The organism is Cupriavidus sp. SS-3 (genome assembly GCF_035818815.1).
GTDB lineage: Bacteria > Pseudomonadota > Gammaproteobacteria > Burkholderiales > Burkholderiaceae > Cupriavidus > Cupriavidus taiwanensis_C.
The window spans coordinates 55405-110858 of record NZ_JAYLVT010000022.1 but is presented as its reverse complement, the minus strand read 5'-3'; the positions used below and the strand labels follow the sequence as shown (position 1 = coordinate 110858).

53 protein-coding genes (2 of these 53 only partly in view) are annotated in these 55454 nt (G+C 69.1%); 31 read left to right on the top strand and 22 right to left on the bottom strand.

Annotated elements, in window-relative coordinates:
* Positions 1 to 395 carry the 5' end (the start) of a LysR family transcriptional regulator gene (locus U9J39_RS25755; RefSeq protein WP_116314406.1) on the bottom strand. The gene continues 472 nt to the left of window position 1, outside the view, so 395 of the gene's 867 nt are visible here — the first part of the coding sequence; its start codon is at positions 393 to 395; its stop codon lies beyond the left edge, outside the window.
* Between the two features lie 108 nt (positions 396 to 503).
* Between U9J39_RS25755 and U9J39_RS25750 the strand changes: the two genes are divergently transcribed.
* The 3 genes from U9J39_RS25750 (at position 504) to U9J39_RS25740 (ending at position 3167) form a co-directional block, all read left to right on the top strand.
* Positions 504 to 1817 (top strand): DUF3422 family protein, encoded by a 1314-nt coding sequence (locus U9J39_RS25750; RefSeq protein ID WP_115713279.1) that lies wholly within the window; start codon positions 504 to 506, stop codon positions 1815 to 1817.
* 43 nt (positions 1818 to 1860) lie between these two features.
* Entirely contained in the window at positions 1861 to 2046 is a 186-nt protein-coding gene (locus U9J39_RS25745; protein WP_147299341.1) for a hypothetical protein, read from the top strand.
* 194 nt (positions 2047 to 2240) lie between these two features.
* Positions 2241 to 3167, top strand: coding sequence for a LysR family transcriptional regulator (locus tag U9J39_RS25740; protein ID WP_115713280.1), 927 nt, complete (start codon positions 2241 to 2243; stop codon positions 3165 to 3167).
* 42 nt (positions 3168 to 3209) lie between these two features.
* Here the strand turns inward: U9J39_RS25740 and U9J39_RS25735 are convergent, their stop codons facing one another.
* From U9J39_RS25735 to U9J39_RS25705, 7 genes are all read right to left on the bottom strand, one after another.
* A complete protein-coding gene (locus U9J39_RS25735) occupies positions 3210 to 4190 on the bottom strand; it encodes a Bug family tripartite tricarboxylate transporter substrate binding protein (RefSeq protein ID WP_116314405.1) in 981 nt (326 codons plus the stop codon).
* Positions 4191 to 4263: 73 nt separating this feature from the next.
* Positions 4264 to 5475, bottom strand: coding sequence for a tricarballylate utilization 4Fe-4S protein TcuB (tcuB, locus tag U9J39_RS25730; protein ID WP_326348485.1), 1212 nt, complete (start codon positions 5473 to 5475; stop codon positions 4264 to 4266).
* Complete coding sequence (tcuA, locus tag U9J39_RS25725; protein WP_326348484.1) at positions 5459 to 6889, bottom strand: FAD-dependent tricarballylate dehydrogenase TcuA; 1431 nt, start codon at positions 6887 to 6889, stop codon at positions 5459 to 5461. The genes tcuB and tcuA overlap by 17 nt, the downstream gene beginning before the upstream one ends.
* 164 nt (positions 6890 to 7053) lie before the next feature.
* Positions 7054 to 7515, bottom strand: coding sequence for a RidA family protein (locus U9J39_RS25720; protein ID WP_115682970.1), 462 nt, complete (start codon positions 7513 to 7515; stop codon positions 7054 to 7056).
* Between the two features lie 34 nt (positions 7516 to 7549).
* A complete protein-coding gene (locus U9J39_RS25715; protein WP_115682971.1) occupies positions 7550 to 8998 on the bottom strand; it encodes an aminotransferase class V-fold PLP-dependent enzyme in 1449 nt (482 codons plus the stop codon).
* Positions 8999 to 9222: 224 nt separating this feature from the next.
* Positions 9223 to 9894 (bottom strand): response regulator, encoded by a 672-nt coding sequence (locus U9J39_RS25710; protein WP_116314402.1) that lies wholly within the window; start codon positions 9892 to 9894, stop codon positions 9223 to 9225.
* On the bottom strand, positions 9891 to 11345 hold the full coding sequence (locus U9J39_RS25705; RefSeq protein WP_326348482.1) for a cache domain-containing protein: 1455 nt from the start codon (positions 11343 to 11345) through the stop codon (positions 9891 to 9893). The genes U9J39_RS25710 and U9J39_RS25705 overlap by 4 nt, the downstream gene beginning before the upstream one ends.
* A 570-nt stretch (positions 11346 to 11915) precedes the next feature.
* Between U9J39_RS25705 and U9J39_RS25700 the strand changes: the two genes are divergently transcribed.
* The gene (locus U9J39_RS25700) at positions 11916 to 13928 is read left to right on the top strand and encodes a hypothetical protein (RefSeq protein ID WP_240987822.1); all 2013 of its coding nucleotides are present in this window, start codon (positions 11916 to 11918) and stop codon (positions 13926 to 13928) included.
* Positions 13929 to 13967: 39 nt separating this feature from the next.
* Here the strand turns inward: U9J39_RS25700 and U9J39_RS25695 are convergent, their stop codons facing one another.
* The 3 genes from U9J39_RS25695 to ampC form a co-directional block, all read right to left on the bottom strand.
* Positions 13968 to 15359 carry a YncE family protein gene (locus U9J39_RS25695; RefSeq protein WP_326348481.1) on the bottom strand — a complete coding sequence of 464 codons (1392 nt, stop codon included), beginning with the start codon at positions 15357 to 15359 and terminating at the stop codon, positions 13968 to 13970.
* 55 nt (positions 15360 to 15414) lie between these two features.
* Entirely contained in the window at positions 15415 to 15852 is a 438-nt protein-coding gene (gene copM, locus U9J39_RS25690) for a CopM family metallochaperone (RefSeq protein WP_326348480.1), read from the bottom strand.
* 580 nt (positions 15853 to 16432) lie between these two features.
* A complete protein-coding gene (gene ampC / locus U9J39_RS25685) occupies positions 16433 to 17602 on the bottom strand; it encodes a class C beta-lactamase (RefSeq protein WP_373429593.1) in 1170 nt (389 codons plus the stop codon).
* A gap of 215 nt (positions 17603 to 17817) precedes the next feature.
* Between ampC and phnC the strand changes: the two genes are divergently transcribed.
* The 4 genes from phnC to U9J39_RS25665 all read left to right on the top strand — a co-directional run bounded on the left by phnC (position 17818) and on the right by U9J39_RS25665 (position 21107).
* Positions 17818 to 18672 carry a phosphonate ABC transporter ATP-binding protein gene (phnC, locus tag U9J39_RS25680; protein WP_115682978.1) on the top strand — a complete coding sequence of 285 codons (855 nt, stop codon included), beginning with the start codon at positions 17818 to 17820 and terminating at the stop codon, positions 18670 to 18672.
* Positions 18673 to 18722: 50 nt separating this feature from the next.
* On the top strand, positions 18723 to 19724 hold the full coding sequence (phnD, locus tag U9J39_RS25675) for a phosphonate ABC transporter substrate-binding protein (RefSeq protein WP_115713291.1): 1002 nt from the start codon (positions 18723 to 18725) through the stop codon (positions 19722 to 19724).
* Positions 19725 to 19827: 103 nt separating this feature from the next.
* Positions 19828 to 20640, top strand: a complete 813-nt coding sequence (gene phnE, locus U9J39_RS25670; RefSeq protein ID WP_326348479.1) for a phosphonate ABC transporter, permease protein PhnE — start codon at positions 19828 to 19830, stop codon at positions 20638 to 20640.
* Between the two features lie 5 nt (positions 20641 to 20645).
* A complete protein-coding gene (locus tag U9J39_RS25665; RefSeq protein ID WP_115713293.1) occupies positions 20646 to 21107 on the top strand; it encodes a GNAT family N-acetyltransferase in 462 nt (153 codons plus the stop codon).
* 2 nt (positions 21108 to 21109) lie between these two features.
* On the opposite strand, the gene phnN is transcribed toward U9J39_RS25665, so the two are convergent.
* From phnN to phnF, 3 genes are all read right to left on the bottom strand, one after another.
* Positions 21110 to 21700: a phosphonate metabolism protein/1,5-bisphosphokinase (PRPP-forming) PhnN gene (gene phnN, locus U9J39_RS25660; protein ID WP_115682982.1), complete on the bottom strand. Its 591-nt coding sequence runs from the start codon at positions 21698 to 21700 to the stop codon at positions 21110 to 21112.
* Positions 21697 to 22422 carry a DUF1045 domain-containing protein gene (locus tag U9J39_RS25655; protein WP_326348478.1) on the bottom strand — a complete coding sequence of 242 codons (726 nt, stop codon included), beginning with the start codon at positions 22420 to 22422 and terminating at the stop codon, positions 21697 to 21699. Before U9J39_RS25655 ends, phnN begins: the two co-directional genes overlap by 4 nt.
* Positions 22423 to 22548: 126 nt before the next feature.
* The gene (gene phnF, locus U9J39_RS25650; protein ID WP_115713296.1) at positions 22549 to 23283 is read right to left on the bottom strand and encodes a phosphonate metabolism transcriptional regulator PhnF; all 735 of its coding nucleotides are present in this window, start codon (positions 23281 to 23283) and stop codon (positions 22549 to 22551) included.
* A gap of 178 nt (positions 23284 to 23461) precedes the next feature.
* Between phnF and phnG the strand changes: the two genes are divergently transcribed.
* The 11 genes from phnG to U9J39_RS25595 all read left to right on the top strand — a co-directional run bounded on the left by phnG (position 23462) and on the right by U9J39_RS25595 (position 35358).
* Positions 23462 to 23962: a phosphonate C-P lyase system protein PhnG gene (phnG, locus tag U9J39_RS25645; RefSeq protein ID WP_115713297.1), complete on the top strand. Its 501-nt coding sequence runs from the start codon at positions 23462 to 23464 to the stop codon at positions 23960 to 23962.
* 1 nt (position 23963) lies between these two features.
* Positions 23964 to 24581 carry a phosphonate C-P lyase system protein PhnH gene (phnH, locus tag U9J39_RS25640; protein WP_116314396.1) on the top strand — a complete coding sequence of 206 codons (618 nt, stop codon included), beginning with the start codon at positions 23964 to 23966 and terminating at the stop codon, positions 24579 to 24581.
* 1 nt (position 24582) lies between these two features.
* Positions 24583 to 25761 (top strand): carbon-phosphorus lyase complex subunit PhnI, encoded by a 1179-nt coding sequence (locus tag U9J39_RS25635; RefSeq protein WP_326348477.1) that lies wholly within the window; start codon positions 24583 to 24585, stop codon positions 25759 to 25761.
* Entirely contained in the window at positions 25758 to 26660 is a 903-nt protein-coding gene (locus tag U9J39_RS25630) for an alpha-D-ribose 1-methylphosphonate 5-phosphate C-P-lyase PhnJ (RefSeq protein ID WP_115682988.1), read from the top strand. Before U9J39_RS25635 ends, U9J39_RS25630 begins: the two co-directional genes overlap by 4 nt.
* Positions 26657 to 27433: a phosphonate C-P lyase system protein PhnK gene (phnK, locus tag U9J39_RS25625; RefSeq protein ID WP_116314394.1), complete on the top strand. Its 777-nt coding sequence runs from the start codon at positions 26657 to 26659 to the stop codon at positions 27431 to 27433. Before U9J39_RS25630 ends, phnK begins: the two co-directional genes overlap by 4 nt.
* Before the next feature lie 5 nt (positions 27434 to 27438).
* Positions 27439 to 28176, top strand: a complete 738-nt coding sequence (phnL, locus tag U9J39_RS25620) for a phosphonate C-P lyase system protein PhnL (RefSeq protein WP_116314393.1) — start codon at positions 27439 to 27441, stop codon at positions 28174 to 28176.
* Positions 28177 to 28203: 27 nt separating this feature from the next.
* On the top strand, positions 28204 to 29421 hold the full coding sequence (locus U9J39_RS25615) for an alpha-D-ribose 1-methylphosphonate 5-triphosphate diphosphatase (protein ID WP_326348476.1): 1218 nt from the start codon (positions 28204 to 28206) through the stop codon (positions 29419 to 29421).
* Between the two features lie 100 nt (positions 29422 to 29521).
* Complete coding sequence (locus tag U9J39_RS25610; RefSeq protein ID WP_115713302.1) at positions 29522 to 30034, top strand: sigma-70 family RNA polymerase sigma factor; 513 nt, start codon at positions 29522 to 29524, stop codon at positions 30032 to 30034.
* Between the two features lie 10 nt (positions 30035 to 30044).
* On the top strand, positions 30045 to 31016 hold the full coding sequence (locus U9J39_RS25605) for a FecR domain-containing protein (RefSeq protein WP_326348475.1): 972 nt from the start codon (positions 30045 to 30047) through the stop codon (positions 31014 to 31016).
* Between the two features lie 131 nt (positions 31017 to 31147).
* The gene (locus tag U9J39_RS25600) at positions 31148 to 33610 is read left to right on the top strand and encodes a TonB-dependent receptor (protein ID WP_326348474.1); all 2463 of its coding nucleotides are present in this window, start codon (positions 31148 to 31150) and stop codon (positions 33608 to 33610) included.
* Entirely contained in the window at positions 33610 to 35358 is a 1749-nt protein-coding gene (locus U9J39_RS25595) for an enterochelin esterase domain-containing protein (protein ID WP_326348473.1), read from the top strand. Before U9J39_RS25600 ends, U9J39_RS25595 begins: the two co-directional genes overlap by 1 nt.
* Here U9J39_RS25595 and U9J39_RS25590 read toward each other — a convergent pair.
* A complete protein-coding gene (locus U9J39_RS25590) occupies positions 35342 to 36175 on the bottom strand; it encodes an IclR family transcriptional regulator (RefSeq protein ID WP_115713305.1) in 834 nt (277 codons plus the stop codon). The two genes, U9J39_RS25595 and U9J39_RS25590, sit on opposite strands and share 17 nt — an antisense overlap.
* Before the next feature lie 239 nt (positions 36176 to 36414).
* On the opposite strand from U9J39_RS25590, the gene U9J39_RS25585 reads away from it, so the two are divergent.
* From U9J39_RS25585 to U9J39_RS25575, 3 genes are all read left to right on the top strand, one after another.
* Complete coding sequence (locus U9J39_RS25585) at positions 36415 to 37350, top strand: Bug family tripartite tricarboxylate transporter substrate binding protein (protein ID WP_326348490.1); 936 nt, start codon at positions 36415 to 36417, stop codon at positions 37348 to 37350.
* Positions 37351 to 37435: 85 nt separating this feature from the next.
* Positions 37436 to 39775 carry a cytochrome P450/oxidoreductase gene (locus U9J39_RS25580; RefSeq protein ID WP_326348472.1) on the top strand — a complete coding sequence of 780 codons (2340 nt, stop codon included), beginning with the start codon at positions 37436 to 37438 and terminating at the stop codon, positions 39773 to 39775.
* 112 nt (positions 39776 to 39887) lie between these two features.
* Positions 39888 to 40454, top strand: coding sequence for a hypothetical protein (locus U9J39_RS25575; RefSeq protein ID WP_326348471.1), 567 nt, complete (start codon positions 39888 to 39890; stop codon positions 40452 to 40454).
* Between the two features lie 10 nt (positions 40455 to 40464).
* On the opposite strand, the gene U9J39_RS25570 is transcribed toward U9J39_RS25575, so the two are convergent.
* Positions 40465 to 41394 (bottom strand): LysR family transcriptional regulator, encoded by a 930-nt coding sequence (locus U9J39_RS25570; RefSeq protein WP_116314787.1) that lies wholly within the window; start codon positions 41392 to 41394, stop codon positions 40465 to 40467.
* A 197-nt stretch (positions 41395 to 41591) separates the two neighbouring features.
* Here U9J39_RS25570 and U9J39_RS25565 point away from each other — a divergent pair, with 197 nt between their 5' ends.
* The 6 genes from U9J39_RS25565 to U9J39_RS25540 all read left to right on the top strand — a co-directional run bounded on the left by U9J39_RS25565 (position 41592) and on the right by U9J39_RS25540 (position 47182).
* Entirely contained in the window at positions 41592 to 43580 is a 1989-nt protein-coding gene (locus tag U9J39_RS25565) for an FUSC family protein (RefSeq protein WP_326348470.1), read from the top strand.
* A 23-nt stretch (positions 43581 to 43603) separates the two neighbouring features.
* A complete protein-coding gene (locus tag U9J39_RS25560; RefSeq protein ID WP_115713311.1) occupies positions 43604 to 43822 on the top strand; it encodes a DUF1656 domain-containing protein in 219 nt (72 codons plus the stop codon).
* Entirely contained in the window at positions 43819 to 44727 is a 909-nt protein-coding gene (locus U9J39_RS25555; RefSeq protein WP_116314385.1) for an efflux RND transporter periplasmic adaptor subunit, read from the top strand. Before U9J39_RS25560 ends, U9J39_RS25555 begins: the two co-directional genes overlap by 4 nt.
* A complete protein-coding gene (locus U9J39_RS25550; protein WP_326348469.1) occupies positions 44724 to 46199 on the top strand; it encodes an efflux transporter outer membrane subunit in 1476 nt (491 codons plus the stop codon). Before U9J39_RS25555 ends, U9J39_RS25550 begins: the two co-directional genes overlap by 4 nt.
* Before the next feature lie 181 nt (positions 46200 to 46380).
* On the top strand, positions 46381 to 46722 hold the full coding sequence (locus U9J39_RS25545) for a hypothetical protein (RefSeq protein ID WP_115713314.1): 342 nt from the start codon (positions 46381 to 46383) through the stop codon (positions 46720 to 46722).
* 124 nt (positions 46723 to 46846) lie between these two features.
* Positions 46847 to 47182: a cupin domain-containing protein gene (locus U9J39_RS25540; protein ID WP_115713315.1), complete on the top strand. Its 336-nt coding sequence runs from the start codon at positions 46847 to 46849 to the stop codon at positions 47180 to 47182.
* A 6-nt stretch (positions 47183 to 47188) separates the two neighbouring features.
* On the opposite strand, the gene U9J39_RS25535 is transcribed toward U9J39_RS25540, so the two are convergent.
* Entirely contained in the window at positions 47189 to 48073 is an 885-nt protein-coding gene (locus U9J39_RS25535) for a LysR family transcriptional regulator (RefSeq protein WP_116314382.1), read from the bottom strand.
* Positions 48074 to 48196: 123 nt separating this feature from the next.
* Between U9J39_RS25535 and U9J39_RS25530 the strand changes: the two genes are divergently transcribed.
* A complete protein-coding gene (locus U9J39_RS25530) occupies positions 48197 to 48628 on the top strand; it encodes a VOC family protein (RefSeq protein ID WP_115683006.1) in 432 nt (143 codons plus the stop codon).
* A gap of 21 nt (positions 48629 to 48649) precedes the next feature.
* Here U9J39_RS25530 and U9J39_RS25525 read toward each other — a convergent pair whose 3' ends face one another.
* A complete protein-coding gene (locus U9J39_RS25525) occupies positions 48650 to 48973 on the bottom strand; it encodes a thioredoxin family protein (protein WP_111521599.1) in 324 nt (107 codons plus the stop codon).
* Positions 48974 to 49097: 124 nt separating this feature from the next.
* On the bottom strand, positions 49098 to 51437 hold the full coding sequence (locus U9J39_RS25520) for an ATP-dependent DNA helicase (RefSeq protein ID WP_326348468.1): 2340 nt from the start codon (positions 51435 to 51437) through the stop codon (positions 49098 to 49100).
* Positions 51438 to 51620: 183 nt separating this feature from the next.
* On the opposite strand from U9J39_RS25520, the gene U9J39_RS25515 reads away from it, so the two are divergent.
* Positions 51621 to 53198, top strand: coding sequence for a fatty acid--CoA ligase (locus U9J39_RS25515; RefSeq protein ID WP_326348467.1), 1578 nt, complete (start codon positions 51621 to 51623; stop codon positions 53196 to 53198).
* Between the two features lie 7 nt (positions 53199 to 53205).
* Here the strand turns inward: U9J39_RS25515 and U9J39_RS25510 are convergent, their stop codons facing one another.
* From U9J39_RS25510 to U9J39_RS25500, 3 genes are all read right to left on the bottom strand, one after another.
* The gene (locus U9J39_RS25510) at positions 53206 to 53679 is read right to left on the bottom strand and encodes an RES family NAD+ phosphorylase (RefSeq protein ID WP_326348466.1); all 474 of its coding nucleotides are present in this window, start codon (positions 53677 to 53679) and stop codon (positions 53206 to 53208) included.
* The gene (gene parS / locus U9J39_RS25505; protein ID WP_115713319.1) at positions 53676 to 54191 is read right to left on the bottom strand and encodes a type II RES/Xre toxin-antitoxin system antitoxin; all 516 of its coding nucleotides are present in this window, start codon (positions 54189 to 54191) and stop codon (positions 53676 to 53678) included. Before parS ends, U9J39_RS25510 begins: the two co-directional genes overlap by 4 nt.
* A 92-nt stretch (positions 54192 to 54283) precedes the next feature.
* On the bottom strand, positions 54284 to 55243 hold the full coding sequence (locus tag U9J39_RS25500) for a DNA-binding protein (protein ID WP_326348464.1): 960 nt from the start codon (positions 55241 to 55243) through the stop codon (positions 54284 to 54286).
* 112 nt (positions 55244 to 55355) lie between these two features.
* Here U9J39_RS25500 and U9J39_RS25495 point away from each other — a divergent pair, with 112 nt between their 5' ends.
* Positions 55356 to 55454: the beginning of a site-specific integrase gene (locus U9J39_RS25495; RefSeq protein WP_115713321.1), read on the top strand. It continues 1023 nt past the right edge of the window; only the first 99 of its 1122 coding nucleotides appear in the window; it begins with the start codon at positions 55356 to 55358; the stop codon falls past the right edge of the window.

The following is a 55454-nucleotide window of genomic DNA, read 5'->3' as shown; positions in this document are numbered from 1 at the left end:
GCGCTGCTGGGCAGGCCGACCACCTGGATCTCTACCTTCGGGTACGTGGTCGAGAATTTCTTCAGCACCGATGGCAGCAGCGACGACGCGTAATCGTCGGGCACGCCGATCGCCACCTTGCCCGTCACCTCCGGCCGCACCACCGCCGCCCAGGCTTCGTCTCGCAGCGCCAGCATGCGGCGGGCGAAGCCCAGCAGCACCTCGCCCTCGTGCGTCAGCACAATGCTGCGCGGCCGCCGCACGAACAGCGGGCGGCCCAGTGCTTCCTCGAGTGCCTTGATTTGCATGCTGACCGCGGATTGCGAACGGTTCACCGCCTCCGCGGCCCGCGTCATATTGCCGGTCTCGGCGACGGCGATCACCGTGGCCAGCACATCGTGGTCGAGCGTCTTCATTGGTATCAGGAAAACTGAACGTAACAATCAATATTATGCGTTTTTCTTGTTGAAAACGGCGTGCGATATTCGGCAACAGCAAACAGGATTCCGCCCTCCCCTCCGAGCATGGACAACCCAGCCGCTTCCCTCCTCGTCGACCACCCGCTGCGTGCCTCCCTGGTCGCCGAATTGCACGCCCGGCCCTTTCTTCGGCTCAGCGGCAGCGTTTCACTGACCCACTACGCCATTTACTCGGACGAGGATCCCGCCATCCATGAATATCTGGTGCGCACCTTGTGCGAACAGACCGGCATGGCGCTGCCTGCGGACGGGGTCACGCACTACGCCGTGCAATCCCCGTTCGGCTGGCATCTGAAATGGGAGCGCCACACCGAGTTCTCCACCTTCACCTTCGTCAGTCCGCGCGACGACACCGATTACTTCAACGACCTCGCCATCGATGGTGTTCCGGCAGACTGGCTGAGTCTGCTGGCCGGCAAGCGCTTCCATGCGGTGCGGATGGAGTTGCTGTCGGGACAGGCGGCGGGCGCTGTCAGCGCGAAGCTGCGCGAATGGCTCGACGGGCCGGTTCTGGTCGGCAGCGATGTCCTGGGCAGCGGCAAGGTCTACTGCGACTGGAACGTGCGGGCCGATGGCTATATGCGCATCCTGGCGATCGACGAGGACTTCCGCGAGGAACAGGGCGGCAGGCTGCTGCAACGGCTCTACGAGATCGAGACCTATCGCATGATGGCGTTGCTGGCGTTGCCGGTCGCTCGCCGCCTGGGGCGGGAGCTCGACGACATCCACGCATCGCTGCAGGAACTGATGCGCGCCATGGACGCGCGCCGCGCCGGCGACGACGATGCCGAACTGCTGGATCGGCTTACCGAACTGGCCGTGCGCGTGGAATCGCTGTCGGGGCACAGCGGGCGCTTCAGCGCATCGCGCGCCTATGAGCGCATCGTGCTGGCGCGCATCCATGAGTTGCGGGAACAGCGCATCGAAGGCATGCCTACCATCTCCGAATTCATGGAGCGGCGTTTCGGTCCCGCCATGGAGACCTGCCGCAGCGTCTGGTCGCGCCACGAACAGATCGCGGCACGGGTGGCGCGCGCGGTCGACCTGCTGCGCACCCGCGTCAACCTGGCGCAGGAGCGGGATGTCACCAGGCTGCTGGCCGGACTGGAACGCACCGCGCGCAACCAGTTGCATCTGCAGCATGCGGTCGAGGGGCTGTCGGTCGCCGCGATCTCGTATTACGTGTTGTCCATCGCGGCAGCCGGATTGAAGGCATTGCATGTCATCAAACTGCCGGTGGATCCCGAACTGGCAGAAGGCCTGTTGATCCTGCCGGTGGTGCTGATGGTGTTCGGCGTCATCAAGCGCAGCCGGACCCAGAAAACCCACGATGGCGCTGTCCACGCAGGCCAGGCCTGAACCATCATCGACCTCAAGTGCTTACCATCGAGAAAAATCGCCCATGAACGCCGTCACGAGCATCGACCCGTCTCTTGCATCTTTGCTTCGAGCTGTCCGCCAGGCGCCGCAGCCTGGCTCGCATCGGGTGATCCGGGCCGGCAGGCAAAAGACCCCCACGGAAGTGCTGACCGACAACTCGAACGACCGGCCGGACGTCGCAACGATCGCGGTACTGGGCTACAACTGAAGCAAAAATGCCCGCCGGGATCCCGGGCGGGCCGGTACCCTGCTTCAAAACTCGCCCGGACAGTTCTGTTCCCTGCTCCCATCCGCGCAGGACCCTGCCAGGTGCTACCATTCGGCGGCATGCCGCACGCAACCACGGCCAGCCAATGGTCCGTCGCCGCGGCGCTCGCATAGTGCGATGCCACCGAATACTCCATGGAACTGCGTCAACTCCGCTATTTCGCCAAGGTCTGCGAACTTGGCAGCTTCGGCAAGGCAGCGCTCGAACTGGAGCTCGCCACCTCCGCGCTCAGCCAGCAGATCAGCCGGCTCGAGCGCGAACTGTCCACGCGCCTGCTGCAGCGCCAGTCCACCGGCGTGGTGCCGACCGACGCCGGGCTGGCCTTCCTGCGGCAGGCCCAGCTGACGCTGCGCCACGCCGATGATGCGGTTCGGGCCGCGCAGCAGGCGCGGCTGTCCGGCCATGTCAGCATCGGCCTGGCTTCGACTACCGCCGCGGTGCTGGGCGTGCCGCTGCTGCGTGCCATGGCTGCGCGCTATCCCGACGTGCGCGTCCACGTGGTCGAGGCCTTGTCCGGGCACCTGAGCGAGATGCTCAATGCGCGCCGGCTGGACCTGGCCATTGTGTTCCGCACCGAGACCGCGCGCCGCTGGAGCGTGACGCCGCTGCTCGACGAGAAGCTTTATGTGCTTGGGGCTTCGGGCCTGCCAGGCCTGCCGAAGGGTCAGCGCGCCCGGCTCGCCCAGTTGGGCGAACTGCCGCTGATCCTGCCGAGCGCTACCCACGGCCTGCGCGCCCTGCTCGATGCTGCCTTTGCGCGCGTGCGCGTGACGCCAAACGTGGTGGCGGAGATCGACGGCCTGTCGCTGCTGATGGATGCGGTGCGCGCCGGCTTTGGCGCCACCATCCAGCCGGGCGCAGCGACCGCGCGCCTCAATGATCCGACGCTGGTCCGCTCGCTGGTGGTCGACGCCCAGGTCGGGCGGCACAACCTGCTGGCGAGCCTTTCCGATGATGAGCTGTCGCCTGCGGCACTGGCGGCACGGGTGGTGCTGGCCGATACCGCGCGCAGCCTGGTGCGCGAGGGCGCGTGGTTCGGCGCCACGCTGCACAAGGATTGAGGCCGCGACGGCGGCGCTGCCGTCCCGGCCTGATCGCCGGCCTCAATCGACCGTGATCTTCCGCTCCCTGACGATCGCGCCCCACTTGGCGCTTTCCTTCTTCATGAAGGCGAGCAGTTCCGGCCGCGTGGTCGGCTGCGGGGTCAGGCCATGCTTGGTCAGGGCATCCTTCACGCCGGCGTCGTTCAGCACCTTGACGATCTCCTGGTTCCAGCGATCGAGGACTGGGGCCGGCGTCTTGCCCGGAGCCACGAAGGCATACCAGTTCAACGCCTCGAAACCGGGATAGCCGGATTCAGCTACCGTGGGCACGTTTGGCAGATACGCCGGCCGCACCGGGCCGGTGGTGGCCAGCGGCACCAGCTTGCCGGCCTCGACCTGCGGCATTGCGGTCGGCGGTGCCGCGAAGTACGAGGTCACACGCTGGCCAAGCAGGTCCTGCAGCGCCGGTGCCCCGCCCTTGTAGGGGATATGGACCATCTCGATGCCGGCGCGCTGGTTGAACAGTTCACCGGCAAGGTGGGAGGCGGAGCCGGCACCGGTCGACGCGTAGTCCACCGCTCCAGGCTTCTTCTTTGCCAGCGCGACCAGTTCGGCCAGGTTGTTCACCCCGGCGCCCTTGTGCACCACCAGCACATTGGGAAAGTTCACGCCGCCCGAGACCGGAGCCAGATCCTTGAACGGATCGTAAGGCAGCTTCATCAGGTGCGGCGCGATGGTCAGCGGGCCGATCGAGCCGAACAGCAGCATGCTGCCATCGGCCGGACCGCGCGCCACCAGTTGATGGGCAATATTGCCGCCGGCACCGCCGCGGTTGTCGACGACGACCGGCTGGCCCAGGTTGTCCGCCAGTTTCTTGGCGATCAGCCGCGCGGCCGCATCGGCGGCGCCGCCGGCGGCGAAGCCAACCACCAGCGTGACCGGCTTGCCGCCGGCGATAGGTTGCGCTTGCGCAGAGCCCGATGAGAAGGAAAAGCAGAGCGCGGCCAGCAAGGGTGCGCGCAGGATCAGTCGACGGTCCATTGAATCGGTCTCCGTATTGTCGTTCTGGAAAGGGTCTATGGAAGGGCGTGGGGATTGGCCAAGCCTCGGCCGCTCAGTCCGCCCCGAGCCCGACCGGGTTCGGCCGGCGCTTTTCCACTGCATGGCGCAGCAGCGCGGCACTGCGGAACACACCGTGCGCAAACTTGCCGTAGGGCATGGTGGCGAACAGCGCCATCACCGCGCCCAGGTGCAGGCACAAGAGCATGGCCAGCGCCGGCGTGCCGCGGCCCAGCCACAGCGCCAGGCCGCTGGTGGCGGTCAGGAACAGCAAGGCGATGAAGCCCAGGTCCATCGGCCGCTGGCCGTGAGCGAGGTGCAGGCGGTGACGTTGCAGGTTGAGCCAGCCGAGCCCCGCGGTGCCGATCGCGAGACTGGCGCCGCCGAGGGCACCGAGCACCTTGGGCAGGCTCGGCAACTCGTATGGCGCATGCCAGCCGAGCGCATAGTGATAGATCGTCGCCACGGCGGTGGCGGCAAAGCACAGCACGAAGCCATAGAACGTCAGGTGATGGAAACGCCGGCGCGACAGCGTGAAGGCGTCGTCGGCATTGTTGCAGCCGGCACCGTGGCCGCCGTCGAGGTATTTCAACCGCAGCACCGCGGCTCCCGCCTCTGCCGCCGCCGGTGCGCTCACTGGCGCGCCGCTGGTCGCCGGGGTGACTTCGCGCCAGAACCTGCGCACGCCCATCGCCAGCGCAAGCACGACGAAGCCGAACACTGGTGCAAACATCGACACCAGCAGGTTGTGCGGGAACAGCGCGTAGAAATTGCCGCTGGCGGGACCGCCCCACAGCGTACCGTTGAGCGCCACGGCCAGCAGCAGGAACAGGGTCAGCGCGAGCGCCAGGGCCAGCGACACGGTCAGGCCATTGCGCCGGTACAGCTTGCCCAGCACTGGCGGCCAGGCATAGTCCTGGTAGGTCTGGCCCCGGACCTCGGCCATCGCCACCGGCACATTGACGGCGAACTCGTGCGGCGGCGCGTACTGGCAGGCGTGCAGGCAGGCCCCGCAGTTGTGGCACAGGTTGGCCATATAGTGCACGTCGGCGCGGCCAAACTCGAGCCGCCGCGTCATGGCGGGAAACACCGCGCAGAAGCCTTCGCAATAGCGGCAGGCATTGCAGATCTGCAGGATGCGCGCGACTTCACCCTCGGCAGCGGTCAGCGGCAAGACGGGATGGATCGGAATCACGCGTCGCTCCGCCCCGCCCACGCCTTGTGCGTCGGCACGAGCCTGATCGACCAGCTCAGCTAGCGATGGCATTGGACTGCTCCATGTCGAAATCGGGATGTTCGAAGCCGCAGGCACGCGCGGCGCCCACGCCGGCGATGCGGCCGAAGGCGGTGCCGATCGCCATGCCGACGCCGGCGGTATAGCCCTTGCCCAGCACGTTGCCGGCCATCATTTCGCCGGCGACGAACAGGTTCGGGCTGGGCCTGCCATTGAAGTGGACCTGAGCGTTCTCGTTGACCTTGAGGCCCAGGTAAGTGAAGGTCACGCCGGGACGCAGCGCGTAGCCGATGTAGGGCGGCGTGTCGAGCGGCCGCGCCCAGTGCGTCTTGGCCGGCGCGATGCCCGCGGTGGCGCAGTCGTCCAGCACCGTGTGATCGAAGGTGCCGGGCCGGCAGGCGGCGTTGAAGGCTTCGACGGTCCGCACGAAGCTGGCTTCCGGCACGCCGAGCTTGCGCGCCAGTTCGCCGAGCGTATTGGCGCTGGTGCCAGGGAACACCGGCGGCATGAAGCGGCCGATAGCCTTCTGGTCGATGATCGAGTAACCGATCTGGCCGGGCTGCTGCGCGACCAGCCGCCCCCAGATGGCGTAGCGCTTGGGCCAGAAGTCCTCGCCCTCGTCGTAGAAGCGCTCGCCGTCGCGATTGACGACCACGCCGAGCGAGACACAGTCGATCCGCGTGCAGATGCCGCCGTCATAGAGCGGAGCACGCGCGTCGATCGCCACCATATGCGCCTGAGTCGGATCGCCGATCGCGTCGGCGCCCGCGTCGATCATATGGCGCAGCAGCACGCCCTGGTTGAAGCGCGTGCCCCGGATCAGGAAGTTGTCCGACGGCCACTCGCCGCGTTCGTTCTGGCCCCAGGCTTCGCGCAGCCAGTCCCGGTTCGACTCGAAACCGCCGGCGGCCAGCACGCAGGTGCTGGCCTGGATGCGTTCGCCCGCAGCGGTCACGGCCGCGACGAAACGGTCGCCGTCGCGCTCGATCGCAACCACCTGCGTGTCGTAGCGGATCTCGACACCAAGCGCCTCGGCACTGCGGAAATAGGCGTTGACGAGCGCCTTGCCGCCGCCCATGAAGAAGGCATTGGTGCGCGCCACATGCAGCGCGCCAGACAGCGGCGGCTGGAAATGGACGCCGTGCCGGCGCATCCAGGCCCGGCAGCGCGACGACGCTCGGATCGTCATGCGCGCCAGATGCTCGTTGGTGATGCCACCGGTCACCTTCAGCAGGTCCTGCCAGTACTCCTCTTCCGGATAAGCATCGACCAGCACATCCTGCGGCGCTTCATGCATGCAGCGCAAGTTGCGGGTGTGCTGCGAATTGCCCCCGCGCCATTCGCGCGGCGAGCCCTCCAGCAGCAGCACCGAGGCACCCGCCTCGCGCGCCATCAACGCGGCGCACAGCGCGGCATTGCCGCCGCCGATCACCAGCACATCTTTCATGGGGGAATCTCCTTGTGGGCTCGACTGTAAGCAGGGCCCGAAGGAGACGAAAGATGGTGGTGGTTAAGGCGTGTTCAGTTTTTGTGAAGGGTGGCGGCGACCGAATGCCAACAGCGGGGACGGCCGAAACCGTACCCCGCTGCCCTCTTCCTGCCGTAACACCCTCAGGGCTTGACCGCGATCGCTCCGATCTCCACGGCAACGTCGCGCGGCAGGCGCGCGACCTGGACCGTCGCCCGTGCCGGCGCGACGCCGGTGAAGTAGGTCCCGTAGACCTCGTTCATCTTGCCGAAGTCGTTCAGGTCCTTCATGTAGACGGTGGTGGAAACCACGTCGGCCATGGTCATGCCGTCGGCCGCGAGTACCGCCTTCAGGTTGTCGAGCACCAGCCGGGTCTGGGCTTCGATGGGGGCGTCCTTGAGCAACTCGCCTGTCTTGGGGTGGATCGGGATCTGGCCGGCAAGATACAGCACGTTGCCGGCGCGGATGGCCTGGGAGTATGGACCGATGGCCTTGGGGGCGTCGGCCGACGCGACCGCGCGCAGCGTGCCGCCGTGCTGGGCGCAGGCCGACAGCGAGGCCACGCCGCAAAGGGCCGCGGCAATCAGGGTGACAGATCGTTTCATGGGCTTGGCTCTTGTCGTGTTGAACGGGACCGGGTTACGCCATGGCGCCGGACAGGGTCCACATCGATTCCACCAGCCGGTCGATGTCGTTCGCGTCGTGCCACAGGTGCGTGGAAATGCGGATGCCATAGTGCTGGGCCGGCGCGCCGATGACCTCGAAGTTCACCGAGCGGATCACGAAGCCCGGGGCGAAGTCGCTCAGCATGCGGTTCACGAACGTCGTGGCCTTCTGCTGGTTCATGGCATCGTCGCGATTGCGGAACGGATTGAAGCAGGTCAGCGCGGACAGCAGCTTCGGATCGTCCTTGGGCGAATACAGCGACTCGACGCCCCAGCGCTCGACGATTTTTTCCTTCAGGTACGACGACAGCGTCAGGTCGTAGGTCTCGATCTTCTTCCGGCCGATGGTGTCCCACATCTCGCAGGCGCGCGCCAGTGCGCGGAACATCGGCACGTGCAGGCTGCCGCAGGACGTCACCGTGGCGGCGATGTCATAGGCGCCGCGCGGCTGCCTGACGTAGGAGCTGGTATGGATCGGATACCACTCCGGCAGCGGCAGCGGATTGGACGGGCGCATCTTGTTGCGGATCACCAGGATGCCGGTGGAACCCGGTCCGCATTGCCACTTGTGGCCGGCGCCGGACATGAAGTCCATGCCCAGCGCGCCGTAGTCGTACGCCATCATGCCAGGCAGGTGGGCACCGTCGACGATGCTGATCAGGCTGTGGGCCTTCACCACCTGCATCAGGTCGGCGATCGGCAGCATGGTGCCGGTCTTGTAGGTGGGCGACGACCACATCATCGCGCGTACCCGCTTGCCCTGCCCCTTCAGCGCGCGGATGCGCTCGTCGAACAGCTGGACGTAAGTGCTGGCGGTCTGGTTGTTGCCGACCGGCAGCGCAATGGTCGAGACCTCGATGCCGTAGCGGTCGACCGCGATATTGAGCGGAGTCAGGCCGCCGCCATGTTCGTGGTTGGTGGTGACCACCACGTCGCCCGGCTCCCACTTGATGCCGAGGATCGCATGGCACATGCCCGACGAGGTATTGCCGGAGAATGCCACTTCATCGCCATCGACGCCGAAGCCCTTGGCCACTGCGGCGCGCAGGTCGGCCAGGTTGCCGTAGCCGCTCGATGAATCGGCGGCCTTGGCGAGGTTTTCCTGGCCGAAGACATCGAGCACTACCTTGGGCATCGAGCCGCCGGTGCCGATGTTCATGTAGACCTTCTCGGGCTTGAGCACGAACATGCCCTGCACTTCATTCCAGAAGGCCTCGTCCTGCGCCAGCTGCGAGCGCAGGTCGGACGATGCCGCCGAGGCGTCGTCCGAGCAGGCGCTGATCAGCGGCGCCAGCGCCAGCGAGCCGGCGCCGTAGGCCAGCATGCGCAGGAATTCGCGCCGCTTGGGTGTCCACGTCGCCAGCGCTTCCGGATGCGGTGGCGTTGCGACAGCCGTTATCTGCTTTTGCTTCAGCTCGTCCATGGTGCTCTCCCGTTGTGTCCAGCGATCGGCGTATCGACGCATCTGCGTGCCCGGCGCCTCTTCTTCGAAAAAAGTCTACGCAAACAACGGCCGCGACAGCAGCACGACTTTCCCCTACGCAGTAATACAGAGAGCTTGTTCCGCGCCCCACTCATGGTGCGCGCCAGCGCCCTGCCCCGGTGCAACCGCACCAGGCATGGACACAGCGCACGGCTCAGGGGCAATCAGCAGTCCGCGGCCAGGGCCGCGTCGGCGAGCTGGATCGCGTGCAGGTCGGAGAAGTGGACCGCGTACTTCACCAGTTCGGCCCGACCGCCAACCTGCAGCTTGCGGCGCAGGTGCAGCCGGTGGGTTTCGACGGTGCGCACCGAAGTGCCGAGCCGCTCGGCGATCTCCTTGTTGGAGCGGCCCTCGGCCAGCAGCTTCAGCACCGTGGCCTCCTTCGGCGTCAGCGTGCGGCGCGACGACGGTGGCGGCTCGTCGGTCTGCAGGAAGGCCTGCAGTTCGGCGTTGAGGTAGGTGCCGCCGGCGGCGACGGTGCGGATCGCGGTCACCAGCTCGTGCGCGGGCGCTTCCTTGAGGACGTAGGCAGCCACGCCGAGGGCAAAGGCGCGCCGCACATATTCAGGGTCCTTGTGCATCGACAGAGCGATCACGCGCACCGACGGAAAGCGCTCGGCAAAGCGCGAGGCAAGCTGCAGGCCGTTGGCATCGGGCATGTTGATGTCCGACACCACCAGGTCGGGGTCGTGCCGCCCGGCCAGGATGATGGCCTCCTCCACGCTTGCCGCCTCGCCCACCACGGTCATTTCCCCGGTGGCCTCCAGGCGCAGGCGCACGCCGTCCAGCACGAACGGATGGTCATCGACCAGCAGCACACGAAGGTTTGGGGTCATGCGGCAGGCCTCCTGGCGGGGGAATGATGGCCCAGGCGTCGTGCGGGCTGGGTCCTGGTCTGTGTTTCGGGCGCCGGCGCGGGCAGGCGCAGGCGGGCCTCGACGCGCGTGCCGCCGGTGCCGGTGCGCACGGCAAAGTCGCTGCCTTCCAGGCTTTCGATGCGCTCGCGCATATTGCGCAGGCCGATGCCGCCCTTGCCGTCGGCGCGGACCTTGTTCAGGTCGAAGCCGTGGCCGTTGTCCTCGATCGTCAGCGCGACGTGATGCCCGCTGCCGGCCAGCGTGACCTGGACCCGGCCCGCCTGCGCGTGCGTGAGGGCGTTGCTCAAGGCCTCCTGCGCGACCCGGAACAGCGCGGTGCGCTGCGCCTGCGACAGCGCGGGGATGGCCCCCTGCTCGATGAAGCGCACCTCCACGGCGCGCGGCGGGTGCAGCTGCTCGACCAGCATGCGCAGCGCGGCGGCCAGCCCCAGGTCGCTCAGCAAGGCCGGATGCAGCCCGTGCGAGACCCGCCGGATCTCGACCAGCGCTTCCTGCAGCCGGCCCAGGCCCTGTGCCAGCAGTGCTTGCGGCGCGTGGCGACGCGATGGCGGGCGATCCTTGTCCGGGTCCGTGCCGGGGTCCTGTTCCAGATGCACCTGGGCGGTCTCCAGCAGGTACTTGGACGACACCAGCACCTGCACCACGCCATCATGCAGCTCGCGTGCCACGCGGGCGCGCTCCTCTTCCTGCGAGCTCACCACGCGCCGCGCCAGGCGCCGCAGCTTCTCGCCGGAGATGCGCGAGTTGCGCAGGTTCCAGGCCAGGCCGGCCAGGCTGATCAGCATCACGGAGCCGATCGCGAAGGCAGTGAGCCGTATCTGCGTATCGCGCAGCGTGCGCGCGGCGTTGGCATCGAACGCGGCCAGTTCGCGCTCGATGTCGTCCATATAGAGGCCGGCGCCGATCACCCATCCCCATTTGTCGGCGGTCCGCACATACGACATCTTGGGTGCCTCGGTACGCGAGGACGGCTTGATCCAGTTGTAGCGGACAATGCCGCCGCCGGCTTGCGCCTGCCTGATCAGCATCCTGGCCTGGTCGCTGCCGGTATCGGCCGGGTCGCAGAAATCGACCCCGTCGATGCCCATGCTGCCCGGATTCAGCAACACGTTGCCGAGGCGGTCGTAGACGAAGAAGTAGCCGTCATTGCCGAAATGCATGCGCGACAGCGCGGCGAGCGCCTGCTGCTGCAGCGCGGCCTCCTCGCCGCTGCCCTGGGCGATGCGGGTCAGGGTCGCGTGCCCGAGTTCGACGTAGTGGCGCAGCTCCTTTTCCTTGCTGGCCACGTAGACGGCCTGGACCTGTTTGCGGTCCTGCCTGGAATGGCTGACCATCTGGTACGAGACCATCCAGGTCACCAGCAGAAATACCACCAGCATGAAGGCCGCCGACAGGGCGACCGTTCTCATGCGGATCGTCATGGTTTGCACGCGCGGGGGCAGATGGATCATCGCGGGGGCCCAGGGGAGCCAGTCATACTCGGGCTGGCGAACCGACTGCAAGGCCGCCGACGAAAACACCAAGGCGGCGTTGGCGAGGAATGCCGACGCCGCCACGACAAATCGATTCCTCCCAGTTCGATTTATCGAAACCGCCCTGTGCGCGCGTTTTGGTCCTGTGTTTTGGTCCCGCGCTTTGCCAGCCGGTTTCTCGACCCCTGATGCAGCCGGCGAACCAATGGCTCAACCGATATGCATGAGGAAACCTATGTCGTTTTGTGGCAAAAAGCAAGCAGCGTGCCGGAACCGGCAACGCATGATGCAAGCGCGCCGGAACGTCGATTGGGGGGATTACCGATAACAATGCAGACATGGAGTGCAGCCGCGCGAGCCAATGCACCAGAAATATGTGCTGGCGTACTAAGCGGCGGCCGGAAAGCTGCCAAAGTCCAACCTGGCGAATCCTTGCGCCCCACGATTTTCCTTTGCGCCCCATAAAGACCGATGCCTGGGAAACGCTTGCCATCGCACCCCACTGCCATGCTTCGGGCCGTCAACCTGACGCTGGCTCCCTGCGTCGTCATGCTGGCGCTGGCCGGCTGCGAACGCGATCCCGAGCGCCGCACCGCGGCGCCGGTGCCGTCTGGTACCGCATCGGTGGCGGTGGCCGCCAAGCCGGTTCCCGCGCAAGTGCCCGCGGAACGCCCGCCGCCCGCAGCAACAGTACCGGCAGCACCGCCGCGGCCATGGTTCGACGACGTCGTGGATGCCGAAGGCAAGCTGGTGCGGGAAGCCTATCTGGCGATTGCGTCCGATTACAGCAGCGACGAGGCCATCGCCTATCGCTACGGCCCGGCCAATACCAGGCCGGTGGCGGGGGCGCCAACGCACTGGCAGCCGGACGACAAGACCTTCTATCCGCACGGCAATCCCTGCTATCAGAAGGAGTTTCCCAAGTCCGAGCTGGATCACAGCCTTAAGGTCATCTATCAGCTGGGCCAGCTGGATTGCTCCCGCAACGATTACGGCAGCAATATGGGGGATGTCATTTATCGCGCCGATGCGGCACCGGACCCTGGCGTTACCTCGCTGCTGACGCTGGCGCTGAGTGCCGGGACGGTTGCCGAGAAACCGCAGTTGCCGTGGGTTTACGGGCATGTCGCGACCGACCCGCAGCTGAAAAACCATATCGCGGCCAATGGCGGCGAATTGCCAAGGCGCCCGATTGCCATGGGGCGCTGCAGCGAACACGATTGCGCCCAGGCCTTGATCGCGTTCCAGAACGGCCTGATTGCCTCGGTCGGCAGCAATACCGCCTCGCACTCGGCGGCCGTGAAATTGCCCGCGGGCAAGGTGCCTACGGCGATTGCGATCACGACCAACTCGGAATTCGCCCTGGTAACGATCTGGGATACCGTCGCCTTCAAGGGCCAGGTGGCCGTGCTGGCGCTGGGCAGCCTGGCCGATGGCAGCAAGGTCGGCGGGCCCTATGATCCCAGCGCGGGCTCGTGGCCGGGTCTTTACCCCGGCCTGCGCAATATCTCCAACTTCGTCTTTATCAAGCTGCTGGGCTTTATCGACCTGCCCGGCATGGTGGCGCCGACCGACATCTCGGCGGTAACGGATTTTGGCGTGATGCAGGACAACAGCACGCAGGGCTGGCTGATCGACCCGGTCGGCCGCCGCGGCGCCAGCCGGACCAAGACGGAGGTAAACCCGGCCACCAGCAGCGTCAACCAGAAGAGCTTCACGCGCACGGGCATCAACGGCAAGCTGGTGTCCCGGGCCGGCGTGGCGGCGGTGATTTCGAAGTCCGAGAAAAAGGTGATCTTCCTCGACCTGAAGCCGCTGTTCGACAAGGTCAACCGGGCGTACTTCGAAGGCAGCCATGCCGCGCTGCAAGCGACGCTGGCCAACACCGGCCTGGGCGATGCCCAGTGGCCGCCGGTATTTGCCGTGGACAACTACGCGCCGGCCATCGTCAAGTCGGTCCGCCTGCCGCAGAAGCCCACGGCCGTCAGGATCTCGATCCTGCCGATTCCCGGCCGCGCCTGGGTGGCGACGGAGGAAGGCAAGATCCGCGCGTTCTCCGTGGCGGGGCTGCAGTCCGGCCGCAATCCCGACCCGAAGCTGATCGAGGAGATGCTTAGCGTGCAGGTTGGCAAGAATCCCACCAGCATGAAGCACCATGTCAACGTGGGACTGGGCAATTCCAACACCAGGCTGTGGGTGGTATCGCGCGGCGCGCAAAAGATCCAGCTGGTCGACATGGTGGGCCTGACCGTCGAAAAGACGCTGCAGGACTCGCGCATCGTCGACCCCATCACGGTGGACGAGACCCAGCAGAACCCGCTGCTGACCAGCGTGATCACCATTGCGGACTACACCGGCAGGCAGGTGATGAACTACCGTTATGCGCCGATTGCCCTGCAAGGCGGGAATACGCCGTTGCATATCGGCGTCGGCAAGTCGGGCAATGCGCCGTTCGAGTTCGGCGGCGCCTACGACGTGCCCGGCAAGCCGTTCGATTTCACCCAGAGCAATGTGCCGTGAGCACCCTGCCCCGTGCTGCTGCGCTGCTCGTGATCGCGCTCAGGGCGCGCTGACCAGCACCGCGTTGGCCGGGTCCGGCGGCGCGTTGCCCTCCATCACCACCAGCTGCACCGGTGACGGCGCCTGCGGCGACAGCGTCGGCACCACCTCCCGCAGCGGCCCGATCGCGGTGCCGTTGGCCATGCCGGCCGGGTTGGTCCTGAAGCTTGCCACCGGCGTCTTCTGCCCGCCCACGTAGACGCTGTATTGCGTTTGCGGCTTCAGCTTGAACAGCGAGACCTCGAGTGCGTCGACCACGCCCAGGTTGCGCGCCACGACAAAGCCTTTGGCGTCGCCGCCGCGGACCGGCTTGAGCGCAACGTTGAGCGGCTCGGTGTTCGCGCGCGGCACCAGGTTGTCGGTGCCGGCACCGCCGGGCACCGCATTGCTGACATAGACCAGCGCCTGCGGCGCCTGGCCCACCGGCACGCGCGCGATGACGCGGTTGTCGGCGGTGGCGATCACATCCACCGCGTCGCCGTTTTCCAGGCCGACATAGACGCGCGAGCCATCGTCCGCCGCCCAGATGCCATGCGGCAGCGCGCCGACGGGAATGGTCGCGACCAGCGTGGGCGTGGCCTCGGTGGTGAACACCTTCACCACATTCTCGCCACCTACCGTGACATAGGCATGCGTGCCGCGCGCGGTGCGGGCAAAGGCCAGGTGGTTGGTGATAAAGCCGGTATCGAACACGCCCTTCACGGCCAGCTTCCCGGTATCGATGCGTGTGACCTTGCCCACGTCCTTGTGCGTCATCCAGACTTCCTTGAAGTCGGGCGTGAATTGCAGGAAGGGCGAGAACGGGCTGGCCACGTCCAGCCGCTTCACCACCTTGCGGGCCCTGACGTCGATCACGTCGACCACCGGATTGAAGCTGGACACGACGAAGGCCAGCTGGCCCGCCGGGTGGAACAGCACCATGCCCGGTCCCGCGGTGGTCGGGATGCGGCGGGTTTCACGGAACGTGGCGGGATCGATGACCGAGATGTAGTCCTCGCCGCGCACCACCACCCATACCTCCTTGCCATCGGCGGTAAAGAAGCCCTCGTGCGGCGAGCGGCCGATATAGGCGATGCCCTTGACCCGGTTGGTGGCGGTATCGATGAACGCGACCGAGTTGGAGCCATTGGAGATGACGATCAGCGTCCGGTGGTCCGGTGAGAACCCCAGGCCGTGTACGTTGAGTTCGCCCTTGTACAGCGGCGACAGCACGTCGGGCCGTGCATTGCCGAGCCGGATCTGGCCCAGCAGCCGGTTGGCGGCGGGGTCGATCACCGACACGGTGTTGCTGTTCTGGTCCGCGGTATAGACGCGGTCCTGCGGTTGCGGTGCGGCGCTGGCCAGTGGCGCGCCGAGCGAGATGGCGAGGGCGACAAGCGTGTTCTTCTTCATGGCAGTAAGGGAGCTGGATGCGGTTGGCATAAGGCGCGCGACAGAATGGGGCCGGTCAGCGCGGCGACGTGGCCCGGGGCGGCTGGGCCTGATGGCGCTGCAGCCACGCCTGCATCAGCCGTATCTCGTTCTGCTGCTCGGTGATGATGCCCTGCGCCAGGTTGCGCAGCGCCGGATCCTTGCCGTACAGCAGCAGCGCCTTGGCCATGTCGATCGCGCCCTGGTGGTGCGGGATCATCATGGCGACGAAGTCGTGGTCCGGGTCGCCGTTGGTGGGCGCCTGCGTCATGCCGTGGTGCATCACGTTCATGGCGTCGTCGATCAGGGCAGCATAGGGTTTCGCGGTGCTGGCGATGAAGGGCGGAGGTGCCGCCTGGCCCGGGTGCTGGTGCGCGTCCTGGGCCGGCGCGGCCAGGCTGGCGGCCGACAGGCACAGCGCCGCCAAGGCGCGTGCCGCGGTGCCGGCGCCAAGGCGTGAAGAACTTCGTTGCATCGCAGGGTCTCCGGTTGGCCACGAACTGGCGTGGGCCTGGGTCGGGATGGTTTCCTGCGTATACACGTGGGGAGGCTAGACTATTCCGTCACGCGTGAAAAATATTGGTTGTGGTTGGGGTCGGGTGCTTGGCGGGCGCGGCTGTTTCGCCGGCGTAGCCGGCGACCTCCTTTCTGTCCGAGCGACAGAAAGGAGGCAAAGAGCGCGTCGCCTAAGCGGCTGGCTAAGGCGGCGTCGGTTGTTCCAGCGGCGGTGACTTGCGGTCCGGCCGTTGGTGGTTCCACCCTGCTGACGCTACCTGGAAGTGCCTGGCGTTCGGGGTCGGATGGACGAACCCGACTTTAGGTCGGTGGCAGCCCGCTAAGCACGATATTGGTGGGACGCCTTCGGCTGCGCTGCGCGCGCTCCCTATCTCAGGTCTACTGCTCTGGCACGGAGTGCGTCACTGCGCTCGCACGCGCTGTCACTGGCGAGTCCAAAGGACTTTCCCTTCCGCCTGTTTGCTCGCCTCTCCCGCTCGCGGGAGAGGGGCGGGGGAGAGGGCCAGCGCATCCACGAAGTCAACCGCGTCAATCACCCTTCAAGGCTTACCCTCCCCCACCGGCTGTCCGTCCAGATACTGCAGCACCCGGAACGCCGCCTTCACCCGCTCCGCGACCGGATAATTCTTGTTCGCCAGCATCACGATGCCGATGCGCTGCGACGGCACGTAGGCGACATAGGCGCCGAAGCCGTTGGTCGAGCCCGTCTTGTTGACCAGCATGCCGCTGCGCGCCGCCTGCGGCGGCTCCAGCCGCGCCACCGGGTTGGCCTCGAACACCACCTGCGGCGAGCTGCCTGCCAGCACGCTGTCGCGCTGCGCCGGCCACGGGTACATTTCCCACGCCAGCCCCTGCACCATGTCGCCGACCTTGAAGTAACCGGTGCGGGTGGCGGCCAGCGCGCGCTGCAGGGTCTGGTCCAGCCCGCTGCTGTCGATATTCGCCATGACGAAGCGCATCATGTCGGCCGACGTGGTCTTGACGCCGTAGGCCTCGGCATCCAGCACGCCCGGCGTGACGCGGACCGCCTTGCCGCCCCTGGCGTAGCCATAGGCATAGTCCTTCATGCGCGCCTTCGGCACCGTGATGTAGGTGCTGCGCAGCCCGAGCGCGGGGAACAGTGTCTTCTCCATCAGCACGTCGAACGGCTGGCCCATGCTGCGCGCCGCCAGGTAGCCGAACAGGCCGATGCTGGGATTCGAGTATTGCCGGTGGGTACCGGGGGCGTAGCGGGGACGCCAGTCGCGGAAATAGTCGACCATCTTGCCGGTGTCGGTGACGCCCTCCGGAAACTGCAGCGGCAGCCCGCCGGCCGCATACGTGCCCAGGTCCAGCAGGCTGGTCGCGCCCACGCTGCTGCCCGCCAGTTGCGGCAGGTGCTTCGCCGCATTGTCGGTCAGCGACAGGTCGCCGCGGGCTTGCGCATAGGCGGCCAGCGTCGCGGTGAAGGTCTTGCTGACCGAACCGATCTCGAACAGCGTATCGGCGTCGACCTTGCGGGCGCCGGCCCTGGCGGCGACGCCGTAGTGGAAGTCGTACTGCTTGCCGCCGACCGTGACGGTCACGGCCATGCCCGGCACATCGTGCGCCTGCATCACCGGCTGGATTGCCGCGTCGACGACACGCCTGAGCGCGGCCGCATCGACACGCTCGGCAGCATGGGCACCGGCGCCGCAAAGCAGCGCCGCGGCGGCGGCAATGGCTTGCATTGCCTTGTGAAGAGTTTGGTTCATATCAGATCATCTGACCGTGGTGCGCCGGCACACAGCGCAGCCGGCGCGGGAAATAAGCGAGACTTTACCGGCTCCCGGGCCTCGCCCGCCCAAACCTGTGTCCGATGACCGCGCCGGATCGGTCTTCCAGTCATCGTTCTGTCATCCACCCCCGCCAGAATGCGCAGGTCAATCAAGTCAGGGGAGTCGACATGACGCACGCAATTGAAGTCCGCGGCCTGAGCAAATCGTTCCGTGCGGACCGCAAGGCGCTTGACGATGTCACGCTGCAGATCGCACCGGGCGAGATGGTCGCGCTGCTGGGCGCGTCCGGATCCGGCAAGTCTACGCTGCTGCGCCACGTGGCCGGCTTCGTCACCGGCGACGCCGGCGCCGGCGAGATCCTGGTCAACGGCCGCCACGTGCAGCGCAACGGCCGCCTCGCCGGCAACGTACGCCAGGTGCGGCGCGAGATCGGATTCGTGTTCCAGCAGTTCAACCTGGTGGGACGCCTGCCGGTGATCACCAATGTGCTGGTCGGCATGCTGGCGCGTGTACCCAAATGGCGCGGCCTGCTGCGCGCGTTCAGGGCCGACGAAATCCGCAGGGGGCTCGATGCGCTTGCGCAAGTTGGTATAGACGACTATGCCTTTCAGCGTGCCTCGACACTGTCGGGCGGCCAGCAGCAGCGCGCCGCGATTGCGCGCACGCTGGTGCAGAACGCCAGCGTGATCCTGGCCGACGAGCCGATCGCCTCGCTCGATCCCGAATCTTCGCGCCGCGTCATGTCGCTGCTCAGGCAGATCAACCGCACCCGCAAGGTGGCGGTGGTGGTGTCGCTGCACCAGGTGGACGTAGCCATGCGCTACTGCCCGCGCGTGGTTGCATTGCGCCACGGCAAGGTGGTCTATGACGGCCCCTCGGCCGCGCTGACGCCGGCCATGCTGCGCGACCTCTACGGCACTGAAGCGGACGAACTGCTGCGCGATGCCATCCCTGAAGACGACGACAGCGCCGCGCCCATGCCGGCGCCGGCGCTGGTCACGATGAACCTGGCCGCCGCCTGAGCGGTTGGCGCAGCCCCATTCCCCCAAACCGCTTTCCACCGGAGTTGCCCATGCTTCGCAGAACCTTCATCGCCGTCGCGGCCTCGGCCGCGGTTGCCCTCCCCGCCCTGCCTGCCTTCGGCCAGGAGGCAAAAAGCCTGAACATCGGCTTCATCTCGACCGAATCGTCGTCCAACCTGAAGACCGCCTGGCAGCCGCTGATCGACGACCTGAGCAAGACCCTGGGCGTGCCGGTGAAGCCGTTCTTCGCCTCCGACTATGCCGGCATCATCGAAGGCATGCGTTTCAACAAGGTGCAGATCGCGTGGTTTGGCAACAAGTCGGCCATGGAAGCGGTCGACCGCGCCAGCGGCGAGGTGTTTGCGTCGGTGATCGACAAGGACGGCAACCCGGGCTACTGGTCGGTGCTGGTGGTCAACAAGGACAGCGACCTGAAGAGCGTCGAAGACGTGATCAGGCGCGGCAAGGACCTGACCTACGGCGCCGGCGACCCCAACTCCACCTCGGGCACGGCGGTGCCGGGCTTCTACCTGTGGAGCGCCAACAAGGTCGAGCCCAAGACGCTGTTCAAGGCGGTGCGCATCGGCAACCATGAAACCAACCTGCTGTCGGTGCTGAACAAGCAGGTCGACGTGGCCGTCAACAACACCGAGAACATGGAGCGCTACCGCATCAACACGGGCAAGAACGCCTATGAGCAGGTGCGCGTGCTGTGGAAGTCGCCACTGATCCCGGCCGACCCGATGGTCTACCGCAAGGACCTCACGCCCGAACTGAAGAAAAAGATCCAGACCTTCTTCGTCAACTACGGCAAGGGCACCGACGCGGCGCGCGAGAAGCAGGTGCTGGCCGGCCTGACTTACCAGGGCTTCCGCGCCTCGAACGACGCGCAGCTCGTGCCGATCCGCCAGATCGAGCTGGCGCGCGAAAAGGCCAAGATCGAATCCGACACCACGCTGGCCGCCGCCGACAAGGAAAAGCGCCTGTCCGACGTGAGCCGCCGCCTGGCGGAGCTGGACAAGGCCGCCGTCAGCGCCGGCAGCACTCAGTAACCGGTTCGCCGCCACCACACTGTTCGACCTGTCTCACCGGGGCGGCGGCTGTCGCCGCCCGCCTCGCACCGCTTTCCAATCCCCGCTGTATCCGGACCGCTCCATGACCGTCTCCGCCACGCCTGGCCTGCCTCCCACGCCCCGAAGCCATGTGCGCCCGCCGCGCACACCCCTTGCCGTGCCGCTGACCTGGGCGGTGCTGCTGGCCCTGCTGGCCCTGTCCTGGCAAGGCGCCGACATGCGCCCGCTCGACCTGCTGCGCGATTCGGACAACATGGCCAGGTTCGCGGCCGACTTCTTCCCGCCGGATTTCCGCGACTGGCGCCACTACCTCGACGAGATGCTGGTCACCGTGCAGATCGCGCTGTGGGGCACGGCGCTGGCCGTGGTGGTGGCGGTGCCGCTGGGGCTGCTGTCCTCGGCCAATATCGTGCCGGCCTGGGTCTACCAGCCCGCGCGCCGCGTCATGGATGCATGCCGCGCCATCAATGAAATGGTGTTCGCCATGCTGTTCATCGTCGCGGTCGGGCTGGGCCCGTTCGCCGGCGTGCTGGCGATCTGGATCCATACCACCGGGGTGCTGGCCAAGCTGTTTGCCGAAGCGGTCGAAGCCATCGACCCGCGCCCGGTCGAAGGCGTGCGTGCCACCGGCGCCGGTCCGGTCGAGGAAATCGTCTACGGCGTGATTCCGCAGGTGCTGCCGCTGTGGCTGTCGTTCGCGCTGTACCGCTTCGAGTCCAACGTGCGCTCGGCGTCGGTGGTGGGCATCGTCGGCGCCGGCGGCATCGGCACCGTGCTGTGGGAAATCATCCGCAGCTTCCAGTACGGGCAGACCTGCGCGGTGATGATCATCATCATCGTGTTCGTCTCGGCCATCGACATCCTGTCGGCCCAGATCCGCAAGGTGCTGGTCTGAACGCCATGCCGACCACCGAAGTCTCGCTGGCGCTGCGCGAAGTGCGCGGCTCCGACGCGGAGCTGCTGCACCTGTCCGCGCTGCTGGCCGCGATGGACGGCGAGGCGCCGCTGCCGCTGGCCACCATGCGCGAGCGCTATGCCACCATGCGCCGCTATCCGGACTACCGCTGCTACATGATGGTGGGCGCGGACGAGGTGCCGCTCGGCACCTTCAGCCTGCTGGTGTTCCCGGTGATGGTCCACGACGGGCGTCCCGAGGCGATCGTCGAAGCCGTGGTGGTGGCGCCGGCCGCGCGCGGCATGGGCATCGGCAAGGCCATGATGCGCGAGGCGATGCGGCTGGCGCGGGAAGCCGGTGCCGCCAAGCTGGCGCTGTCATCCAGTGCGCGACGCCTGCGCGCCCACCAGTTCTATCGCCAGCTCGGCTTTACCGAGCATGGCATCAGCTTCAGCATCGGGCTCTGAACTCAGGCCTGCCGTGCCGCCGGAGGCGCGGCGCCTACCAGTTGCGCCAGCGCCGCCACCGCGCTTTCCAGCCCGCCGCTGTTGTCGATCTCGACCAGCCGGCATCCCGGCGGCACGGCGAACGCCTGCCGCGCGCGGGCCAGCCGTTTCGCAATCGCATCTTCCGCTTCGCGGCCGCGCTGGCGCAGGCGTGCCGCCAGCACTTCCGGCTGCACCCGCACGTGTACCGCGCACAGCTTCGGGTAGCGTGCCACCGCCTGTGGCAGGTACTCGCGCGAGCCGTTGACGATCACCGTCAGGCCGCGCGCCAGCCACTGCTCGATCTCGATGCCGATGCCGTAGTGCAGGCCGTGGCTGTGCCAGTCCAGCGCCAGGCAGCCCAGCGCGCGGCGGCGGTGGAATTCCTCAGGCGTCAGCGCCACCGAGGCCTCGTTGGCATCGGCGGCCCGGGTGATGTAGCGATGGGCGATGACAATGCGGTGATCCGCGCCCAGGCGCTCGCGCAGCGCGCGCAGCAGCGAGTCCTTGCCGCTGCCGGACGGTCCCATCAGGTAGAACAGGCCGTGTCCGTCGGCCACGGTTGCCGCGCTCATGCGCCGAGATACGCCGCGCCGGCGCCGTCCGCGGTGCTGCCGTCGAAGCCGTAATGGCGGGCGACCACAAAGTCCTCGCCCTGGGCCGGCTGCACGAATACGCTGATGCGGTCCACAAGCAACGGCGCTTGCAGCAGCTTGCCGCTGGCCGCTTCAAGCTGCGCGCTCGCGGCGCGCTGGCTGGCAGCATCGAGCATGCCGGTCAGCGTGATATGGAACACGAAGGTGCCGAACACATACGGGTAGCCCCATGCGTCGAGCATGCGGCGCTCTGCTGCGCTCAGCTGGTCCGGGGTGCGCCTGGCCAGTTCCTGCGCCGAAGGCGGCGCGCGCAAGGGGTCGAAGGCCAGCACGCAGGCGTCGGCCAGCGCCTGCATCGGCGGCGAGCCGCCGGCGGCGAGCGTCCATGCGACAAAACCACGCAGCGCGCGCAGCGCCAGCGGCGCGTCGAACGGCGTTTGCCGGCGCGCAAGATCCCGCGCGGCGGCATCGACCATCGCCGCGTTGGCACCGTCGGCAAGCCGGAATGGCGGCTTCAGGGTGGCATGCAGGCCGTAGTGGGCCGGCGCCTTGATCCACTCGGGCGGCGCCGCGGGCAGGTCGGCGGGCGGAGGCAGCATGGCGCCGGTGTCGGCGTCGCGCCCCAGCCAATGATTGCCGAAGGTGGCCAGCGGGCCGGATGGCGACAGGTAGATGGCGTAGCGGTACGCGGCTTGAGTCATGCGGCAAGGTTACCAGCGGCATCACGCGCGCGCAGGCGCAGACTGCCCCGGTTTGGTGGGGTTGACCGCAGACAGTAGCGCAGGCAGATGACAGCCGGATGTCTAGACCAATCCCGCGCGGCAGCGTCAGTCACGGTCGGACACCGTCAGCTGCACCCAGTCGCCGGCGAAGCGCACCACGCTGTACTGCACCGGGTTGCCGTCGATATCGACGTTCAGCGCCTCGACCTGCAGCACCGGGCGGGTCTTGGGCTGGTTCAGCATCCGCGCCACCGGCGCGCTCGGCATCGCCGCGGTGATGCGCGACCACTTGCGGGTGTAGTCGGCAATGCCGTAATGGGCCAGCGCGCGCGATACGGATTGCCTGGCGCGCAGCACCTCGTCGATGCCGGGAAAGCGCTTGAGGTCGAAGTAGTGCTCGGCCACGTCGATGGTGCGGTCCTCGGCCTTGCCGATCATCTGCGCATGGAGCAGCTCCGCGGTGCGCGCCAGCCCCAGCTGCTTGGCCACCTCCGGCGCGCGCACCACCTGGCTGGCGACGACTTCGGTATGGCCGCGCACGCCCTGCGCCGCCAGGTTCTGCGAGAAGCGCGTACGGCGCCCGATGGCGTAGTCGATCGCGTGCTCCTGCACGAAGGTGCCGCGGCCCTGCTCGATCCGCACCAGCCCGCTCAGCTCCAGCTCGCCCATGGCACGGCGGATGGTATGGCGGTTCACGGCGAAGCGGTTGGCGAGCTCCGGCTCCGGCGGCAATTGCTCGCCCGGCAGGTACAGCTTCTTGCGGATGTCGTCCGCCAGCGCCTCGCCAATCTGGCGCCACACCGCGACGCCCGAACCCCGTTCCACTTCTCGATCAGACATCGTGCGCTGTCCTCTTGTCATCAAGCGTTAACCCATCTCGTGCGATTGTGCCTCAGCCATGCCGCGCTGGCAGCGTGCCCGAGCAATCCCCTGCCCCGTCATGAAACGTTCATTTGGCTGTGGTCTAGTGGCTGCGTGTTCCAGCAACGACATCTAAACGTATAGACGTATAGGGGTGATGATGCAAAGCGAAACCGCGCGGCCGGATGTGCCCGCCGCCCATGCTGCCCGCGCCGCCTGGCTGCGGATCCTGGCCACCGCGCCGACCGATGCGCTCGACGGCGCCTACCAACGGCTTGCGCAAGCGCAGGCCCTGCCCGCCTACCGGCTGCTGCGCAAGCCCGAGGCCGGCATGGCGATGGTGCGGGGCCGCGCGGGCGGCACCGGGGCCCAGTTCAACCTCGGCGAAATCACGGTAACGCGCTGCGCGGTGGTGCTGGAGGATGGCGCCGCCGACGCTGCCGCCGGCGTCGCCTATGTCCAGGGGCGCAGCGTGCGCCATGCCGAGCAGGCCGCGGTGCTGGACGCGCTGCTGCAGCGTCCGGCCTGGCACCAGCGCGTGCAGGACCTGGTGCTCGCACCGCTGGCCGACGCACACGCCAGCCGCGCCGCGCACGCGGCGGCCACCGCCGCGCAGACGCGCGTCGAGTTCTTCACCATGGTCCGCGGAGAAGACTGAGATGCCCGCCGCCCAACCCATGCTGTCCACGCCGGCCGCCGCGCTGCTGCCTGGCTTTAGTGATCCGGTCGATGACGCCCAGCAGGTGTTCCGCGCAGCGCTGCGGGCGTTCGCCCACCCGGGTCAGCTGCAGACGCTGCCGGCCCGCAGCGGCTTGCCCGAGGGCCTGTCGCCGGCGCTGGCCGCGCTGCTGCTGACGCTGGCCGATGCCGATACCCCGGTCTGGCTGCCCGCCGCCGTGCCGGCCGCGGCGCGTGCCTTCCTGCGCTTTCACTGCGGCTGCCGGCTGACGGAAGCGCCCGGCGCCGCGGCCTTCGTCTGCGTGCCGGCCGGCCATGCCATGCCGGCGCTCACGGACTGCGCGCAGGGCGACCCGGCCTTCCCGGACCGCTCGGCCACGCTGCTGGTGGAAGTGGCCTCGCTCACCGACGGCGAGGCCCTGACGCTGCACGGCCCCGGCATCGAGCACACGCAAGCGCTGCGTGTTGCCGGCCTGCCGGCGGGCTTTCGCCCGGCCTGGCGCGCCAACAACGCCGGCTTCCCGCTCGGCGTGGACCTGCTGCTGTGCAGCGGTGACCGGTTCTGCGCGCTGACGCGCACCACCATCGTGGAGGACTGACATGTACGTAGCCGTCAAGGGAGGCGAACGCGCCATCCTCAATTCTTACCGGATGCTCGACGCCTATCGCCGCGGCGACACGGCGGTGCCGGAACTGACGCTGGCACAGATCCGCGAGCAGATGCCGCTGGCGGTGTCGCGCGTGATGGCCGAGGGCTCGCTGTATGACCCGCACCTGGCGGCGCTGGCGCTCAAGCAGGCCGCCGGCGACCAGATCGAGGCCATCTTCCTGCTGCGCGCGTACCGCACCACGCTGGCGCGCTTCGGCTATACGCAGCCGCTCGATACCGGCGCGATGCGCCTGCAGCGCCGGATCTCGTCGACCTTCAAGGACGTGCCGGGCGGCCAGGTGCTGGGGCCCACCTATGACTACACGCAGCGGCTGCTGGATTTCTCGCTCGAAGGCGGCCGCGCGCCGCAGCCTTTGCCCGCTGATCAGGAACCGCTCGCCGCCACGATGCCGCGCGTGACCAGCCTGCTGGAAGCGGACGACCTGGTCGAAGCCGACGCGATTCCCGCCGGCGATCCCGCGCCGCCCGACCTGACGCGCGAGCCGCTGAGCTTTCCCGCCGGCCGCGCCGCGCGCCTGCAGAACCTGGCCCGCGCCGACGAGGGCTTCCTGCTGTCGATGGGTTACTCGACCCAGCGCGGCTACGGCAACTCGCACCCGTTCGCGGCCGAGATCCGCTACGGCACGGCCGAGGTGGAGCTGTTCGTCGAAGAGCTCGGCTTTGCCGTCACCATCGGCGCGATCGAGCTGACCGAATGCCAGATGGTGAGCCAGTTCGCCGGCAATGCCGACGAGGCGCCGCGCTTTACCCGCGGCTACGGGCTGGTGTTCGGCTACAACGAGCGCAAGGCCATGTCGATGGCACTGGCCGACCGCGCCATGCGCGCCGAAGCGCTCGGCGAGGCCGCCGACGCGCCCGCCAACGATATCGAATTCATGCTGTACCACAGCGACAACGTCGAGGCTTCGGGCTTCGTGCAGCACCTGAAGCTGCCGCACTACGTGGATTTCCAGGCCAACCTGGAACTGCTGCGCCGGCTGCGCGCCGAGGGCGCCGACGTGCCGGACAGCGCCATGCCCGCGTCCGTGGCGGCGCCACCGCAGCCGCAGCCGCAGCCGCAAGCGCAACCGCAATCCCAGCCACAGCCGCAAGAGGAGACGCTGGCATGAGCGCCGCCGACACCACCATGGCCGCGGGCATCGCCCGCGACGAGCACTACAACTTCGGCTATCTCGACGAGTCGACCAAGCGCATGCTGCGCCGCGCCTTGCTGAAGGCGGTGGCGATTCCTGGCTACCAGGTGCCGTTCGGCAGCCGCGAGATGCCCTTGCCGTATGGGTGGGGCACCGGCGGCATCCAGGTGACGGCCGCGATCATCGGCAAGGACGACGTGCTCAAGGTGATCGACCAGGGCTCGGACGACACCACCAACGCCATCAATATCCGCCGCTTCTTCGCCCGCGTCACCGGCGTGCCGACCACCGAGCGCACCACCGCGGCCAGCATCGTCCAGACCCGCCACCGGATTCCCGAAACGCCGCTGCGCGCGGGGCAGACCGTGGTGTTCCAGGTGCCGATCCCGGAGCCGCTGCGCTGGCTTGAGCCCAGCGAAGGCGAGACCCGCACCATGCATGCGCTGGCGGAATACGGCGCGATGCACGTCAAGCTGTACGAGGACATCGCGCACCACGGCCACATCGCCACCACCTACGACTACCCCGTGATCGTCAACCAGCGCTACATGATGCGGCCCTCGCCCATCCCCAAGTTCGACAACCCCAAGCTGGACCGCAGCCCGGCGCTGATGCTGTTCGGCGCGGGCCGCGAAAAGCGCGTCTATGCGGTGCCGCCCTACACCGCCGTCAAGAGCCTGGACTTTGCCGACCACCCCTTCACGGTGGAGTCGTGGTCCAACTGCTGCGCGCAGTGCGGCGCCACCGACAGCTACCTGGACGAGATCATCACCGACGACGCCGGCACGCGCCGGTTCGTGTGCTCGGATACCGAGTACTGCGCCGGCCGCCAGGCCGCGCAAGCCGTCGACACCGCTGCCGGAGGTGCGCAATGAGCGCCGCTCCGCTGCTGTCGGTGCGTAACCTCACGCGCACCTGGGACGGCCTGCACGGCTGCCATGACGTCAGTTTCGACCTCTATCCCGGCGAAGTGCTGTGCGTGGTGGGCGAGTCGGGCTCGGGCAAGAGCACGCTGCTGCAGGCGCTGTCGATGCAGGCGCCGGCGCAGCGCGGCACGGTCAGCTATGCCATGCGCGAGTCCGGCCCGACCGACCTGGCCACCCTGTCCAGCGCACGCCTGCGGCTGCTGGCGCGCACCGACTGGGGCTTCGTGCGCCAGCATGCGCGCGACGGCCTGCGCATGCAGGTCAGCGCCGGCGCCAATATCGCCGAACGGCTGATGGCCGTGGGCGAGCGCCACTACGGCAACCTGCGCGAAGTCGCCGGCAACTGGCTGGAAAAGATGGAGATCGACCTGGCGCGGCTGGACGATGTGCCCGGCACCTTTTCCGGCGGCATGCAGCAGCGGCTGCAGATCGCGCGCAACCTGGTCACGCATCCGCGCCTGGTGTTCATGGACGAGCCCACGGCGTCGCTCGACGTGTCGGTGCAGGCGCGGCTGCTGGACCTGCTGCGCCGCCTGGTGGCCGACCTGGACCTGGCCGCGGTGCTGGTTACGCACGACCTGGCGGTGGCCAGGCTGCTGGCGCACCGCACGCTGGTGATGCAGGGCGGGCGCGTGGTCGAGCAGGGCCTGACCGACCAGATCCTCGACGATCCCCAGCATCCGTACACGCAGTTGCTGGTTTCTTCCATCCTGCAAGGCTGAACACGATGCACGCAGAACAAGCACAGAAGCTGGTCGAGGTGCGCGGCCTCGGCAAGATGTTTACGTTGCACAACCAGGGCGGCATCCGCCTGCCGGTGTTGCGCGCGATCGATTTCGATGCCGCGCGCGGTGAATGCCTGGTCCTGTCCGGGCCGTCCGGCACCGGCAAGAGCACGCTGCTGCGCTGCCTGTACGGCAATTACCTTGCCACCGAAGGCAGCATCCGGCTGCGCGACACCAGCGCCGACGGCGCGCCGTGGGTCGAGCTGGGCCAGGCCAGCGAGCAGCGCGTGCTGCAGCTGCGCCGCGACGTAATCGGCTATGTCAGCCAGTTCCTGCGCGCGATCCCGCGCGTGGGCGCGCTCGACGTGGTGGCCGATCCGCTGCGGCAGCGCGGTGCCGACGAGGATGAGGCGCGCGCGCGCGCGGCCGAACTGCTGGCGCGGCTGAACCTGCCACGCCGGCTGTGGGACCTGCCGCCCGCCACCTTCTCGGGCGGCGAGCAGCAGCGCGTCAATATCGCGCGCGGCCTGATCGGCGGCCATCCGATCCTGCTGCTGGACGAGCCCACCGCCTCGCTGGACGCCGACAACCGTGCCGTGGTGGTCGCGCTGATCCGCGCAGCCCTGGCCGAGGGCCGCGCGCTGATCGGCATTTTCCACGACGAAGCCGTGCGCGATGCCGTGGCCACGCGCCTGCTGCCGCTGCACCCCGCTACCGCTACCACCACCGCCCCCGCCTGAACCGAACCGCCCCGAACGGAGCCAGACATGCCTGCGACCTACCTGACCCACGCCACCCTGGTGCTGCCCGACCGCGTGCTGCGCGACAGCGCGCTGCTGCTCGAGGATGGCCGCATCGCGGCGATCGAGCCGGCACCCGCGGCCGTGCCCGCGCACGCCACCGTGGTCGAACTGCATGGCCACACCGTGATGCCCGGCCTGGTGGACGTGCATTGCGACGCGATCGAGAAAGAGGTGGAGCCGCGCGCCAGCGTGCTGTTCCCGCTGGATTTCGCCGTGGCGCAGGTCGACCGCCGCAACGCCGCGGCCGGCATCACCACCCCCTATCACGCGCTGTCTTTCGCCGGCAACCAGTTCGGCGTGCGCAACGTCGACACCGCGGCCACGGTGGTGCGCACCATCGCCGCCTACCGGCAGCACAGCCTGGTCGACAACCGCGTCCATTGCCGCTACGAGGTCGCCGACGCGAGCGCCGTGCCGGTGCTGGAGGCGCTGATGGCCGAAGGCGTGGTCGACCTGCTCTCGGTGATGGACCACTCGCCCGGCCAGGGCCAGTTCAAGACCATGGACGCCTACCTGGCCTACATGATGGGCAACCACGGCATGAGCCGCGACGCGGCCACCGATGCAGCACGGCAGAAAGCCGCGGCGATGGAGGGCGCGCACGAGCGCGTCGACCGGCTGGTGGCCGTGGCGCACGCGCTGGGCATTCCCACCGCCAGCCACGACGACGATTCGCCGCAGCGCATCGCCGCCATGCACGCGCTGGGCGTGCGCATGAGCGAGTTCCCGATCAACCTGGAGACCGCGCAGGCCGCCTGCGCCCGTGCGCTGCCGACCATCCTGGGCGCGCCCAACGTGCTGCGCGGCAAGAGCCAGAGCGGATCGATGCGCGCCATCGATGCGATCCGGGCCGGCGCCGGCAGCATTCTGTGCTCGGACTACCAGCCCTCCACCCTGATCGCCGCCGCGTATGCCGCCGGACGCGAGGCCGGGCTGCCGCTGGACCAGGCGCTGGCGCTGGTCACCGCCCACCCCGCCGATGCCTGCCAGCTGGATGACCGCGGCTGCCTGGCGCCGGGCCTGCGCGCCGACGTGATCGCGGTTTCCGAGGTGGCGGGCCAGCCGATGGTCACGCACACGTGGTCGGGCGGGCGGCTGGTGTTTGCGGCAGGTTATCCGTCGCTGCGGCCCGCCGGCGATGCGGCCGTGCCGCGCCGGACGGCGCTGCGCGAGGTCGCGTGACGGGGCCGGGCGCGGCCATCGAGTCTGCCTCGTATTGCGAATCATTATCATTTGAGAATACAATGCGAGGCTGTTTGTCCGTGCCCGAGTTTTCCGCGCCATGCCCGCCGCCGAGCCTACGCTCAACGATGAAGTCCGCACGCTCTACCTAGACCATCACGGCTGGCTCCATGGCTGGCTGCGCCGGCGCCTGGCGAACGCGGGGCAAGCGGGGCACGCGGCCGACCTGGCGCACGACACCTTCGTGCGGCTGCTGGCGCGCGAGGCGCCGATCGCCGCGCGCGAGCCGCGCGCTTTCCTGGCCACGGTGGCACGCGGGCTGGTGGCGAACTTCCATCGTCGCCAGGCACTGGAGGCCGCCTACCAGCAAGCGCTGGCAGCGCTGCCCGAAGCCGAGGCCCCGGATCCGGAAACGCGTGCGCTGCTGCTCGAGACCCTGGCCGAGCTCGACCGCCGCCTGAACACCCTGCCCGCGGCGGTGCGCCGCGCCTTCTTGCTGTTCCAGCTCGACGGCATGCCGCAGGCCGCCATCGCCAGCGAACTGCGCGTGTCGGTGGCCACGGTGCAGCGCTATATCGTCAGGGCGCTGCACCAGTGCTGTTTTCCTGCCTGAGCTGCGCCGCATGTCGTTACCGGGCGCACCGCAACCTCCCATCGATGCCGCGATCACGTTGCGCGCGACGCAGTGGTGGCTGACGCTGCTGTCGCCCGACGCTTCGCCGGCGAGCCGCGAAGGCTGCGCGCGCTGGCGTGCCGAGCATCCCGACCATGAGCGCGCCTGGCAACACCTGCATGACTGCAGTGCCGCCATGGCAGTGATGCCGCGTGGCGTGGCGCGGGCCACGCTGGCAAGCCCGCCGCCACGCCGCGGCCGGCGCCGCGCCATCGCGCTGATGGCTGCCACCGTGGTTGCCGCCGGCGCCTGGCAATGGCAGCGCGGCGGTGCGCTGCTGGCATGGCGGGCCGACCATGCCACCGGCATCGGCGAACGCCGGCGCGTGACGCTGCAGGACGGCACCGGGATCGACCTGGATACCGACAGCGCCATCGCCGTGCACTACGGCGATGCCGAGCGCCGGGTCACGCTGCTGCGCGGCGCCATCGCCGTGGCAACAGGGACGGACGTGCTGGCCAGGCCGTTCCGGATCGGCACCGCGCAGGGAACGTTGCGCGCACTGGGCACCCGCTTCACCGTGCAACTGCACGACGATGCGACCGCCGTCGCGGTGCAGGCAGGCGCCGTCGAAATTCGCCCGGCCGATCCGGCCGCGGTGCCGCGCGTGCTCCAGGCCGGCGAGCGCACGCGCTTCAGCCGCGAAGCGATCGATCCGCCCGAGGCCAGCGACGTTGCCGATACCGCCTGGACCCAAGGCATGCTGGCTGTGCACGACATGCGCCTGGACCGCTTCCTGGCGCAGCTGGCGCGCTACCGCCATGGCCGTCTCGGCTGCAACGGCGATGCGGCCGGCCTGCGCGTGTCGGGCATCTTCCCGCTGGACGACACCGACCGGGTGCTCGATGCCCTGCCCCACCTGCTGCCCGTCAGCGTCGAGCGCTGGACGCGCTACTGGGTCAGCGTGCGGCGCAGGGCGTGAGTCCACCGAACATCTATCAGCCGGCATCGCCAATAGAAAATTTTGTTGCGCGGGACTGAGGGGTTTGCCTGTTTCAAGTGGCCTGACAGAGGAAAGGCTGATTTCCGGCCGCATTCTGAAAGGACTGTTTCATGGGCAAGCTTCATCTGCCAACCCCGCCCGCCGGCACACGCCGGCCCGCTGCCCTGCGCATCCGGCGCAGCGTGCTCGCCGTTGGGCAGGCGCTGGCCTTGTCGGCCGCCACCTGGCCCCTCGCTGCAGTGGCCGCGGAACCCGTGCCGGCGCCCGGTGCCGCGGCGCGCGGCTACGCGATCCCGGCCGGCGCGCTGCAGCCGGCGCTGACGCGCTTCGGCCTGGAATCGGGCGTACTGGTGTCCTACGACGCAGCCGACCTCGCCGAGCGTCGCACCGAGGGGCTGCAGGGCCGCTACGCGCCTGACGAGGCGCTGGCCACGCTGCTGCGCAATACCGGCCTGCACGCGGTGCGCGTGCCCAACGGCTTTGCCGTCAAAGCCTTGCGCGCCGCCGCCCCGGAAGCCAACGGCGCCACCCTGCCGGCGGTGACCGTGAGCGCCGCCCGCCACGACGCCGAAGCGCTGACGCCCGCCTACGCGGGCGGCCAGGTGGCGCGCGGCGCAAGGCTGGGGTTTCTGGGCAATGCCGATGCCATGGACTCGCCCTACAGCAGCGCCGCCTATACCGCGCAGGCCATCGCAGACCAGCAGGCCCACACCATCGGCGACGTGCTGGCCAACGACCCGACGGTGCGCTTCACCACCTCGGCCGGACACCTGTACGAGAACTACACCGTGCGCGGTTTCGATATTTCGTCCAGCGACCTCGCACTGAATGGCATGTACGGGCTGGCGCCCTACGGGCATGCGCCCACGGAGTTCGTCGAGCGGGTCGAACTGCTGCGCGGCCCCACCGCCATGCTGACCGGCATGGCCCCGAGCGGCGCAGTCGGCGGCGTCATCAACCTGGTGCCCAAGCGCGCCGCGGACACGCCGCTGACGCGGCTCTCGGCCAACTACCTTTCCGAAGGCCATGCCGGCGCCAGCGTCGATATCGGGCGCCGCTTCGGTCCGGACAATGCGTTCGGCGTGCGCGTCAACGGCGCCTATGGCAATGGCCGCACCGGCATCGACGGGCAATCCAAACGCCGCGCCCTGGCTGCGGTGGCGCTGGACTATGCCGGCGAGCGCGTGCGCGCCTCGCTCGATGCCTACACCGATGAAGAGGAAGTGCGCAACGGCAGCGCCTGGATGGCCTCGTTCGCCAGCACCGTGCCGGCGCCGCCCAGGGCGGGCACCAATATCCTGCCCGGCACGCATGGCCGGCTCGACAACAACGCCATCGTCGCGCGCGGCGAGGTCGACCTCGCGCGCGACTGGACCGCGTACGCCGGCCTGGGCTCGTTGCACTACAAGTACAGCGGCTTTATCAACGGCACGCGCGCCAACAATGTCCGGCCCAACGGCGACTACACCGGCATCACCTACAACCAGAAGGGCTACACCGATACGGTCTCGGCCGAGGCCGGCGTGCGCGGCTCCGTGCGTACCGGCCCGGTGGAGCACCGCCTGGTGCTGGGCTACACCTACCTGGGCCTGCGCAGCGGCACGGTCAACGTGGCCAGCCGGTCGTTCCTGTCCAACATCTACGCACCGGTGACGCCGATCCTGGCGCCATCGCCGGGCAACGTGCCCCAGACCGCCGACACCACGCTGACCAGCCTGGCGCTGGCCGACACGCTCGCCTTCGCCGACGACAAGGTGCAGCTGACGCTGGGCCTGCGCCACCAGCGCGTGCAGGCGCAAAGCTTCAGCGCGACCACGGGCGCACGCACCGCGGATTACGACGAAAGCGCGGTCACGCCCTCGGTGGGCCTGGTGCTCAAGCCATGGGGAGCGCAGCTGGCGCTCTACGGCAACTACGTCGAAGGGCTGAGCCAGGGCGACACCGTGACCGACGTCACTGCCCGCAACTACCAGCAGGTGTTCGCGCCCTACAAGACCCGCCAGGGCGAGCTGGGCGTGAAGTGGGACAGCGGGCGGCTGACGCAGACCCTCAGCGTGTTCCAGATCACGCGCCCCACTCTGATCAAGGATGGCGCCACCAATACCTATGGCCCGGACGGCGAGCGCCGGCACCGCGGCGTGGAATGGAACGTCTATGGCGAGGCCAGCCGCGGCGTGCGTGTGCTGGGCGGCATTGCCTATACCCGCGCCGTGCTGACCCATACGGCCAGCGGCGCCTATGACGGCAACACCGCGTTCGGCAGTCCCACCTGGTCCGGCAACCTTGGCGCGGAGTGGGACCTGCCCTGGCTGCCGGGCCTGACCGTCAGCGGCCGCGTGACCTACACCGGCTCGCAGTACGTCAACACCGCCAACACGCAGAAGATCGACAGCTGGACCCGCTACGACATCGGCGCGCGCTACGTGACCAAGATCCAGGGCAAGCGCGTGGGCTTCTACGCCAGCGTCGAGAACCTGTTCAACCAGAGCTACTGGGCGGGCTCGTTCAACGACGGCTACGTCACGCAGAACGCGCCGCGCCTGTTCAAGTTCACAACCTCGGTGGATTTCTGATGCGCTTTCCTGTCCTGATCCGGCGCCGCGCCGCGTGGCTGTCGGCGTCCCTGATGCTGTCGCTTGCCGCCATCGCCACGCCGGCTGCCGCATCCGATCCAACCCTGGCCGTCGGCCAGCCAGCGCACGGCACCTGGCAACCCGGCGCGCCGCTGCACTACACGCTGTCGCTGCAGGCCGGCGACGTGGTGCGCGGCGTGCTCGACGGACCGGCGGCGACGCTCGACCTTGCCGATCCCGGCGGCAAGCCGCTGCGCCGGCTGCTGGGGCCGACCACGCTGTCGCGCGGCTTCCTGTTCGTGGCCCCCGGCAGCGGCGCGTACCGGCTGACGGTCAGCGGCGACCAGGCCGACGTGCCCGGCGCGGTCGGCGGACGGCCCTTGCCCGGCGCGCCTTACGTGCTGCGCATCGACGAGATCGTGCCGCGGGCCGCGCAGCACGAGCCCGCCGACCTGCCCGACAGCCCCACCCTGCGCGCGCTGGCGCAGGCCCTGGCCAGCGGCGGCAACACCAACGCCTTCTGGCAGGACATGGCCCGGCGCGGCACGCCGCTGGTAGAGCCTTTGCCGCCCACGCCGGGCAGCGGGCAGGAAGCGATGGTGCGCGTGACCTTCCTGTGGCGCGGCGCACGCGACAATGTGCGCCTGCTCGGCAGCCCCGCCGGCGACCACGACCCGCTGCTGCGCCTGGGCGACAGCGACGTCTGGTACCGCAGCTACCGCGTGCCGGCCGCCACCCGCATGAGCTACCAGCTGGCGCCGGACGTGCCCGTGCTCGACCAGCCGGCCGCGCAGCGCCGGCGCGCCATCCTGGCCACGGTGCAGCGCGATCCGCTCAACCCGCGCACCTTCCCGGACCATGGCGCGGATCCGTTCCAGCTCAAGTCCGTGCTGGAGCTGCCGGCCGCGCCGCCACAGCCGTGGCTGGCGCCGCGCGCGGGGGTGCCCGCCGGCACGGTCACGCCCTACCGCATCGACAGCCGCATCCTGGGCGAGGCGCGCGACATCTACGTGTACCGCCCGGCCCGTGCCAGGCCCACGGCCACGCTGGTGCTGTTCGACGCCCACGCCTACCTGTCGCTGGTGCCCACGCCGACCCTGCTCGACAACCTGATCGACGCCGGCCTGCTGCCGCCCGTCGCCGCGCTGATCGTGGCCAATCCGAGCGCCGCGGCGCGCGCCGGCCAACTGCCGCCCAACCCGGCCTTCGCCGACTTCCTCGCCAACGAGCTGATGCCCTGGGCCGCCACGCTTGGCCTGGACGCGCCGGCCGACCGCACCGTGGTCGCCGGTTCCAGCTACGGCGGGCTGGCGGCGGCCTATGCGGGCCTGCGGCATCCGCAGCGTTTCGGCCTGGTGCTGAGCCAGTCCGGCTCATTCTGGTGGGGTCCCGGCGGCGCGCCCGACCAGCCGCCACGGCAGCCGCAATGGCTGATCCGCGAATACGCCGCCAGCCCGCGGCTGCCGCTGCGCTTCTACCTGGAGGCCGGGCGTTTCGAAGAGGGCCGCGGCGCCGTCAACATCCTGACCACCACCCGGCACATGCGCGATGTGCTGGCCGCCAAGGGCTACCCGGTGGTGCATGCCGAGCATGCCAGCGGGCACGACTACCTGCAGTGGCGCGGCACGCTGGCATGCGGGCTGATCGCGCTGCTGGGCCGGCCGGAACGCGTCGACGCGGAAGTGGCCAGCGCCTGCCCGGCGCTGCGCCCGGATGCATCGGGCGCCGCGGTCACGCCGCGGGGTTGAACCCCAGCGCCGCGCTTACCGTGCGCGCCTCGCGCCGCACGGCGCTGCCGATGGGCCCGTCGATGGCGGGGTCGAAGCCGCCGGTGGCGCCCAGCGCGGTCAGCACCGCGCAGACCCGGCCGGTGTAGTCGCGCACCGGCGCGGCCACCGCGCTGATGCCGGTCAGGTTGGTGTCGCGCACCCAGGCGCAGTCGTCGGCCTGCACCGCGCGGCGCAACGCGCCGATCGGATCCCCGGCATCGAGCTGCGCCAGCCGCGCCGGGCTGGCGGCCGCAAGCTCATCCCTGGCCTGCGCCTGTACGCCCTTCTCATCGAGCAAGCCCAGGAACACGCGCCCGGTGGCGGACCACAGCAGCGGCATCACCGAGCCCGCGCGCACGTTCACCGTCACCGGCAGGCCCGGTTCCTCGAAGCGCATGATGGTCGGGCCCTTGTTGCCCATCACCGCGACGAAGCAGGTCACCTCCAGGGTTTCGCGCAGGCGCACCAGCGAGGCCTCGGCCAGCCGGATCGGGTCGGCCTGGCGCATCGCCGCCATGCCGATCTGCAGCGCCTCGAAGCCAAGGTGGTATTGCTGCGTGCCGGGTTCCTGCGCCACCAGGTCTTCTTCCAGCAGGCTGACCAGGTAGCGGTGCACCTTGGCCGGGCTTTCGTCGATATGCGCGGCCAGCGCGGTCAGGCTGGCGCGCCCGCCCAGGCGCGCCAGGCCTTTCAGGACGGCCATGCCGGTGACGGCCGACTGCACGCGCTGGCGCCGTTCGCGCGGGCGGGTCGTGGCGGTTTCGATGACGGGTTCAGGGGCTTTGGATTGGGGCATGGCGGGACGGAGCTACGCGACTTGTGCGGTGTTCACGGCGACAGCGGACGATGCCACACCGTGACAGTGGGCCAGTTCAAGGTTAACCCGCATTCAATCGTTACGCAATGCGTATATGATTTACGCAAACAGAAAACGCCGGGCCAGGACCCGGCCCATCCTTCAGGAGACAAAAACCCATGCCCCGCCCCCGCCTTGCCCCTGCCGTGCGCCTGGTTATCGGCGCGCTGACCGTGCCGATGCTGTTCGCGAGCGCCGCCCACGCCGCCGATCCCTATCCCGCCAAGCCGATCCGCTGGATCGTCCCGTACGCCGCCGGCGGTGGCTCCGACTTCCTGGCGCGCACCATCGGCCAGGGCCTGTCGGCCAAGGTCGGCCAACCGGTGGTGGTGGACAACAAGCCTGGCGGCAATACCGCCATCGGCGCCACCGAGACCGCGCGCGCGGCGGCTGACGGCTATACCGTGCTGTCGGCCGACAACGGCACGCTGGTGTTCAATCCGGTGCTGTACAAGTCGCTGTCCTACCATCCCGGCAAGGACCTGGCACCGGTGACGCTGCTGGGCCGGTTCCCGATGATCCTGGTGGTGGGCACCGCCAGCCCCGCCAAGACGGCCAAGGATTTCATCACACAGGCCAAGGCCACGCAGGGCGGCATCAACTACGGCTCGGCCGGCGCGGGCAGCCCGCACCACCTGGCGATGGAACTGCTGAAGGTGGAGGCCGGCCTGTCGATGACGCATGCCCCGTATCGCGGCGCCGCGCCGGCGCTGTCCGACGTTGCCGCCGGCCAGGTCGCCGCGATGATGGTGGACTACGCCGCCGGCGCCGGCTTCATCAAGGGCGGCAAGGTGCGCCCGCTGGCCGTGGCCAATGCCACCCGCCTGCCGCAGCTGCCCGACGTGCCGACCTTTGCCGAGCTGGGCTACGCGCGCGTCGAAGCCGCCGCGCTGGTGGGCATGGTGGTGCCGGCCGGCACGCCGCCGGAGGTGATCAACACATTGAACAAGGACGTGGTCGCGGCCATCCGCGAGCCGGCGGTCAACAAGCGGCTGGTGGACTTTGGCGTCGAGCCCGTCGGCAACACGCCGGCACAGTTCAGCGAATTGCTGCGCAGCGAATCCGGCCGCTGGACCAAGCTGATCCGCGACCTGAAGATCACGCTGGACAACTGAGTCTGGCCGCAACACCGCTGCCCGTCCGGCGCGCCGGACGGCAGCGCTTTTTGCCAGGCATCGATGCCTGCCAGGAGTACCCAGCATGACCCTCCCCTCCCCCGGCGCCGCGCGCGGCTGCCCGATCGACCACAGCACCTTCACCGCGCCCAACGGCTGCCCGGTCAGCCACAACGCGGCGCAGTTCGACCCCTTCGGCGACGGCTACCAGCAGGACCCGCCCGAATACGTGCGCTGGTCGCGCGCGCAGGAGCCGGTGTTCTACAGCCCGCAGCTGGGCTACTGGGTGGTCACGCGCTACGACGACATCAAGGCGATCTTCCGCGACAACCTGACCTTCAGCCCGTCGATCGCGCTGGAGAAGATCACGCCTACCGGCGACGAGGCCAACGCGGTGCTGGCCAGCTACGGCTACGCCATGAACCGCACGCTGGTGAACGAGGACGAGCCCGCCCACATGCCGCGCCGGCGCGCGCTGATGGCGCCGTTCACGCCCGCCGAACTGGCGCACCACGAGCCGCTGGTGCGGCGCCTGACGCGCGAGTATGTCGACCGCTTTATCGACGACGGCCGCGCCGACCTGGTCGACCAGATGCTGTGGGAAGTCCCGCTGACGGTGGCGCTGCATTTCCTGGGCGTTCCCGAAGAGGACATGGACCTGCTGCGCCAGTACTCCATCGCCCATACCGTCAACACCTGGGGCCGGCCGAAGCCGGAGGAACAGGTGGCGGTGGCGCACGCGGTCGGCAACTTCTGGCAGCTGGCCGGCCGCATCCTGGACAAGATGCGCGAAGACCCGTCCGGCCCCGGCTGGATGCAGTACGGCCTGCGCAAGCAGCGCGAACTGCCCGAGGTAGTGACCGACTCCTACCTGCATTCGATGATGATGGCCGGCATCGTCGCCGCGCACGAGACCACCGCCAACGCCTCGGCCAACGCCATCAAGCTGTTGCTGCAGCATCCGCACGCCTGGCGCGAGCTCTGCGAAGACCCGGCGCTGATTCCCAATGCGGTCGAAGAATGCCTGCGCCACAACGGCTCGGTGGCGGCGTGGCGACGGCTGGTCACGCGCGACACCGAGGTTGGCGGCATCCGCCTGCCGGCGGGCAGCAAGCTGCTGATCGTGACTTCGTCGGCCAACCATGACGAGCGCCATTTCGCCGATGCCGACCTGTTCGACATCCGCCGCGACAACGCCAGCGAGCAGCTGACCTTCGGCTACGGCTCGCACCAGTGCATGGGCAAGAACCTGGCGCGCATGGAAATGCAGGTCTTCCTGGAAGAGCTGACGCGCCGGCTGCCGCATATGCGCCTGGCCGAACAGACCTTCACCTATGTGCCCAACACCTCGTTCCGCGGGCCGGAGCACCTGCTGGTGGAATGGGATCCCGCGCAGAATCCCGAGCGCCGCGACCCCACCCTGCTGGCGGTGCGCCAGCCGGTGCGCATCGGCGAGCCGTCGGCGCATACCATCGCCCGCACGGTGGTGGTCGAGCGCGCCACGCCCGCCGCCGACGACGTGCTCCGGCTGCGGCTGGTGGCGCCCGACGGCAAGCCGCTGCCGCGCTGGGCGCCGGGCTCGCATATCGACGTGGAATGCGGCGACACCGGGCTGTCGCGCCAGTATTCGCTGTGCGGCGATCCGGACGACGCGGCGGCGCTCGAGATCGCGGTGCTGCGCGATCCTGCCAGCCGCGGCGGCTCTGCCTGGCTCCATGGCAGCGTCAGGGCCGGCGACCGCCTGCGCATCCGTGGGCCGCGCAACCATTTCCGCTTCGATGAACAGTGCCGGCGGGCCATCTTCATTGCCGGCGGCATCGGCGTCACGCCCGTGAGCGCGATGGCGCGGCGCGCCCGCGCGCTCGGCATCGACTACGACTTCCACTATTGCGGGCGCTCGCGCCGGGCCATGGCCATGCTGGACGAACTGCAGTCGCTGCACGGCGCGCGCCTGCACGTCCATGCCAGCGACGAAGGCGGGCGTGCCGACTTGGGCAAGCTGCTGGGGCAGCCTGACGCGCACACCCAGGTCTATGCCTGCGGGCCGCAGCGCCTGCTGGATGCGCTGGCCGAATGCTGCGCGGCGTGGCCGGCGGACGCGCTGCGCGTCGAGCATTTCGTCTCGCGGCTGGGCACGCTGGATGCTTCGAAAGAGCAGCCCTTTACCGTGGAGCTGAAGGACTCCGGCCTGGTGCTGGAAGTGCCGGCGGGGCAGACCCTGCTGGGCGCGCTGCGCGGCGCCAATATCGACGTGCAGAGCGACTGCGAGGAAGGCCTGTGCGGATCGTGCGAAGTGCGCGTGCTGGCCGGCCAGGTCGACCACCGCGACGTGGTGCTGACGCGCGCCGAGCGCGACGCCAACCACCGCATGATGGCGTGCTGCTCGCGCGCCTGCGGCGGCGGCCGGCTGGTGCTGGAGCTCTGAACACGCGGGCACGGCAAGCGCGCTGTTGCAACGTAGGACAAAGCCTGACAACGGCCGCAAGGACACAGGACTAAAGTAGCAGCGCAACCGCCGCCCCCGTTCTGTCTGCCTCATGCCCCCTGACCCCGCCGCCGTCCACGTCGTTCCCGATCCCGCTCTCTGCCGCTGGCATCGCCCCGCCATCCACCTGTCGTTGCTGGCTGCGACACTTGCTCTTTCCGCCACACCAGCCGCCACGCCAGCCGCGACCGTGGCCGCGCCGCAGCTGTCGGAGCTCGCCACGCTGTTGCTTGGCACCGTGCGCGGCAAGCCGACCGGCATGCACGGGGTCACGCGCCTGACCACTGGCGATGCCGACCGGCAACTGCGCCTGGCCTGCCAGGAGCTGATGCGCGCGGGCCCGGTAAATCTCGACGACACCACGCGCTTCGACGGTTGCGTGGCGCGGCCCGGCAAGATCGTCGACTTTCACCTGAAAGTCTCCGGCATCGATGCCAGCCGCGACGACACCCGTGATTTCATGGCGACGGCCAAGCCGATCCTGGAGCGCGGCATCTGCCGCAACCCGGATGTGCCGGTGCTGGGCAAGCTGGGGATCCGGCTGCGCTATCACTATGCGGCCGGACAGAAACCGCTGGTGCTGCTCGACATCCCGCCCGAGCAGTGCCGCGGCAAATAGGGCGACGGGCTCAGCCCGCGCGCCCCTCAGCCCGTTCGCCCGCTCGCCCGTTCCCCAGCACCTCTTCGCACACCGCCAGCCACGCCCGCGCCGCGTGCGACAGGTAGCGCCCCGGCGACCAGATATGGGCCATGGTCCAGTCCACCGCGGGTTCGGTCAGGCGCGCCATGGCCAGCGTGTCCTGCGCCTGCAGGCGCTCGGCCAGCGGCTGGGGCAGGAAGGTGGTGCCCAGCCCCGCCGCCGCCATCGACGCCAGGAAGTCCCAGTGCCCGCTGCGCGCCACCACGCGCGGCTCGATGCGGGCTTCGACAAAGGCCTGGCGCAGCTTGCGCGTCAGCGAGAAATCCTCGGTCAGCATCACCAGCGGCTCGTCGCGCAGCGCCGCCAGCGACACGGTGCCCCCGCGCGCCCAGGCCGCCTTGCGCGGCCCCACCGCCCAGATCGGATAGCGGCCGAACTGGCGCGTCTCCAGCGCCAGGCCGCTGTCGCCCGGCAGCACGGTCGCTCCCACCTCCAGCTCGCCGCTGGCCACCAGTTGCTCCACCACCTGCCCGCCGTGCTCGTCCAGCGTCAGTGACAGGTTGGGATAGCGCTGCCGGAACGCGCTGACCGCCGGGGAGAAGAACAGGTTGACCATCGGCGGGATGCCGACCGTCAGCTGCCCCCGCCCCAGCGAGGACAGGTCGGCGACCTCCAGCGTCAGCCGGTGCACCACGCCCAGCGCCTCCTGGCCGCGCTCGTAGACAACGCGGCCGACGTCGGTCAGGCGCACGCTCTTGCCTTCGCGGATCAGCAGCGGCTGGCCGACTTCATCCTCGAGCTGGCGGACCATCTTGCTGATGGTCGACTGGGTCACGAACAGCGACGAAGCGGCCTGGGTAAAGCTGCGCAGCCGCGCGGTCTCGACGAAATAGCGCAGCGCGCGGATATCGATGGGCATGTTGGCGTGGAGGGCGGACGCGCCGCCCATGAATATCGCGAATGGAAAAGCCAATATTAAATCATGAATGGAATGCGAGAGGTGCAGCTACACTTCGCTCCCAACATGCCGTCCCTGCCCAAACCGCGTCCCCAATGAAGCGCGGAGCGGCAGGTGGCGGCAAGCGCCCCCAACCTTCCCCTTCAAGACCCTGCTCCATGGCTAGCTGGCCGAATGCACGACAGTGGCTGTTCTCGCTGAAGGCATTCGCCGCCGCGATGCTCGCGCTCTACATCGCGCTGGCGCTGGGACTGGCGCGGCCGTACTGGGCCATGGCAACGGTGTACTTCGTCTCGCATCCGCTCACCGGCGCGACCCGCTCCAAGGCGGCGTATCGCGTTGCCGGCACGGTGCTGGGCGCCACCGCCGCGGTGGCGACGGTGCCGCAACTGGTCAACATGCCGATCGTGCTGATGGGCGCGATCGCGCTGTGGATCAGCGTGCTGGTGTACCTGTCGCTGCTGCAGCGCACGCCGCGCAGCTATGTGTGCCTGCTGGCGGCCTACACGTTGCCGATCGTGGCCTTGCCGGCGGTCAGCCAGCCGGCGCAGATCTTCGACATCGCCGTGGCACGGATCGAGGAGATCGTGATCGGCATCGTCTGCGCCGGGCTGGTGGGCTCGGTGGTGTTTCCGGCCAAGGTCGCGCCGGCGCTGCGCGCGCGTGCCGATACATGGCTGTCCGATGCCGCGGCCTGGGCCTCGGACATCCTTGCTGGCAGTCCGCGCGCCGACCACAGCCGCCACCGGCTGGCCGCCGACATCCTGCAGCTGGACCAGCTGATCAGCCAGCTGGCCTACGACACCGAAGGCGGCCACACGCTGCGCCACGCGCGCGCGCTGCGCGGGCGCATGACCATGCTGATGCCGCTGCTGTCGTCGCTGGACAGCGTGCTGCAGGCGCTGCGCTGCCATGCCGCCGGCATCCCTGCTGACCTGCGCGAGGCGCTGGCGGCGACGGCTGCATGGCTTGCCGGCGATGCTGCCACGGCGCCTGCCGCTGCCCCCGAAGGCTGGCGGATGCTGTCCGGACCTGACGCGAGCGGCTGGCATGATCGCCTTGCCGCCACGGCGGCCGACCAGCTGCAGCGCCTGTGCGCCCTGTACGGCGAATGCCGCGCGCTGCAGCAAGGCATCGGCGACCACCGCACCGGCACGCCGCTGCCACGCGGCGAACCGGCTGCGGAAGCTGCCGGCCATCACCATGACCACGGCATGCTGCTGTTCGGCGCGGTGTCCAGCGGGCTGGCGGTGTTCTGCGCCGGGCTGTTGTGGATCTTCTCGGGCTGGGAGGACGGCGCCAGCGCGGTGGTGGTGGCCTCGATCGCGAGCTGCTTCTTTGCCGCGGTCGACGAGCCGCGACGCATGGCCGGGGCCTTCGTGCGCTGGAGCGCGATCTGCCTGCTGATTTCGTCCGGCTACCTGTTCCTGGTGGTGCCGCATGCGCACACCTTCGAAGCGCTGGCCGCGCTGCTGGCGCTGCCCTATCTCGGCATCGGCCTGCTGATTTCGCGGCCGGGGTTCCAGCTGATCGCGATGCTGCTATCGGTCAACACCGCCGCGTTCGCCAACGTGCAGGCCGTGTTCGACGCGGATTTCCTCGCCATCTTCAATACCTGCCTGGCCAGCGCGGCGGCCATGGTGTTCGCGCCGCTGTGGTCGGTGGCGGCACGCCCGTTCGGCGCGCGCGCGGCGGCACGGCGACTGGTGCGCGCCAGCTGGAACGACCTGGCGCGGGCCGCCACGCTGCGCGCCACCGACGGCGATGCGCGGCTGGGCGCGCGCATGCTGGACCGGCTGGGCCAACTGGTGCCGCGCCTGGGCGCGGCCGGCGATCCCTTGTCCGCGGACGGCTTCCATGCGCTGCAGGTCGGCTATTGCGCGCTGGCGCTGCACAAGGCGCTGCCGGACTTGCCGCCGCCGGCGCGCAAGCCGGTGCGCCGCGTGCTGGCCGCGGTGGCGCGGCATTTCCGCGCGCAACTGCGTGCGGGGCGGCGCGTACCGGTAGCGGCGGGCCTGGCCGCCGCCGTGGGCGAGGCCATGGCCGCGGTGGCGGCCAGCGGCCGCGCCCAGCGCGGCACGCTGGGCGCGCTGGTGGTGCTGCAGGTCACGCTGCTTCCGCTTCCCGCCATGACCTTGTCCCGCTGATCCCACCTTCTTCGCTGCGCCCCATGCTTAGTGAAATCGACCTCTACGGCGTGTTCGTGCCCGGCGTGCTGGTGCTGGCCGTGCTGGCCTTTGCGGTGGCCACGGCAATCCGCATGGCGCTGGCCGCGCTGGGCTGCTACCGCCATATCTGGCACCGCTCGCTGTTCAATCTTTCCCTCTATGTGATCGTCCTGGGCGCCGTCGCTGCCGTTTTTGCCGCGGTGCCCGGACTGCCGTCATGACCTTCCGACTCCGCTCCTTGCTTCCCGTGCTGCCGACGCTGCTGGCCGCCATCGCCGCGCTGCTGGTGCTGCGCCACCTGTGGGACTACTACACCGCCGCGCCCTGGACCCGCGACGGCCACGTGCGTGCCGACATCGTCCAGGTGGCGCCCGACGTATCGGGGCTGGTCACGCGCGTGCTGGCGCGCGACAACCAGTACGTCCGGGCCGGCGAAGTCCTGTTCGAGATCGACCGCGACCGCTACGCGCTCGCCCTGGAACAGGCGCTGGCGACGCTGGCGACCCAGCGTGCCGCGCTCGCGCAGGCGCGGCGCGAAGCCGCGCGCAACCGCAGCCTGGACGGCGTGGTTGCCGCCGAAGTCGCCGAGCAAGGGCGCGCGCGCGTGGAGCAAGGCCAGGCCGCGCTGGCGCAGGCCGAAGCCGCGCTGCGGCTGGCCCGGCTGAACCTGCAACGCACCAGCGTGCGCAGCCCGGTCGCGGGTTACTTGAACGACCGGCTGCCGCGGCTGGGCGACTACGTGTCGACCGGGCGACCGGTGCTGTCGATGGTCGATGCCGGCTCCTTCCACGTCGAAGGCTATTTCGAGGAAACCAGGCTGCACCGCATCCATATCGGCAGCCCGGTCGACGTGCATATCATGGGCGAGCCCCGCCACTTGCGCGGCCACGTGGACAGCATCGCCGCCGGCATCGAGGATCGCGACCGCAGCGCGGGTTCCAACCTGCTGCCCAACGTCAATCCCACCTTCAACTGGGTGCGGCTGGCGCAGCGCGTGCCGGTGCGCATCGTGCTGGAAGACGTGCCGGGCGACGTGCGCCTGGTCTCGGGGCGCACCGCCACCGTGGCGGTGCGCGAGCCAGCCGCAGACCAGGGCGCCGCGCGCGGCCCGGGGCCGCGATCATGAGGCCGCGCCGCGCCTGGGTGGCATGCCTGATTGCGTGCCTGATTGCGTGCCTGAGTGCCTGCACGACGGTGGGACCGGACTATCGCGTGCCCGACCACGCGGCGGTACGCGCTACCGCGGCCAATGGCCCGCTGCAAGGTGCACAAGCGCCGGACGTGGCGATCGCGCCCGTGCCCGACGACTGGTGGCGCCTCTATGACGACGAACGGCTCGACCGGCTGGTGACGAAGGCGCTGGCGGCAAACACCGACATCCGCGCCGCCGGCGCCAACCTGCGCCGCGCGCTGGCGCTGCTGCACGAAGTGGAGGCCGAAAACCTGCCCCAGGGCAGCGCCGGCGCCGGCGTGTCGCGCGCGCAGCTGTCGGGGGAGAGCTTTTTGCAGCAGGCCCAGCCGCCGGTGTTCAACCTGGGCGACGTGGGCCTGGGCGCGTCCTACCTGATCGACTTCTTCGGGCAGCTGGCGCGCGCCGACGAGGCTGCGCTTGCGGACGCGCAGGCCAGCGAGGCGACGCTGGACATGGTGCGCGTCACCGTCGCTGCGCAGACCGTACGCGCCTACGTGCAAGGCTGCGCCGCCACGCATGACCTGCACGCCGCCACGCAGCAGCTGGCGGTGCAGCAGCGCACGCTGGGTGCCACCCGCCGCCTGCTCGCCGCGGGCCGCGCCGGGCCCGCCGAGGTGGCGCGCGAACTTGCCCGCAGCGAAGCACTGCGCGCGGCGCTGCCGCCGCTGCAGGCCGCACGCAGCGCCGCGCGCTACCGGCTGGCGCTGCTGCTGGGCCAACCGCCAGGCGTGCTGCCGGAGGCCGGGGCAGCCTGCGATGCCGAGCCCGCGCTGCGCGCACCGCTGCCGGTCGGCGATGGCGCCGCGCTGCTGCGACGGCGCCCCGACGTGCGCAAGGCCGAACGCGAACTAGCCGCCGCCACCGCGCGCATCGGCGTGGCTACGGCCGACCTGTATCCGTCGGTCCGCATCGGCGCCAGCGCCGGACTGACCGGCGTGCTGAGCCATCTTGGCAGCGGATCCACGGCGCGCTGGAGCGTGGGGCCGCTGCTGAGCTGGACCTGGCCCACCAATGGCGTGCGGCACCGCATCCACGGCCTGGAAGCCGCCGCGGATGCCGCGCTGGCGCGCTTCGACGGCGTGGTGCTGCGCGCGCTGCAGGAAACCGAGACCGCGCTGTCGGTCTACACGCGCGAACTGGAACGCCACGCGGCCCTGCTTGCCGCCAGCGAGCAGGCCGCGCAAGCCGCGCGGCAGCAGCGCCGGCTGTGGGAGGCGGGGCGCCTGCCCTACCTGGCGCATCTCGATGCCGAGCGCGACCTCGCCGCCGCGCAGGCCGCGCTGGCGACCTGCGCGGGCCAGGTAGCCGCGCGCCAGGTGGACCTGTTCCTGGCCCTCGGGGGCGGCTGGCAGAGCGCGCGCAATCTGGCTGCCGTGCCCGCATCGATCGATGAAAAAAACGACTGAAATCCTGACTGTTAAATCATCACGGGAATAGCCCGGCGTGGCTACACTTCGTCCCGTGCCGGGCAAACAACCATGCGCGGCACCGCCCACAAGGCGAATCCGGACGGCGCAGGCAGCAAACCCGCCAGCCTGCGCGGCCCCTTGCGGGCCAGCCGCCCCCTTACCCCTAATAACAGCAGACATGCATAAAAACGCTCTCAAAGCCCTTCTTGCCACGACTCTCTCCCTCGCAGCAATCAGCGCCGCCACCCCCGCGATGGCACAAGGCCTGAACGATCGCGGCGTTGCCGGTGACCGCTACGGCTACGCCCTGCACAACGGCAAGCGTGATCCTTTCACCGACGGCGCGCGTGTCAACGACCAGCGCGATCCCTTCACCGATGGCGCGCGCGTCAATGACCAGCGTGATCCGTTTACCGACGGTGCCAACCGCGCCACCGGCCTGGAAGTTGCTGGCATGGATCGCAGCGGTGTGTCGGAGACCCCCTCTCATCGCGGCGCGCGCGCGTCCACCGCGGCCTGATCTGGCGGCGAAACCACGCTGCGTGCTACTGATGCGCGCGCTCCGGTGCTAGATTGAGAAGGCGTGCCGCCGCCCGGCGTCGGCGCGCCTGACAAGCCACCCCACCAGACGCGAGGAGCCGCGCATGTCCCTTCCCCATCTTGCTTCAGGACAGATCGCCAGCGTGCTGCCCCTGGGCGCGCGGCTGGACCAGACCGCCACCCAGGCCCTGTTCAAGGAAGGCCCCCTCGAAGTCATGCGGCTGGTGCTGAAGGCCGGCAAGCATGTGCCCCCGCATGCGGTCGACGGACCCATGACCGTGCAATGCCTCGAAGGCGAGGTGCGCGTGCGCGTGGACGGCTCCGAACGCCAGCTGCACCAGGGCGACCTGCTGTACCTGGGGCCTTGCGTGCGCTACGACGTGACGGCGGTGTCGGATGCCTCGGTGCTGGTGACGATGGTGTTGCCCGCAAGCCTCTGAGCTTTTCTAAGCCTCGACTGGCTGCCAGCGCGCGCTCGCCGCCACGAAGGCGTCGATCAGCGCCGCGACCGGCGCGCGGCGCAGCGCCGCTTCACGCACCAGCACGCCCACCTCGCGATAGAGCGGCCCGCCCGGCAGCGGCACCTGCACCACGCCGGCGGCCTCGCGCAGCGGCACCAGCTCGGCCGGAATGATGGCGCAGCCCAGGCCCGCCGCCACCATCTGCAGGATCACCGCCGGCTCGTCCAGTTCCATCCCCTCCCTGACCCAGAGCCGCTGCCGTTTCAGGTAGCGGTCCACCAGCTGGCCGCCGGTGCTGTGGCGGTTGTAGCGGATAAAGGGCAGCGCCTCCAGCAGCGCGCGCAGCTCCTGCGGCGAGCCCGCCGGCCCGATGCCGACGAAGCGCTCGCGCACCAGCGGCACCCACTTCAGGTCCGGCGGCAAACCCAGGCGCGGCCGGATCAGCACGGCCACGTCGAGCTCGCGCGCATCGACCTGCGTCAGCAGCTGGGTCGACATGCCGGGCACCACGTTGACGTGCGAGTCCGGGAAGCGCTGGCGGAAGTGCCGCATCGCCTCGGCCAGCAAGGTGGCCTGCACCGTCGACACCGCGCCCAGCTCGACCGGCGCGGCCTCGGCATGCGGCCCGGCGCGATCCTTCATCGCGGCATAGAGCTCGACAAAGCGGCGCGCCTCCGGCAGCAACCGGTGCCCGGCGTCGCTGAGCGCGACCGACTTGCCGGTGCGCTCGAACAGGCGGCAGTCCAGTTCCTCTTCGAGCCGCCGGATCTGCGTGCTGACGGCCGACTGGGTCAGCGCCAGCCGCGCCGCCGCCGCCGAAAACGACCCGGTTTCGGCAGCCGTCAGGAAGGTCTGGAAGTAGCGGATCATCTATTGAAATCTTTGATACTCAGGGCAAAAATGATTCGCTTCATATTACGGCTTGTGCTGACTACAATCAACGCGCGGGCCGATCCACCGCCCGGTCAAGACCTTCCCTCCATAACAAACCCCATGAACACGACTTCCACGATCCCCTTGTTCCACCTGGCGTTTCCCGTGCGCGACCTGGCCGAGGCGCGCAGTTTCTATGGCGGGTTGCTGGGCTGCCCGGAAGGCCGCAGCTCCGAGGCGTGGGTGGATTTCAACTTCTATGGCCACCAGGTGGTGGCGCACCTGTCGCCCGAGGAATGCGGCCACCGTGCCACCAGCGCCGTAGATGGCGACGACGTGCCGGTGCGCCATTTCGGCGCGATCCTGCCGATGGACCAATGGGAGGCGCTGGCCGAACGCCTGCGCGCGGCCGGCACCCGGTTCGTGATCGAGCCGCACGTGCGCTTCAAGGGCCAGGTCGGCGAACAGGCCACCATGTTCTTCCTGGACCCGTCGGGCAACGCGCTCGAATTCAAGGCCTTTGGCGACCTGAGCCAGGTGTTCGCGAAATAAGCCGGTGCCAGCGCGCGGCGGTCAGGCGATGCGGCGCATCGCCTCGCGGATGGGCTCCGCTTCCGTGGGCCGCACCAGCCTGGCCACTTCCTGGCCGTCGCGCAGGAACACCAGCGTTGGCCACAGCTTGATGCGGAACGACCGGCCCAGCGGCCGTCCGCTGCCGTCTTCGATCTTCAGGTGGCGCAGGTCCGGATGCACGGAAAATGCCTCGGCCAGCGCCGGCTGGGCCCGCTGGCAATAGCCGCACCACGGCGCGCCGAACTCCAGCACGGTGGCGCCGGACAGCGTGTCCACTTCGGTGCGGGTCGGCTCGGTGGCGGCATAGTGTTGAGTCATCGGCATGGTGTTTCCTTTCGGTTGGCGCGTGACGGTGTGCCTGCCAGATTCGTTCCAGGCCAGCGCGAGGCCAACCTGAGGCGGGGCTACGGCGCCAGCATGCCGCATCCGCGACGCCAGCGTGTAATTTCTACGCCGCCGGCGCGATTTCCCACCATGACGGCAGCAGCTCCCGCACCTCCGCCGCGGCAAAGCGGTCATCGATCAGATACAGCACGCCCTGGTCCTGCTGCGTGCGAATCACCCGGCCCGCGGCCTGCACTACCTTGCGCAGCCCGGGATACAGGTAGGCATAGGCATAGCCCCGGCCGAACGCCTGCTCCATGCGCGCGCGGAACTGCTCGTTGACGGCGTTGAACTGCGGCAGCCCCAGCGTGGCGACGAAGGCGCCGATCAGGCGCTCGCCCGGCAGGTCCACGCCCTCGGCAAAGGCGCCGCCGAGCACCGCAAAGCCAATGCCCTCGCCGCCTTCCGCAAAGGCCGCCAGGAACGCCGCCTGCGCGGCTTCGTCCATGCCGCGCGCCTGGACCCAATGCGGGATGTCCGGGTGCGATCCGGCGAAGCGGGCGACGGCCTGCTGCAGGTATTCGTGGCTGCTGAAAAAGGCCAGGTAGTTGCCTCGGCGCGCGCGGAACTGGTCCGCCATCAGCGCCACGAGGGCCGGCAGCGACTGCCCGCGCCGCGCATAGCGGGTGGAGATGCGCGAGGCAATCCGCACCGACAGCTGCTCGGCGCGGAATGGCGATGGCACTTGCACGCGCGCACAATCGGGCGGCAGGCCCAGCGTGTCGAGGTAATAGTCCGCGGGATCGAGGGTCGCGGAAAACAGCGTGACCGAATGCGCGGCGGCAAGGCGCGGGCGCAGGAACGGGGCCGGGATCACGTTGCGCAGGCAAAGCCGCGCATGATAGCCGCGGCGCCGCGACACGCGCTGGATATCGAACAGCGAATGCGCATCGAGCTGTTCGGCCAGGCGGGCGAAATGCAGTGCGTCAAAGTAGAAGCGCTGCAGCGCGGGATCGTGCGCGCCTGGATGCTCGGTCATGTAGGCCAGCGCCGCCGCACAGCATTCTTCCAGCGCGCGGCGAAAGGCCGCGGGCACTTCCGGCAGGACCTCGTAGGCATCGTCACCCTGGCGCGCGAGTGTGCTCCACTGCCGCGCCAGCCGTGCCAGCGGCCGCGATAGCGGCGCCGGCGCGCCGCGGCGCAGCTCGCGCAGCGCTTGCGGGTCCAGCTCCGCCGTGTACATCGCGCGGCCGCGCTCGACCAGGTTGTGGGCCTCGTCCACCAGCACGCTGGCGCGCCAGCCATTGGCCACGGTCAGCGCGTACAGCATTGCGCTGCGGTCGAAGTAGTAGTTGTAGTCGGCCACCACCACGTCGCTCCAGCGCACCAGTTCCTGCGCCAGGTAGTAAGGGCAGATGGCATGTTGCCGCGCCAGTTCGCGCACCGCGGCGCGGTCGCGCACCGGCATGGCGCGCGCCGCTTCGCGCGCGGCCGGCAGGCGGTCATAGAAGCCGCGCGCCAGCGGGCACGATTCGCCATGGCAGGCCAGCTCCGGATGCTCGCAGGCCTTGTCGCGCGCAGTCAGCTCGAGCACGCGCAGCGGCTGCGCGCCATGGCCGCGCAGGGCCGCGGCGGCGTGCAGCGCCACCCCGCGCCCGGTGGAGCGCGCCGACAGGAAGAACACCTTGTCGAGCCGCTGGCCCGGCATGGCCTTGAGCACCGGGAACAGCGTCCCGACCGACTTGCCGATGCCGGTGGGCGCCTGCGCCAGCAGGTGGCGGCCGGCGCGGTTGGCGTTGTAGACCGCCTGCGCCAGCTCGCGCTGGCCCGGGCGAAAGCCCTGGTGCGGAAACGCCAGCTGCGCCAACGCGGCATCGCGCGCCTGCCGGTGCGCCAGCTCGGCCTGGGCCCAGTGCAGGAAGCGCTCGCAGGACTGGACAAAGAACGCCTCGAGCGCCGGCGCGTCGAAATGCGCCACCACCGGGTGCTCGCGCTGGCTGACGATGTCGAAATAGACCAGCGCGATCTCCAGCCCGGGCAGCCCCAGCTTGCGGCACAGCAGGCAGCCATAGATCCTGGCCTGGGCCCAGTGCAGGTGGCGGTGGTTGTCCGGCACGGCGGCGTCGCCGCGGACCGTCTTGATTTCCTCGAGCCGGTTGGCAGCGGGATCGTAGCCGTCGGCACGGCCACGGACATGAAGCGGACCGAAATCCGCGGACAGCGCCACTTCCGCCTGATAGCCCGCGCCGCGACGGCCGGTCACCACGCCATGGCCCGCCACCCCCTCCTGCGCCGACGGCGTCGGCATGAAACGCAGGTCCAGGTCACCCGCCTTGGCGGTGAACTCGCACAGCGCGCGCACTGCGACGACGTACGCGGGCTGCGTCGGCGCAGTGGACGCAGTGGACGCAGTGAGCGGTGCGGGCGTGACGGGAGGGGGCGCGGTGACGGCGGACACAGACAATGGGCACGGCGAAAACTGTACAAATATACAGTAGTGACTGGCCGAGGAACGCCCTTACCGCTTAACGGGCATAAAGAAAGAGCAAATCGTTATTTCCATGTGCCCCACGCGCCGCTCTATATTGTCCGGCTCACAAGACAACAAGCGCCTGCCTGCCAGGCGGCGGACGACCGGAGACCGACCTTGACCCGCGGCATCACCCTTGGCGACACCCTGACCTGGCCCGCGCGCAACCTGCCGCACAAGACCGCGCTGGTCAGCGGCATCGGCGCCGGGCGGCGCGCGTGGACCTTTGCGCAGCTGGATGCCGAGGTCAACCGCCACGCACATGCCTTGCAGTCGCTCGGCATCGGCAAGGGCGACGTGGTGGCGGCCTTCCTCTACAACACGCCGGCCTTCGTCTTTACGCTGCTGGCCACGGCGCGCCTGGGCGCGGTCTTCAACCCGGTCAACTACCGCCTGGCGGCGCAGGAGCTGGCCTACATCCTGAACGATGGCGGCGCCAGGGCGCTGCTGTTCGAACGCGAAGGCGCGGCCGTCGTGGAAAAGGCCGCCGAACTGGCGCCCGGCACCACGTTGCGCCTCTATGCCGACGCCGACCCGGCGCCCGCCTTCGCCACGCACCGGCTCGACACGCTGGCGGCGGACCGGCCCGACACGCCGCCGACGGTGACGGTCGACAAGAACGATCCCTGCATCCTGATGTACACCAGCGGCACCACCGGCCGGCCCAAGGGCGTCATGCACACCCATCGCAGCAAGCTGCAGCACAACGCGATGATGCACCAGGCCATGATGCTGGCGCGCGAGGATGTGGGCCTGTCGCTCGCGCCGCTGAACCACACCGCCGAGCTGCATACCAGCTTCCTGCCGCGCCTGCAGGTCGGCGCCACCCAGGTGCTGCAGCGCCGCTTCGATGCGGGCGAGGCGTGGCAGCTGGTCGAAGCCGAGGGCGTCACGCACTTCTTCGCCGCGCCGACCATGGTCGGCATGCTGCTAGACCATCCGGACGCTGCAACCCGCGACCTGTCCTCGCTGCGGCTGGTGGAGTACGGCGGCGCTTCGATGGCGCCGCACCTGATCCGCGAATGGGACCGCAAGGTCGGCGCGGGGCTGGTGCAGGTCTACGGCACCACGGAAATGGGACCATGCATGTCGGTGCTCTACCCGCACGAACAACTTAGCCGCGCCGGCTCTGCCGGCCTGCCCGCGCTGGACCACGAGCTGCTGGTGGCAAGGCTGCGCGAGGACGGCGCACCGACCGACCCGTCGCAGCCGTGCGCGCCGGGCGAAGTCGGCGAAGTGCTGGTGCGCGGCCCATGCATGATGCAGGGCTACCTGAACCGCCCGGATGCCAACGCACGCGCGCTGGCGCATGGCTGGTACCACACCGGCGACCTCGGCAGCGTGGATGCCGACGGCTACCTGTGGATCCGCGACCGCATCGACTACATGATCAATTCCGGCGCCGAGAACGTCTATCCGCGCGAGGTGGAAGACGCCCTGATCGAGCATCCCGGCGTGCTCGAAGTCGCGGTGCTGGGCGAGCCCGATCCCACCTGGGGCCAGGTGGTCGGTGCCTATGTGGTGGCGCGCGGCGAGGCCGCGCCGAGCGCGGAACAGCTCGATGCCTTCCTGCTGCAAGGCGACCGGCTCGCTGCCTACAAGCGGCCGCGCCGCTACCATTTCGTCGAAGCGCTGCCCAAGACCACCAGCGGCAAGATCCAGAAACACCTGCTGCGGGCCGGCGGCGCGGCGTGATCCTGCCTCAGGCCAGCCGTGCGTCGTACTGCCAGCGGCGCACCTTGGTATAGGCCAGCCGCCCGGCATCCGCGTGCAAGGGATTGACCAGCACGTTGTACTCTTCGGGAATCACGATGGAAGGCACCAGCAGCAAGGCGCTCGTGCCCGCGCGGACCCAGGCCTCGCCGGTGTCGAGGCTGGTCTTGCCGGCGGGAATGGCATCCCAGCCGACGGGCGCGCTGGCCGCCGTCCAGCGCCCTGCCGCGGCCCACAAGTCGTCGGGAATATCGATGCGGACCAGGTAGCGGTTCAACGGCAGGCCGGCCGAGCCCAGGTGAACCAGCGTTTCCAGGCACGCCAGCGCAATGCTCGAGGCCGCGTAAATCAGGGAGGTGCCCTGCCGGTTCCAGCGCCCTCCGCTCGCCTTGGCGCCGGCGCCGCTGGCATCGTCCGCGGTATAGAGGGGCGTGTCGGTCGCGATGCGCCACGCCGGCCTCAAGCGTAGGCCCCGCTCTGCATCCTGGCCACCAGGTCGGAGACGATGCGCTGGCCCGCGACGGTATCCATCAGCGCGGCGGGGCGTTGGCCGCCCAGCGCCGGCGACGGCTGCTCCAGCCACTGCGCCACCCACTGCGCCGCATTGAAGCCGCGCGCATCGCCCGAGCTTTCCACCAGCGCCTGCACCTGGCCCACCAGCCGCACCATGCCCAGCACGCGCTCGCTCTGCTCGCTCGACAGGTTCTGGTGGGCGCGCGCCTTGCGGTCGACGGTGGCACGCGGCAAATCCAGCGTCTTGATCAGCTGTTCCTTGCTCGTGCCCATCGATTCGGCCAGCCGGTTGAGATCGGAAGCCGGCACGCCCTCGCGGATGGCGTGGATCACCGACATGGCGCCTTCGGTCGACAGCGTGGCCTCGTAGACCGCCAGGTAGCTATTGACGCTGAGTTGGCGGGCGGCGCGGCGTTGGTGTGCGAGCGGATAATGGCCTTCAGGCGTGAGCACGCGCGGCATGGCAGACCTCATCAAATGAGCCTTCAGTATAGCTCAATTGATTCCCCGCCAGCATGCCTTGCGCTGCGCTTCTTGCCGGAAGGCCGGTCGGCCTACAGCCCCCGGCCGCGCCGTCTTCCCTTGCCGACGGACAGCGCGATGCGGGCCGGACGGCTCCGCCGGGGCGGCGTTGCCACAGCCGTGGCTTCGGCAGGCGCCGCGCCGGCCTGCTCGCGGTACTCCGCCAGCAGGCTTTCCCGCTGACGCACCCGTTCTTCCAGCACCGCAATCGCCTGGCCGAGCCGGATCATCTCGCTGCCCTGGCGCGACGCCGCCTCCGCGGCCCGGCTCAGTCGCTCGACCGCCGCCTTGCGCTCGGCCTCGAGCAGCTTTTGCGCTTCCCTGGCGGTCACGCGCGCGGCATCCAGTTCCAGCGCCATGCGGCGCTCGTTGGCGGCGGTGCGCTGCATCAGCGTTTCGCGTTCCTGGTCCCATGCCGCGCGCCGGGCTTCAAAGTCGTTCTGCATCGCATGGCGCGCGGCCAGCGCGGAGGCGTGCTCGGCGCGCAGCGCTTCGGCTTGCTGCTGCCATGCGGCCGCAGCGGTTTCGGCGCGCGCGGCGCGCTCGGCCGCCTCGTCGCGTGCCCGCGTCAGTTCCGCCATGGCAGCCTCCGCGCCTTCGAGCCGCGCCTGCATGACCTGGCGTTCCTGCGCCAGCGCTTCGCGCTCCTGCTGCAGCGCCGCGTTCGCTTCCACCAGCGCGGCTTCCCGCTGCGCCAACGCGGCCTCGGCCGAGGCCCTGGCGCTTTGCAGCGCTGCCTCCCACAGGTATCGCGCGGCTTCCGTGACGGGCTCGGGACAGCCTGGCGCCGGCGCGAAGCCCTGCGGATCCTGGATCCGCCCGCCCAGCGCAGCAAACCACGCATCCAGGTGCGGACTCACGGTGTTGGGCGAGCCTCGCCCCAGATGCAGGCGGATGCGTTCGATGGTCGGCCGCTGGCCGGCCTTGAGCAGGCTGTCGGCGGCTTGCCAGACGTCGTCGCGGGTGATGCCTCGGCTGCGGAGCGTTTCCATGATGGGATGCGTCGAATTCCTGAAAAGCCACAAATAAGGTTCGATAATGGAGACTTATCGGCTTCTATTCGTTATTTACGTATGATATATTACAGCATACATCATATTTAATATGATCAAAATCCGAGACGCCCACGAGGCCTACTTCCCACCGATTCCCTCCGATGTCGACTTACCGGCTCCGCTCCGCACGTCCCAACTGGATCCTCTC

What these genes read in the sequence shown, in the direction of transcription:
- U9J39_RS25750 (WP_115713279.1), top strand. Translation starts at nt 504, where the DNA reads ATGGACAACCCAGCCGCTTCCCTCCTCGTCGACCACCCGCTGCGTGCC.
- U9J39_RS25745 (WP_147299341.1), top strand. Translation starts at nt 1,861, where the DNA reads ATGAACGCCGTCACGAGCATCGACCCGTCTCTTGCATCTTTGCTTCGA.
- U9J39_RS25740 (WP_115713280.1), top strand. Translation starts at nt 2,241, where the DNA reads ATGGAACTGCGTCAACTCCGCTATTTCGCCAAGGTCTGCGAACTTGGC.
- U9J39_RS25735 (WP_116314405.1), bottom strand. Translation starts at nt 4,190, where the DNA reads ATGGACCGTCGACTGATCCTGCGCGCACCCTTGCTGGCCGCGCTCTGC.
- tcuB (WP_326348485.1), bottom strand. Translation starts at nt 5,475, where the DNA reads ATGCCATCGCTAGCTGAGCTGGTCGATCAGGCTCGTGCCGACGCACAA.
- tcuA (WP_326348484.1), bottom strand. Translation starts at nt 6,889, where the DNA reads ATGAAAGATGTGCTGGTGATCGGCGGCGGCAATGCCGCGCTGTGCGCC.
- U9J39_RS25720 (WP_115682970.1), bottom strand. Translation starts at nt 7,515, where the DNA reads ATGAAACGATCTGTCACCCTGATTGCCGCGGCCCTTTGCGGCGTGGCC.
- U9J39_RS25715 (WP_115682971.1), bottom strand. Translation starts at nt 8,998, where the DNA reads ATGGACGAGCTGAAGCAAAAGCAGATAACGGCTGTCGCAACGCCACCG.
- U9J39_RS25710 (WP_116314402.1), bottom strand. Translation starts at nt 9,894, where the DNA reads ATGACCCCAAACCTTCGTGTGCTGCTGGTCGATGACCATCCGTTCGTG.
- U9J39_RS25705 (WP_326348482.1), bottom strand. Translation starts at nt 11,345, where the DNA reads ATGAGAACGGTCGCCCTGTCGGCGGCCTTCATGCTGGTGGTATTTCTG.
- U9J39_RS25700 (WP_240987822.1), top strand. Translation starts at nt 11,916, where the DNA reads ATGCTTCGGGCCGTCAACCTGACGCTGGCTCCCTGCGTCGTCATGCTG.
- U9J39_RS25695 (WP_326348481.1), bottom strand. Translation starts at nt 15,359, where the DNA reads ATGAAGAAGAACACGCTTGTCGCCCTCGCCATCTCGCTCGGCGCGCCA.
- copM (WP_326348480.1), bottom strand. Translation starts at nt 15,852, where the DNA reads ATGCAACGAAGTTCTTCACGCCTTGGCGCCGGCACCGCGGCACGCGCC.
- ampC (WP_373429593.1), bottom strand. Translation starts at nt 17,602, where the DNA reads ATGCAAGCCATTGCCGCCGCCGCGGCGCTGCTTTGCGGCGCCGGTGCC.
- phnC (WP_115682978.1), top strand. Translation starts at nt 17,818, where the DNA reads ATGACGCACGCAATTGAAGTCCGCGGCCTGAGCAAATCGTTCCGTGCG.
- phnD (WP_115713291.1), top strand. Translation starts at nt 18,723, where the DNA reads ATGCTTCGCAGAACCTTCATCGCCGTCGCGGCCTCGGCCGCGGTTGCC.
- phnE (WP_326348479.1), top strand. Translation starts at nt 19,828, where the DNA reads ATGACCGTCTCCGCCACGCCTGGCCTGCCTCCCACGCCCCGAAGCCAT.
- U9J39_RS25665 (WP_115713293.1), top strand. Translation starts at nt 20,646, where the DNA reads ATGCCGACCACCGAAGTCTCGCTGGCGCTGCGCGAAGTGCGCGGCTCC.
- phnN (WP_115682982.1), bottom strand. Translation starts at nt 21,700, where the DNA reads ATGAGCGCGGCAACCGTGGCCGACGGACACGGCCTGTTCTACCTGATG.
- U9J39_RS25655 (WP_326348478.1), bottom strand. Translation starts at nt 22,422, where the DNA reads ATGACTCAAGCCGCGTACCGCTACGCCATCTACCTGTCGCCATCCGGC.
- phnF (WP_115713296.1), bottom strand. Translation starts at nt 23,283, where the DNA reads ATGTCTGATCGAGAAGTGGAACGGGGTTCGGGCGTCGCGGTGTGGCGC.
- phnG (WP_115713297.1), top strand. Translation starts at nt 23,462, where the DNA reads ATGATGCAAAGCGAAACCGCGCGGCCGGATGTGCCCGCCGCCCATGCT.
- phnH (WP_116314396.1), top strand. Translation starts at nt 23,964, where the DNA reads ATGCCCGCCGCCCAACCCATGCTGTCCACGCCGGCCGCCGCGCTGCTG.
- U9J39_RS25635 (WP_326348477.1), top strand. Translation starts at nt 24,583, where the DNA reads ATGTACGTAGCCGTCAAGGGAGGCGAACGCGCCATCCTCAATTCTTAC.
- U9J39_RS25630 (WP_115682988.1), top strand. Translation starts at nt 25,758, where the DNA reads ATGAGCGCCGCCGACACCACCATGGCCGCGGGCATCGCCCGCGACGAG.
- phnK (WP_116314394.1), top strand. Translation starts at nt 26,657, where the DNA reads ATGAGCGCCGCTCCGCTGCTGTCGGTGCGTAACCTCACGCGCACCTGG.
- phnL (WP_116314393.1), top strand. Translation starts at nt 27,439, where the DNA reads ATGCACGCAGAACAAGCACAGAAGCTGGTCGAGGTGCGCGGCCTCGGC.
- U9J39_RS25615 (WP_326348476.1), top strand. Translation starts at nt 28,204, where the DNA reads ATGCCTGCGACCTACCTGACCCACGCCACCCTGGTGCTGCCCGACCGC.
- U9J39_RS25610 (WP_115713302.1), top strand. Translation starts at nt 29,522, where the DNA reads ATGCCCGCCGCCGAGCCTACGCTCAACGATGAAGTCCGCACGCTCTAC.
- U9J39_RS25605 (WP_326348475.1), top strand. Translation starts at nt 30,045, where the DNA reads ATGTCGTTACCGGGCGCACCGCAACCTCCCATCGATGCCGCGATCACG.
- U9J39_RS25600 (WP_326348474.1), top strand. Translation starts at nt 31,148, where the DNA reads ATGGGCAAGCTTCATCTGCCAACCCCGCCCGCCGGCACACGCCGGCCC.
- U9J39_RS25595 (WP_326348473.1), top strand. Translation starts at nt 33,610, where the DNA reads ATGCGCTTTCCTGTCCTGATCCGGCGCCGCGCCGCGTGGCTGTCGGCG.
- U9J39_RS25590 (WP_115713305.1), bottom strand. Translation starts at nt 36,175, where the DNA reads ATGCCCCAATCCAAAGCCCCTGAACCCGTCATCGAAACCGCCACGACC.
- U9J39_RS25585 (WP_326348490.1), top strand. Translation starts at nt 36,415, where the DNA reads ATGCTGTTCGCGAGCGCCGCCCACGCCGCCGATCCCTATCCCGCCAAG.
- U9J39_RS25580 (WP_326348472.1), top strand. Translation starts at nt 37,436, where the DNA reads ATGACCCTCCCCTCCCCCGGCGCCGCGCGCGGCTGCCCGATCGACCAC.
- U9J39_RS25575 (WP_326348471.1), top strand. Translation starts at nt 39,888, where the DNA reads ATGCCCCCTGACCCCGCCGCCGTCCACGTCGTTCCCGATCCCGCTCTC.
- U9J39_RS25570 (WP_116314787.1), bottom strand. Translation starts at nt 41,394, where the DNA reads ATGCCCATCGATATCCGCGCGCTGCGCTATTTCGTCGAGACCGCGCGG.
- U9J39_RS25565 (WP_326348470.1), top strand. Translation starts at nt 41,592, where the DNA reads ATGGCTAGCTGGCCGAATGCACGACAGTGGCTGTTCTCGCTGAAGGCA.
- U9J39_RS25560 (WP_115713311.1), top strand. Translation starts at nt 43,604, where the DNA reads ATGCTTAGTGAAATCGACCTCTACGGCGTGTTCGTGCCCGGCGTGCTG.
- U9J39_RS25555 (WP_116314385.1), top strand. Translation starts at nt 43,819, where the DNA reads ATGACCTTCCGACTCCGCTCCTTGCTTCCCGTGCTGCCGACGCTGCTG.
- U9J39_RS25550 (WP_326348469.1), top strand. Translation starts at nt 44,724, where the DNA reads ATGAGGCCGCGCCGCGCCTGGGTGGCATGCCTGATTGCGTGCCTGATT.
- U9J39_RS25545 (WP_115713314.1), top strand. Translation starts at nt 46,381, where the DNA reads ATGCATAAAAACGCTCTCAAAGCCCTTCTTGCCACGACTCTCTCCCTC.
- U9J39_RS25540 (WP_115713315.1), top strand. Translation starts at nt 46,847, where the DNA reads ATGTCCCTTCCCCATCTTGCTTCAGGACAGATCGCCAGCGTGCTGCCC.
- U9J39_RS25535 (WP_116314382.1), bottom strand. Translation starts at nt 48,073, where the DNA reads ATGATCCGCTACTTCCAGACCTTCCTGACGGCTGCCGAAACCGGGTCG.
- U9J39_RS25530 (WP_115683006.1), top strand. Translation starts at nt 48,197, where the DNA reads ATGAACACGACTTCCACGATCCCCTTGTTCCACCTGGCGTTTCCCGTG.
- U9J39_RS25525 (WP_111521599.1), bottom strand. Translation starts at nt 48,973, where the DNA reads ATGCCGATGACTCAACACTATGCCGCCACCGAGCCGACCCGCACCGAA.
- parS (WP_115713319.1), bottom strand. Translation starts at nt 54,191, where the DNA reads ATGCCGCGCGTGCTCACGCCTGAAGGCCATTATCCGCTCGCACACCAA.
- U9J39_RS25500 (WP_326348464.1), bottom strand. Translation starts at nt 55,243, where the DNA reads ATGGAAACGCTCCGCAGCCGAGGCATCACCCGCGACGACGTCTGGCAA.